Below are 57,671 nucleotides of genomic sequence, written 5' to 3' on the forward strand. Positions count from 1 at the left end.
GACGAGCGAAGCCTGAGCGCAGGAGAAATGACGCGCCAATGCCGATAAGTGACGTTATCGGCACCCCAAATCCCTCCCACACAAAACTGCGTACAATGTATATTATGTTAAATGATATGTTGAGGAAAGAAACAATTCTCTATGGATTTACGTTAAAGTACTTTCACTTCTGCTGGTTCTGCTTGATTGAGGATTTAGTGGTTTAAGGAAGAAATGCTATTGCTTAATCGCGTTGCTACGTGAATGTTTGCAGAGATTACTCCACATAGTGCTAAATAATTCACATAGCATCGCGTTTTATATCCTGATGTTGGTGTTTATTATTACTTGGATTGACTTTTGATTTTGCCAATCAATCTCTTCATTTGCCTACGGTCAAATCTTAAAGCCCGACCACGGCTGGTTGTGACAGTTGGCTTCCTTGAAGTCGATAGCCATGATTATAAATATTTGCTCGACCATCACGGCAGAAACCTACTAAAGTCACATTGCTTTGCTCCGCAATCTCAGTAGCCAACGCTGTCACGGCTGACATAGCAAACAGAAAAAGCAAAAGTCTGTTGTAGTTGTTTGACTCGGACTAAAATCGGGTCGAGATGGGCAATGTTGAATCGGATATCTGATCCGACGACTTGAACGGGTTTTACAGCATCTTTAAGCTGTGCAACACCACAGATACCACAGCCAGTACGTCCCGCCATGCTACGGCGATGCTCCTTTAACTCATTGAAACAGCGTTGATTAATCTCTATCTTAATGATCACGCCATTAGAAACATATTCAAGTTCCACATCTTTTATATCATTAATGGTTGAGACAATTCTTTCCGAAAGCGTAAAACCTATCGCAAACACTTCCAAGTCCTGTGGGCTTGCCATCATGACTGTGTGCGCCAATCCGTTATACACCAACGCCACTCTTACCTCATTGGCGAGTAATTCAGTTTGTTCAACATTCCCTGCCGTGCTAAATCGAGTCACATCGGCTGTAACAACTGAATTAGGGAAAGAATTATCAGCAACCATCAACGCATCTCCTGTTAACTACGTTTTCTAAGCTTCATGGGCCAGCAATAGCGGATTGACAGTTGTCGCACCATAGCCCTTTGTATTGAGCTCGGCATCCAATCCCATCGATGCGATATCATCCGCTGCCGCATCTAACAATGGCAAATGGTCGATAAACAACATCTTAGTATATCCTTTACACGCCTCGCAGCTCTCAATCCGTACGGCAGCCTTATGATCGTCAAACGACCAAATAGACATCTCACGGGATTGTTCGCAGCAGGTACAATGGGCTCGCACATAGTGCCACTCGCTTTCACAGAGACTGCAATGTAGATAGCGCAGCCCTTCCCGCGGCTCATCGACAATCATGCTGGCGACGGGATGACTGCCGCATACAGGGCATAAACTGGACTGCTTAACCCTATTGGTATCCATACGCGCAATCACCATGGGTGCCCAGTGTGACCAATACAAGGACAAACCCGCCCAAATAAATAGGCTGAACTGTGCAGGCACGGCACTAAACTCCCCTTGCCTCAGTTGAGTGCCCCACTCTAGCAATTGAGTTGGCGACTGCTGCTGTAACTCCTGGAGAACAGGTACTAAATGCGCGGGCACTTGAGATACCAATTCTGTTAGCAATGCTTGCAATGCTTTTAACCAATCCTGAGCCGTTTGAGTTTGGCTTAGGGACAACGGATATGGCACCTCAGCGTCAATCATTGGTGCTGTGCCCATATCCGTTGCCGCAAGTTTTTGCTGCGTCGACACTAGGATTTGGCAGAGCTTGAGATAATCCGCCAGCGGAGAATCCTGCGCTAATTGGGCTAAACGACGTGCTCTATGTTGGTAAATTTTCTCAGGATTTGCCGCTTTTAGCGGTTTTAATGCAAAGGGGGATTTATCAACAAAACTTAACGGGATATCGCTGGCCATCTTCATCGCTATTTTTCCTCGTGTTCTTCTAACATGGCTGGGTGGTGCTTACGGGCCCAAGCCTTCGAGACTTTGCCGTAAAGCATCCCTGTGATCGAGCCTTCAATCCAGCAGGCCATCCATACGTGTACCACTAGGGATAACAGCATTAATATGCCGCAGGCCGAGTGGACTAAGGTGGCCCAATTGACGGCTTCTGCCGAGAACATGGGGGCAAAGTAAGGTTGCCACATCATGATGCCGCTGATCAGAAACGCCAGTACAAAAACCACAAAGGCGCGGAATAACATTTTCTGACCTGGGTTGTAATGGCCCACGGGCGGAATGTTCTCTTCTTTTTGCAGTAACACCCACACCACGGCTTTCATCCAGGGCAAATCGTACTTATTCCACTTATTGTGCTGGTAATAGCGGATCAGCATCACCGCCAGCAGCAAACACATGGCGATCCCGAAGAATGGATGCATCACTTTTGCCAGTTGTGGGGTGCCAACAATGCCACTCAGCCACTGGAACGAAGGATAAAAAAACGAGAATCCCGTTAGAAAGGTCACTAAGCCCACAAAGACTATGGTCCAGTGACATAGACGATCAACGAGCTTATGGCGCACTATCATCTCTTTATGACTCATTGCTTTTCCTCCTCTTTGACACCGGCATCAATGTAACCGGGCTGATCTTCCTCGACGATGTTGCGCCCTACCGCAATGCGGTGCATCAGGGCGAAGGCCGCCGTTGCGAGCAAGCCTGCGGTGCCCAAAGGTTTGAGCCAATCTTGACGCCATTCGGTGGCGGCGGGGATTTGCGGATCCTTTGGCATACCATAGGTTTCGGGTTGCGTGATGTCGTGGAGGATCTTCATCATATGCGTTCCGCCAACACCTTCGGGGTTATAAAGTCCCGCCTTGCTGAAACCACGCTCCTTTAACTGCTCGACGCGTTTTTCGGCATAGAACAACATGTCTTCGCGGGTACCAAAACGCAGTGCTCCCACGGTGCAGGTTTTAACGCAGGAAGGCTCTAGGCCAACGGCGAGCCTATCGGAGCACAGGGTGCACTTATACGCTTTGTTATCTTTGGCGCTGATCTTAGGCACATTGAAAGGACAGGCACTGGCGCAATAGCCGCAGCCAATACATTTGTTCGAGTCAAAATCCACTGTGCCATTGGCATGTTGTACAATCGCGCCGCTGGTTGAACAGGCTTTTAAACAGGCTGGATCGGCGCAGTGCATACAGGCAGTGTGGGTAAATTGCCAACGCAACTTATTGTTATCCATCACTTCGTGATACTGCATTATGTTCCAGCTTTCCGGTGACAGTGTCATCGGGTTCTGGTAACTGCCTTGGAAAGTACCGACATCTTCACGAAGGTCATTCCATTCGGAGCAGGCAACCTGACAGGCCTTACAGCCGGTACATTTCGTCGCATCAAACAGCTTAGTCACCTGCTGGACCGCTCCAATGCGTGCTTGAGACGCTGGGGTGATGTCCGTGGTGCCTGAGATGCGGATAATATCTTGAGAAGCCATAATTAGAAGCTCTCCGCTTTGGCAATATTCACAAGGAATGCTTTATATTCAGGGGTTTGGGTATTGGCATCGCCCACAGATGAAGTCAGTTCGTTAACGATATAACTCTTCTGCGTCAAGGCCTCGTAGCTGCCATGGCGTGGAATACCAATGGTATGGACTTTTTTGCCCTGAACCATCATGGGTTGGAGCCGTTTAGTGACATAGGCCTTAGTCACAATATGCGAGCGCTTAGAGCTCACTTTGACCCAATCACCGTTATTGATACCCTTTTCCGCCGCCAAGGTTTCATCGATTTCGATAAAGTGTTGTGGCTGGGTAATCGCAGCAAGGTGGCAATGTGTGGTCCAGTTGTTGAAGTGCTCCGTCATTGAGTAAGTAGTGCCAACATAGGGGAATTCTTCATTGGTACCAAAGCTTTCACGTAAGCCTTTGAACATCCGCGCCACTGGGTTATTGGTGACCTTAGGGTGCAGCGGATTACTCGCCAGTGGTGATTCGAACGGCTCGTAATGCTCTGGGAATGGGCCATCTTTTAAGTCACGCAGCGCAAATAAGTGGCCAACGCCATCGGCTTGCATGATGAAAGGATGGGCTGATTCTTCGGCATTCAATTTGGCATTAAAGTCTGGCACATCAATGCCCTGCCACTTGTTGTCTTTATACTCGAGCAGTACACGGCTTGGATCGCGCGGCTTACCTTGCACGTCGCAGGAGGCGCGGTTGTACAAGATGCGCCGGTTTGCTGGCCAAGCGAATGACCAATTTGGGGTAATGCCTTTGCCTGATGGATCGCTATTATCGCGACGCGCCATCAAGTTGCCCGCTTCGGTCCACATGCCTGAGTAAACCCAAACACCACATGAGGTTGATCCATCGGCTTTTAACTCGGAGAAACCATTGAGTAACTTACCGGTCGTGAGATCATAACCATTCATCTCCCGCGCGATTTCCTCTGAACTAGGTTCATGTTCGACCGCATAGTCCCATTTAATGGCTTCAATTGGCGCAGGTAAACGACCACCCTCTTCACGGTATAAACGTTTTAATTCCAGCATGATGCCAGAAAGAATTTCAGGATCAGACAAGGCTTCGCCGGGTGGATTTGCGCCCTTAAAGTGCCATTGTAACCAGCGGCTTGAGTTGGCAATTGAACCACTTTCCTCAGCAAAACAGGTCGTGGGTAAGCGGAAGACTTCAGTTTGAATACTGGCGGTATCCACATCGTTAAACTGACCTGCATTGCGCCAGAAAGTGGAGGTTTCGTTTGCAAGTGCATCCAGCACGACTAAGAACTTCAGATTCGATAAGCCCTTAGACACTTTTTGCTTATCGGGCTGAGAGTTAAGCGCATTGATGCCTTGGATAAAGTAGCCATTGACCTCACCGTGAACCATCATGTCGATTTGCTTGTTGATATCGTACTGTTGGTCCCACTTTGGCAGCCAGTCATAGCCATAATCATTCTCTGCCGTCGCATGTTCACCGAAGAAGGCTTTTAACAACGACACGGTAAAAGCTGGGTAATTGTGCCAATAGTTGGTTTGGTTTGGTCTTAAGGCTTTTGGGGTGTAATGGGCTAAATAGTTTTGTAAATCAACATCTTTATCTTGAGGTAATTTAAGGTAACCCGGTAAGGCTTGGCACAATAACCCTAAGTCCGTTGCGCCTTGAACGTTTGAGTGACCACGCAGCGCATTCACGCCGCCGCCCATGATCCCCATATTGCCAAGCAGCAATTGGATCATCGCCATGGTGCGGATGTTTTGCGCGCCGACGCTGTGCTGTGTCCAACCTAGTGCATACAGGAAGGTTGCGGCTTTATGGTCAACATGGGTTGCCCCAATTTGCTGACACACTTCAAGATAGGTTTCTTTAGGCGTCCCAGTGATACTGGAAACTGTGTCGGGATCGTAGCGATCAACGTGTTTTTTCAGCAGGTTAATCACGCAACGAGGATGACTTAAGCTAGGGTCGACCTTAGCGTAGCCCTCTTCATCTAACTCATAGAACCAAGTAGATTGGTCGTATTTATGGTTAGCTTCATCGTAGCCACTGAATAAACCTTCATTAAATTCAAAGTCTTCCCGCACGATAAACGAGGCATTGGTATAGGCTTTGACATAGTTTAGGTTGATTTGCTGGGTTTCGAGCAGGTAGCGGATCATGCCGAGTAGGAAGGCAATATCGGTGCCCGAACGAATAGGCGCATATAAATCGGCGACGGCAGCACTGCGGTTAAAGCGCGGATCGACCACAATCAACTTGGCATTGTTGTGCTCCATCGCTTCTGTCACCCAACCAAAACCGACGGGATGCGCTTCGGCAGCGTTACCGCCCATCACAATGGCCAGATCGGTATTTTTCATATCTGCCCAGTGGTTAGTCATAGCGCCGCGGCCAAAGGTAGGCGCCATCGCAGCAGGTGTCGGAGCGTGACAAACGCGGGCGATGTTATCTATGCCTAACATGCCAATGGCACGGCCAAATTTATGGGTAATGTAGCAGCCTTCGTTTGCTTGGGCCGATGAAGTCATCATGCCTAGACTGACTAAGCGGTTAACGGTTTGACCCTGGGCATTTTTTTCAATCAGATTGGCATCACGCTCGTCTTTGATAAGTCTTGCGATACGCTTAAAGGCTTCATCCCAGCTAATGCGCTGCCATTTATCCGAACCAGGTAAACGCACTTCAGGATATTTTAAACGGTGCGGGCTATTCACATAGTCAACCAAGCCAGCGCCCTTAGGACACAGAGCTCCACGGTTAATTGGATTATCGGCATCGCCCTCGATATGAAAAATGCTCTGCTCCGCATTTTTCCCATTACTGCTCTGGCTGTACATCAACAAACCACAACCCACAGAGCAGTAGCAACAATTGTTACGCGTCTCTTTTGCGCGTAGCAATTTAAAACCTCTGACGGATGCAAATGCCTTTTCGGACATCAACCCCAGTGCAGAAATAGCAGAAGTCGCGGCTCCCACAGCACAGAGTTTAAAAAACTGTCGTCTATTCATTGTCATTTCACACACTCTCTTTTATGTGCTCACAAGTTGCAGCGAATACGCTGCATGCTTGAGTAGAGAACTTAACCCTACTCAAGGTGCGAGTATAAAAAAGTGACTAATAATGACAATTTCTGACAGGTGATCGAAATCACATTAAGCTTTCAATGGAATAATATTCTGATGTATGTAAGTTTTATTATGATTGTCGAATTAATATTTTTAAGTAATGTTATTTCTCAGAACTTAACGCTTTTATTGATATGGACATTTTGATTAGTCATTTTGTCCACTTTGTACCAATTTCTGATAGCCGTAAATCTTATTGTTGATGCGCGTCACAAAAATGGCGTTAGTTGCTCAAATTATGAGTGAAAATACCGATTAGCCGCTTTTTGAGCAAGATCACAATTTAAGGTAAATGATTGGGGCGATAAGCGGCGATTTTGCCTGAAAGCGCGGTAAATCGTTTTTGTCTAAGGGATTGGTGAGTGGATTTGATAACAAAATTTGCGCTAAAAACGCTGATGTTTACTTAGATCTAACCGCAAAAACGTGGGGCGGTTACGCCATAAATACCCTGTAATTGATAGATAAACACATCCCCCGCTTGCGGCTCTTGAGCTAATTGCGATGCGTCAAGTGAGTGTTTAGCACTGGTCACGATAAGTAAATCTAATTTTGCGCCGCCAAAGGCGATGCTGGTTGGGTTTGTAACGGGCAATTTGAGGATAAGATCGACTTCACCGTCTGGACGATAGCGTACCACTTGGCCACCGCCCCACTGGGCATTCCAAAGATAACCCGCCGCATCGACATCGGCGCCATCAGGGAAAATGTGATGGATCGTGCTCGCAAAGAGGCGCTTACGACTCAATAGCCCCTGCTCAATATCAAAATCATATTGATAGATTTGGTGTTTTGGCGAATCAGCATGGTAGAGCGTTCGCCCATCCACGCTCCAGCATAGGCCGTTGGAGATTTCGAGATTTGAGAGGCGCTGGTGGCAATGCCCATTCTCATCCAGACAATACAGGGCTGCCGTTTGTTGCAAAGTATCGCGCCGCTCAACCATAGTGCCCGCCCAAAAACGCCCTTGCCTATCGATGCGACCATCATTAAAGCGATTGCCGGCAAAATGAGATTCTGGCTGCGCCAACCATGTCAGGCTTTGATCTGCAATATCATAGGATGCAATACCGATATCGAATGCGACGATCAGTGTTGTAGGCTTTGCCGTGAGGCCAAAGGAGCCGACGCGGTGCGGCATGGAGAAAGTATCTAGTGTGCGGGTGGCGAGAGTAAAACGATAAATCACAGAGGAGAGAATGTCAGTCCACCAAATGGATTGGTGTAATTCATCCCATAATACGCCTTCTCCAAGGAGATTTCCTACTGGGATCGTCATCAACAGCTCGCCAACCGTGACCGTTTGCATTGTGTTACTCAGAAATAAACTCTGTAATCAAGAAAGGCTTAATCTTAAACAACTTATGGGATGAAGCAAGGGTAAAACGTGAATATAGCTTGTGGTTCTTTTAGCTGTCGGCTTATCGCGATAATAGTCGATAAATGACCTTCATAATGGCCAAGGTTTAAGTATCTTAAGATATTGATTTAAATAATTAAAAAATTACCATTGTGGGTGGTGCTTGTCAGTTAAGAGCTGACTGGCCTTTTCTTTTGACTGGGGATTTCCTTGGTTTCGCTATGACACATCGAGGATAAACCCTTAATTCTCGTTGTATCGGTAGTATATGTTGCTCTGTTTCTGCGATTAAACTATCAATCCTTTTAGGAATGGTTCCGGCCAGTGCAAACGCGGTAGTGAGTTGCATAAAAAAATCCGATGACGAGTGGTCATCGGATTTTGATCTTTTGAATGGGATCGTCAAGCGATCTGGCTTAACTGATCAGTTATTGATTAGATTCGCCAAATAAATCAGCCACATCTTGCTCAGTAATCGCTTCGTCATAGAACTTGATTTCATCGATTGCCCCTTTGAAAGGCGTATCCCAGAAGTTGACCCCGACCGCAAACTTAGTGGTCGGTACTGAGAAGATGTTCGGGAAGTTAGCGCCGGTAAACTTCAATTCACCATTGATATAAACCTTCACATCGCCACCATTCACTGTGTACGCAAGGTGCGTCCATTGGGATTTTGGCATCACAAAACCGGTTCTACCGTCGTACCATGCTGTGCCTGACCATAACACCATGCGCTCATAATCATTTTGACCGCCAGGTAAGACGCTGGTCCAGCTAGAATCGGTCGCATAACCAAACAAGGCTGTAGTGTACTTATTCAGCTGCTCAGGATTGAGCCACATCGACACTGAGTAGGTGTAGTCTTTGATAAGGTTATTCGGCAATACAATACCAGAGGCACCATCAAAGACCGCCGCCTTACCTACCGCGCCGTCCATATAGCTGATTTTACCGCCTTCGACACCAATCAGGTTACCCACTAAAGTGCCCGCACCGAAGTTAGCGGTACTGTCGTTAAGATTATCTTCGAAACTGTAAACCGCTACAGGTGTTGGTGGATTCTTAGCTTTTACGGTTGCGGTGAAGACTTTGGTTTGAGTCGCATTACCCAGTTTTAAGGTGGCCGTTAAGGTGACCACTTTGTCTTCTTCACCACGTGCAGGTTGCGTTACGCTACCATGGGTATCAATAGTCGTTGGATCTGAAGATACCCAAGAAATCGCCGCAGCATAAGGACCCGTTACTGGCAGTTCGATATTTTTACGCACCGCCGATAAGTCGCCTAGCTCCAGAATGGCCGTTGCTGAGGACAAGAGTTCACTGTCGGCTAACTTGTCGATATCGAGGGCTTTGACTTCTTCAGCCGTTAATGCCGCTTCATAAACTTTTAGTTCATCAATTAGGCCGTTGTATGGCAGATCCCAGTAGTTAACGCCAAGACCGAAAACGCCCTGAGCACCCGTAAAGTAGTTCGCAAGGTTACCGCGGCTAAAGCGCTCAACCCCGTTGATAAAGACTTTAACTAGCCCTTTATTGACGGAGAACGCCAGATGCGACCACGTGTTTTCAGCGATGCGCTCACCGGTTACACCATCAAACCAACTTTCAACTGCGGCACTGCCGCTGGTATCAATATTGTGACTCCAGAACATGGTATTACCGTCCCAGCCCTGTGGCAGCATGCTGACCCAAGTATTGGAGAACTTGCTACCATCTTCAGCGGTTTGCTCGTTAACTGCGCCGAAGAATGCCGTGGTAAACCCTGTAATAACCGCAGGACTTGCCCAGAAAGACACTGTGTACTCGTAGCTGGAGATAATGCCCGATGGTAGTAACACCCCGTGGGTACCATCGAGTGACAGGGCTTGTCCTTCAAAGCCTGTAGCGTAGCCAATGGCATCGCCCGCTTTGAAGATCCTATCGCCAGTGGGTTGGCCATCACCAAATAAGCCTAAGGAATCCTTGAGGTTATTCTCAAAGCTGTACTGGGCAATACGGTTATAGGTTTTATGGGCAAATACGGTGATTTTGAAGGTTTTAGTCACCTTCTTACCATTGACCATAATCGTCGCGGTTAGGGTGACGACCTTATCGCCCTCGCCCACGTTGGGGCGGATAATGGTGCCATCGGCACGGATCACTGACTCGTCGCTTGAATGCCACTCGATAGTTGCCCCACGAGTACCTTGTATCGGTAAGGCGAGCGTGCCTTCGGTGACTTCGGTCGGCAGGCTAATGCCGTTTGCCGATGCCGATAAAATTTCCTCAGTGGTTTTATTGGTGAGCTTCACGCCCCAAATACTTGCCCCATCATTAGAAATGGCGCTAAAGGTGGGCATAAGTTTGTTTTGTTCAGGATCCCATTGCCAGGCGAGTACGCCTTCAAATGTGCCTAAATTGTCTAGCGTTAAGGTGATTTGGTTGTCATCGCCCTGTTGGTAACTACCAGTCACATCGCCAGAGACAGTACCTTTATTGGTCCAAGTACGGGATAACTTAATGTGGAGGGAGGTATGCGCCGCCTTATTGATATCTTTTGCGTGATTAATGAATTGATAATCACCGGTGACATCGATTTCATCGACAATGTTAGTGCCGTTGATGGGTGCATAACGCTGTGGTGAGGCAACTAACCAACCATCGCTGTTGAGAAATAGTTCATGCACGCGCACGCTGTGACCTTCACCGGTATCGGGGAAGCGTGTATGGAATACCAAGAAGTATTTGCCCGTTTGTGCATCATAAAAAGCAGAGTTATGGCCAGGTGACAGATAACCGTGATCATGACCCACATCCCCAGGACGACTAACAAATTGGAAACCGCCCATCAGTTTGACGCCATAGTCGGCGATATTACCTGCGGCCGTTGCGCCAATCATGTCGAGACCAGCTGCATCGACATAGGGACCGTTAGGATTTTTAGAGCGAGAGATACGGATGTTGTAACCGTCTTTTTGGGCGAAACCACCAAAGGAGGTAAACATATAATAGTATTCGGATTCAGGGCTATAGATAACATAAGACCCTTCAATCGCGCTGTAATTGCCCCCCATGATCTTAGTACCATAACCTTGTCCAGCGAGCGGTTTACCCGTTGCTGGATCTAACTGCATCACCCAGATCCCGCCGGAATAGGAACCATAGGTCATCCACAGGCCGCCATCTTTATCGTAAAACACGGCTGGATCAATTGCATTAGGGTCGACATTGCCATCGTAAATTTGACCGTTTGCGCCTGGGTTTTCGGCCCCAATATGCCCAGTCTTCAAGATCAAGCCTTGGTTAACATAGGGACCGAGAATATTGTCAGAAGTCGCCATCCCCAAATAGGAGCGCGATACACAATCAATCTTATCGGGGCCGCCACAGAAGTCGTAATAGAAATGGTACTTACCGTCAGCAAGCTTTATCACATCCGGCGCCCACGAACCGACAAAGCCGCCCGTCCATGCCGTGCCTTCAGCGATTTCTGACACATAGGTATTAAACAAGCTGCTCGTGGCGGCACCATCTGAGGCAATTTGTGTCCAGTTCATTAAATCTGTAGAGCTGGCCACCGCTAGGTGGGAGCCAAAAACATAGTAAGTACCATCAGTATCTTTAATGATCGATGGATCATGGACCACTGCATTTTTATAGCTCACCTCACCTGCTATTGTCGGATCCGCCGAAGTCACTGGAGCGGGAGGTGTAAAGGTATTTGTGTCGTTAGCACTATAGCTGCTGTCGTCCCCACCACAGGCGGCAAGTGCCATGATCAAGCTTGCTGACACGAATGAGCGTTTAAGCACCATGAGCGTCGTTCCTTTTATTGTTGTGTTGGATAGTTAGAGGTTAATCGTGTATCAATGCATCACATATTGGTAATACAATACTACTGTAACACTAAAATTACATTAGCACTCTGACGAAAGAAGTAAATATCTTGTGAAAGAGATTTATGATTTTTTGCAAAAAATGAGGCATTAAAGCTAAATATACAATGCGATTTATATTGATTTTGCCGCATACTCACCAATTTACCTACCGTCAAACTGTAAACTATCTCTCTGTTTTGTTTTAAAAATTCAATTTTTTCCTTGTCCATAATTCATTCTAAGAAATGCACTCTCTCTTTATTATCAAAATGAAATAGCAATGTTGACAGGTTAATAGTCATACAATATGATTTTAACACTTTGATGAGATCTTAATTGAGCACTTGAAGCATCATCAGATGCCATGGTGCAAAGTACGCTACAAAATTCTAAATTTTCAGGGACACTGTGGGGATGTCCGTGACTCTGAAGTGGAATAAAAAAGACCGGGACGTCAGATGGTGTCTTAGGCTACCGGGTCAAATAATAAAACTACCGGAGATTAACTAGATGTTTAAACAGACTTATTTGGCAAGTGCGATTCTGCTTGCTCTTGCTAGTCAAGCGACGTATGCAGCAGAAGTTGAAGCGACTCAATCGCCTCAGGCGGAAGAAACGGCACAGCCCTCTTCTAGCGGTAAAGCGCAAAATAACGAAGAGATGGAGATCATTCAGGTTCAGGGGATCCGCGGTAGTTTAAATAAGGCGGTAGAACTCAAACGTCAAAATATTCAAGTTGTTGATGCCATCATTGCCGAAGATATTGGCAAATTCCCAGATAATAACGTCGTTGAAGCCTTACAACGGGTAACGGGTGTTCAAGTCACCGACCGCGCCTCTGGTGAAGCCAATACTGTAAGCATTCGGGGTTTAACGGATGTGACAACCACAGTGAATGGCCGCCAAATCTTCACCGCCGCAGGCCGTGAAGTGGCAATTGCAGACGTACCAGCGGCATTACTCGGCAGTGTTGAAGTCTTTAAAACACGTTCGTCTTCTCAAGTCGCCAGTGGTATCGCTGGCCAAATTGACATTCGTACCCATAGACCTTTTGATTTTCAAGAAGAAAAAATTTCGGTAGCAGCCAAAGGGATTTACTCTGATCAGCCTGACACTATCGATCCCAATTTCAGTGCTTTAATTAGCGACCGCTGGGATACCAGCATCGGTGAAGTCGGTGCATTAGTTAACGTTTCTTATATTCGTACCAATTACAACGATCAAGTTGTCGCTCCTGGTGCGTCCTTGCCCTATTACGCAGAAACGGGTACACAAATCCCTGATATTTATTGGACCCGCGGTTTAGCTCATGGTCTTGATACATCTGAAGGAGCCTTGATCAACGGTCAAGAATATCTGCTCATGCGTGATGCTGTGTTTCAAAATATGAATAACGGTGAACGTGAGCGTCCAGCACTAAATTTCTCATTGCAATGGGCACCAACTGACACTTCCGAGTACCTTTTTGAAGCATTCTATAACGGTTATCGCAATGATAACTTCAACTCTATGCTCTTTAGCAATGTTGATTCCTCGGCTAATTGGCAGCAAGTGATCAAAGATGGTATCGAAGTTTATGATGGTACCAATGTGGTTAAATCGCGAACTGCATATAACGTTGGCGGCTTTAGCAGTTCAGATCATAGCCACAACGAAACAGATAGTTACGTATTTGCCTTAGGAGGTAAGTGGGACTTTGACAATTTGATCTTAAAGTCTGAAGTGGTCTATCAAACCAGTACCTATGAATCACAATTTCTCGCGATGCGTGGTGTAAGCGCGAATAGTACTCAAACTTTCTACGGCGTTGATGTTGACTATAACGACAAAAGTGGTGGTGTCCCTAGCTGGGTTTATTTAGATAACCCTGACACTGCTATTAATGAATCTGATTTAACGCAATTATCCTTGTGGCAAACTGCAAACGTATACGATAGCGGTGCCAAAGACGAGGGGGATTCAGTTACTTGGACACTCGATGGTGACTATTACCTCGACTACGGTATCTTCACTAAGATGAAGTTTGGTGTACGTGCTGAGCAACGTGGTGCAAAACACGGATTGTACGATGCAGGCTCACTAAACACTAATGTTCTATTTAGTGATCTTGACCCGAACATGTTTACCGTAACTACTGACTTCTTTGATGGCCGTGGAAATGTACCAACTAGCTGGGCTATCGCTAACGGTAACTATCTGTATGCTAATCGTTCTGCTATTGAAACGATGTACGGTGCAGATGAACAAGCTCTTGCTATGTATACTAACTATGACATCACTGAAAAATCATACGCTGCGTATATCCAAAGTGATTTTGAAACTGAGTTATGGGGTAAGCAAGTCGATGGTCAAATCGGCCTACGTTACGAGAAAGCCGATGCGGATATGGATTTTTGGGAACGCAAAAAATATGCTACTGAGGATGTCGTTGATGACATTCGATATTATCTCGTGCATGACACCGATACCAATGGAAGTGCGGAGTTATTACCAAGCTTAATGGTACGCTTCTGGTTAACGGATGAACTGGTTGCACGTTTTGCCTACACTGAAACGATTCGTCGCCCCGCCTTTGGTGATTTAACCACTGCGATTTCCTATACAGAAGACTTAACAAAGCTTGGATTCGGTCAAGCTTCAAGTGGTAACTCTAAGTTAGAACCAACTACTTCACAAAACTATGATTTCTCATTGGAATATTACTTTGGTGAGGGATCTTCTATTTTCGGTACTTATTTCCGTCGTGATATTGAAGGTTTTGTATTTAACTCAGTATCGACTATCACTCGTGAAGTTGATGGTGAAACAAAAAAATATCTTTTAAGCCGACCAGAAAACTCTTCGAATGGAAAACTAAGTGGTTATGAACTTGGTGCGGTGTATTTCCCTGAAAATATGCCTAGTTACCTAGATGGTTTAGGTACTCAAGTGAGTGCAACCTTCTTAGATTCTAGCCAAGACATCCCAGAGTTTGATAGTGAAAGTGGTGAGCAAATTGCAACTACAACACGAGATTTATTTGGTGTATCAGATACCTCAATGAGTGCTGTATTGATTTATGATAAAGACGTTTATAGTGCTCGCCTCTCTTACACCTGGCGTGACAAATTCTTATCTGCTTATGACGCAGGTAGCTTCGCAATGCCTCGTGGCATTTATCGTAAGCCGGAGCAATCGCTTGACTTCCAATTTAGCTATAACGTAACAGATGAATTTGTACTAACCTTCGATGCGACAAATATTCTTGATGATATCTATCAAGAATACTATGAGGACTCAGTACTCTATAACCGCACGAATAGTATCTACACCCGAACGTTTGCCCTCGGTGCGCGTTACTCCTTCTAATTGACCACTGTTGTTTAAACCGAAAAAGCTAATCCTGTGATTAGCTTTTTCTTTTTATATCAGATAAATGGCAAGATTTTTACTCGATCTTTCTAATGCTTATCCATCAAATTACTTTTGTCTGAGCCCAAGCTTTGCTAGTTTATATTTCTTTTCTTCCTTGAATATTGGCTATGCACACCGCTTGGTTCGATTTTAATCTGATCCCTATCGATATATTCACGCTGTTAACCTTAGCCTCGGCCTTTACTGCATTTTTTACCGCCTGTTTTGGTATTGGCGGAGGTGTGATGTTATTGGGCGTGATGGCGCAAGTGCTTCCGCCTCAAGTGATTATTCCCCTACACGGCGTAGTGCAATTGGGCTCTAACTTAGGACGAGCCCTATTGGGATGGCAACATATTCAATGGCGAATTATCAGGGTATTCTTACCGGGGGCGCTCGTTGGTGCCGCGCTGGGCAGCTTAGTGTTAGTGGCGATCCCCCCTACGGTGATGTATCTCACCATTGCCCTATTTATTTTGTACTCCTGTTGGGGCCCCAAAATACCTCGTGTAGTACTGGGTACTATGGGCATGTTAATTGCGAGTGGGATAACAACCTTTATCTCATTATTCGTTGGGGCAACTGGCCCTTTGGTTGCGGCGTTTATCAAGCAGTTAGAGATTGATCGATTTCGTACCGTAGCCACCTTTGCAATGATTATGTCCTTACAACATGGGATGAAAATTATCGTTTTTGAGGGGGTCGATATCCCTATACTCCCATGGTGGCCACTGTTCGTTTGTATGATTATCAGTGGCGGTATTGGAACATGGCTAGGCTTTAAGATGCTTACTCGAGTAACGGACAAACATTTCAATTTAGCTTTTGATTTGATTCTCACGCTACTGGCTATACGACTGTTATGGCAGGCCATGACTGGATAAAAAGAGCCGGGATAAAAAAGAGCAGTAATTGCATACACAACTACTGCTCTGGTGCCGAGCAAACAAGGCTCAACCAAGATGCCGTTAAGCGACCTCAACTTAAACGACATTACAAGCACGCGTTTATACCCAAGCTACCTGAAGATACGAGTTTCAGAGCGCCTAGGGGGCTTCAATTCAAGGCGCATCAATGAAAAAATCGACCACCTTTTGAATTGATGTAACACAGAAGTAGAGTGCCCTAGGCGCTCCGTCTCGGCGGGCTTTAATGTACTTTATGCTGTGTTGGTTATTTTTAACTTAGTTCACTAGGTTCTCAAATAACCGCCTTGCCTAAAGTGCGTTAAACTCCCGCTGAATCCTACATCTTCAGGTTGTTTGGGTATTACCACCGCCGTGGTGATGCTCAGTTATTTCAAAGGGATGAATTATTTCACCTCTCTAAAGTAAAACTGTTGTGAAATGGTGTTTTTCCACACGTCTTCCACTATGTTATCGCCGTTGGCATAGGAGCCATTGGCCACTTTCATGGATGAACCGCCCTTACGGGACACCAGCCTTAATGAGCCATTGGGCATCAATTCGCTGCGGAACTCACTGTCGATTGCATTACAAGCCCCTAGCTCCAGATTACCTTCGTTGGTCACAAGGCATTGTTGCGACTTGTTGTTTGAAAGTTGGATGGATTGCAGGCGATAAAAGCCGTCCGTCGTCGGCACTGCTTGCCACTGCTGACAGGCATTGCCGGTGTATTCAAACTGAGCCACATTGGCATTGGGTTTGAACTGACATTGTTCGGCGCTGACCACTCTGCCGCTGTGGGCGTTGACTATGGCTAATGTTGACACAGGCTCAATCCGCCAATCTGTGCATTCACTGACACGGTTTTCCCCCGCAATCACGTCGGCACCGGCCTTTTTACTGCAATTTTTCGCCTGTAAATTACCGATGGAGCGATCGTTGGCAAAGCGGAACCAGCCTTCACGAGTCGAATCCACCGACCAACGCTGACAACGGGAGGCGACCCAAGGCGACGTATTCAGTGCCGTTGAAGACTCATCTTGGCACTGAGCCTGAGTTAAAAAGGTTCCCTGCCCCACATTGGCAAAGCGATATAGGCCATCGTTACTCGGGTCGATAACCCATTGACTGTTGTCATCGTCGCACTTACCGATACTGACCTGGCCCTTGGCATTGGTCACGAGGCATTGACCGATTTCACGGCTCACGATGCGGTATTTTACGCCTTCCACTTGGGTGGTTATTGGACCAAACTCGCCACTTGGGACGGGCAATTGCTTTTTATCCGCCATCGGTTCACCAAATTTAGGCAAGCCTTTGTTATCCCATATAAAGGGTTGAGCACGTGCCGCACGGGTGCCACTACAGCCGTCGGAAGCCGAGGAGTTGCCATGGTATATAAGCCAATCTTCTTTCCCATCGGGTGACTTGAAGAAACCATGATGCCCGGGGCCATAGACTCCATTGGCTTTGCTAAAGAAAGGTTTGTCGTACTTGGTCCATGCGGCGGGATCCATAGGGTTGTCACCGGTGAGTTCGACCACGGCTAAGGAATAATCCTCAGTGTTACAAAAACTTGCCGAGTGAACTAAAAAGGTTCTGCCCTCGTGCTGAATGATCTCTGGGCCTTCATTGACGTTTAAGCCTGATTTTTCCCAGTCGTGAATAGGTGCGGTAATCACCTTATGTTCGCCCTCGATGGTCCAAGGGTTACTCATCTTGGCAATCAAGTTCACTTGATCTTGGCCGTGCCATTCGGACCAGAGGAAATATAACTGGCCTTTATACTCCAAATAGCTGCCGTCGATATTCCAGTGATCGGGCATTGGCGTGCCCTTAAACTTGTATGGTCCCATGGGGTCACTGCCTTCACTCTCGAGAATATGGTTACGCTGGCCATCGAAGTTTTCTGCCACGCCCGAGGTGTAAATCACATACCAACGTAGTCCCTGCGCAGTTTGTAGAGGGTGGAATTCGAATGCCCAAAAGTTACAGCAGTTGGATTTATCTGTGCCGCTCCAAATATTGTGGGCCGGCGCATCGGCAAGCCCAGCTATGGTGGGCGATTTACGCATCACCAGCTCTGAGGTCCAAGTCGTAGTGGTCAGATAATAGTTACCATTGTGGTATTCGAGCCAAGGATCGGCACCGTTGCGAAATAACGGATTGGCGAAAGTGGCTGCGGTAATGCGGTTTTCATCCGCGCCCCTCGCACTCTCTGCTGCATGTAGGTCAACCGCTCCCAAGCTGGTGAAGCCAAGTCCCATCGCAAGGGAGATGGCGACCATTACTTTATTGATAGAATGAGTCATTATTATTTTCCTTCGGGTGCAACTAATACGCTCTGGTATTGATTGAGCACCTTAGGATCGACTACGGGCCAACCTTGGCGCCAGCTCAGTTCAGCCATCTTGAGTTTTTGTAAGCCATTATCGGCGGATTCATAGGCATGAAAGACTAAGTAATCTTTACCATCGAAGTTATAAACACTGTTATGGCCCAATCCAGGCCAGTCCTTAGTGCCTTTCAGTAATACTGAGCCAGCGCCCTGTGCCATGTCTTTGCCCTCTTTATCGAGGTAAGGCCCCGTCACCGTTTTGGCTCGGCCCACGGCTAAGTGATAGGTGCTGTCATCCCCACGGCAGCAAAGGCCATAGGAAACAAAAAGATAGTAATAATCATCTTTTTTATAAATAAAAGGCGCTTCGATTTGTGCAGGACCCGGCTCAGTTTCACCAAGCAATGCCGGGCGTTCTAACTTGGCTAGCGTGTGCCATTCTTCAGGCTTGGCGATGGAAATAAAGTCTGGGTTGAGTTTGACCAGTTTTAACCCTTGCCAGAAGGAACCAAAGCTCATCCAAGGCGTGCCCTTTTCATCGACAATAATATTGGGATCAATCGCGTTCCATGCATCACGATTTGGCACTGATTGAATAACGATCCCCTTATCTGCCCACTGATAGTCCTTTGAGTTTTTGTCGAGGGTTTTATTGACTGTCACACCAATGGCCGAGGTGTTTTTACCAAAGGCTGATACCGAGTAATACAGATAGAACAAACCGTTGTGCTCGATAATATCCGGTGCCCATAAATGGCCGTTAAACTCTGGCGCAACGTCCTTTGCCCAGCTAGGTTCGGTCTCAAATACTCGACCCGCCAGCGTCCAATGGATTTTATCTTTTGAGGAATAATAGGTAATGCCAGGGCCAGTGCTAAAGAGATAGTACTGCCCGTTCTCTTTCGCCATCACAGGATCATGAATACTCACCTGCTTGGCACTTACTTGGCCTAGGGTTGCCAACATGCCTAGCAGCGCACAATTGAACATCTTAAGGTGACGTTTTAGGGCTGTTTTCGGTGTGACTTTTTTCGATGTGACAGTTATCGCTAGCATCAATTCTCCTTATAACCCCATCCATTTTGCAAAATAGTTATTATGCTATTGTATGATGAATTAAGTTATCATACTATCAGGACAAGGAAGCAACAATCAAATGCAAAAAAATTAACAGGAGAAAAATGTGTTAACATTGCGGATGCAGTAAACCGCAAGGTATCACAATAACTCACTGTTTATAATAAATATAATAAGGATTTCTGATGAGTTCTCAAAAATTGTCAGTCATTGAAAAGATCGGTTACGGCTCCGGGGACATGGCCGTTAACGTGGTGATGTCGTCAATGATGTTAATTATTACCTTCTTTTATACCGATATTTTTGGGCTAAAGCCCGCCGATGTCGGGATCCTGTTCCTGCTGGTCCGTCTTATCGATGCCGTTACCGATCCCTTGATGGGCATTATTAACGATAAAGTGACCACCCGTTGGGGAAGATATCGCCCCTACTTCCTATTTATGGCGATTCCCTTTGGTATTTCCGTCTTCTTAACCTTCTCGACCCCAGACTGGGATTACAATGCCAAGCTTATCTGGGCCTACTCGACCTATATTCTGGTCACTATCATCTTTACCACTGTGACTATTCCGTATATTTCGATTATCAGCGTGATCACCGACAATCCAAAAGAGCGCTTATCCGCCAACGGTTATCGTTTGTTCTTCGCCAAAATTGCCGCCTTTTTAGTAACCATTATCGTGCCTATGTTAGCTTCAGCCTGGGGCGGTGAAGACATCGCCGCGGGTTATCAAAAGGCCATGGGTTTGATGGCATTAATGGCAACACTGTTGTTTTTATTCTGCTTTTTTACTACCACAGAGCGTGTGGCCTACAAGGTTGAAACTAAGCCTGTTGCCATGCAGTTGCGATTATTACTCAAAAACGACCAATGGTTAGTGTTAACCGCGATTTGTGTGATTGGCACCATTGGCTATGTGATCCGCGGATCGGTAGCAGCCTACTACGCCACCTACTACTTGGGCGGCGATGCCAAAATGCTCTCGGCATTCCTGTCGACCGGTGTGGGCGCAGCGATTCTGGCCATGGTCGCTTCAACTTGGATCACTAAGCGTTACTGCAAACTTAAACTCTTCCGTTACAGCCAAATCGCGGTTGGGATCTTAAGCGTCATAATGTTCTTTGCCGTGCAACCGGGGGACATAGTGCTGGCCTTCGTACTTTACTTTGCGATTTCATTTGTGGTGGATTTACATGCGCCTATCTTCTGGTCGGTGATTTCCGAGTCGGTGGATTATGGCACAGTCAAAACGGGCCACAGGGTCTCTGGCCTTGCCTTTGGCGGGATATCATTCGCCCAAAAAGCGGGTATGGGCGCAGCGGGATTTGTAGTCGGTATGTTGTTGGCCTATTTCAATTATCAACCCGGTGCAACCCAAAGCGAATTTGCACTGATGGGGATTTCATTAATGCTGACGGTGATCCCTGGCGCATTCCACGCCCTGATGGGATTACTGATGTTCAAATATAAGATTTCGGACCGCGTGTATGAAGAAATCAAACAGGCTTTACCTGAGCAGGCGAATTTCAGCCAAGCGGATGCCAGCCGTGAGGTCAATCCAAAGGCCGTGACGAGCCAAGTCTCGGCGTAATTCATTTAATGACCATTTAATTCAACTATGGCCATTTCGCTTAAATATGCCAAAGCCCCTACCAAGGGGCTTTTTTATCACACCGTATGACATTTGCGTTATATCGATTACTACGAACGTGCACTCTACAACCATATTCTCTCGTCCCAGCAAACGAGCCCCATCACGCTGATCCCCTTCTTTCGCCTGCATGACAGCCGCTATACCTTGTATTTTGGCCAGAGCGCTCCCGATGAATGGCAACAAAAACAGCAAGAGTTAGCTCAAAAAGCCCAGATGGAAGCCAAGCTGATGGCGCAAACCTTAGATAGTGTGCAGCCCGGTGAGCAGCAACCTGAGTCGGATCATTTCTTTAAGGCATCAAAGAGTGAAGCGGGCCTTAATGGTAATCGCCATTGGCGCCATGCCGAGGATTGGTTTAGCTATCAACTCGATGCCAAAGGTGAACCGCAACCCATATTGCGCTTAACTTACTTTGGTTTGGATGCAGGGCGACGTTTTGACATTTTGATCAACGATAAACGCCTTGCCGAAGTCACTCTGCCTGCCGATAAGGGGCCAACATTTTATAGTGTCGACTACCCTATTCCCGCCGATATGCTTTTGGATAGCACTGTACCCTTCAGGGTGAAATTTGTGGCAAAACCGGGCTCGATTGCTGGCGGTTTATATGAGGTGCGCCTACTAAAAAGTGAGCCAAGCTCGACTCAGTAAGCGAGCATCCCGAGCGCATGTAGGCACTCGGACTTAAAGCACTCATTCAGATAAGGGAAAGTGAAACGCTTTCCCTTGTTTTTATCCCCTTACCCAGAGTTTCTACACTTGGCACTACCTAATCTTTGCTGGTGGCCCTATGCGACTCGCCGTAAATAACAGCCACTATCCGTCAATATTTCAGTCAATATTTCAGTCAATATTTCAGTCAATATTGAGTGGGATGTCGTCGGTTATAGACGAAATAAGCAAGTTGTGTTGAAAATTTTTGTAGGCAATATTCACTGCAATTGCTGATAAAAATGAGCAACCATCTCTTTATCGTTGCAACTTTGAACAAAATAATCGATATCAGCATCGCTTTGATCGCCAAACCAGACGGAGAACAATATTGCCTGCGGGTTTAGCGGACGCATAGCTTTAACCTCATTGAGCGCCCTGACTAATATGGCGTACAAGGCTTTGAGGTAAGCATCAAATGCCTCTTCGGACTCAAGCGCTTCAGTGTCCTCTTGCAGCAATTGCAGTTTGTCGTTAACTGCCTCAAAAATATCTTCATTTTCATCGTGATGTGGAGAGTCGCAGGCCGACCAACGCAGCGTTTGCTTAAGCTCTGCGAGGGATTTATGTCGAAAACGATGATCGTTTTGATATTGCTCTGCGACGGCAGTCAAACCTTCCTCAGTGAAAAGCGTAACGCCTAGATATTCCACTAAGGGCGTGCTGTATAGGCAAAAACCGTAGAGGGTCTGCATCGGATAGTGTGACAGCCACCAATCGTAATATTCTGCTAGTGCCAGAGCGAGTTCCTGAGCTAAGTTTTCCAATCCAGCTTCAATATCCGCACTAAGCTTGTCCTTATTTATCGCCATATCCCTACTCCTCGATCTTGGCAAAATCATCATCACTGAAATTCACTCCCACATTCAGGCAGGACTCCTACCCACAATGTGAATGCTCGGGCGGCAATATAACATCTTTAGCTTCAAAGATTGAATCGGTTAAGTGATTGAAATAGCGATTGGAATAGCTTGTTTTGCGTGCGAGCCTAAACAATCGCGCTTCAGTCAGGCATAAAAAAGCGGGGCTGCTGAAGCATGCCCCGCGGGTATCACATCATTTGTGGTGGTAAATGAATTAGTAGAGGTTGAACAAGGGGCGCCCGCTCTCATCAAATGCCACCGCTAACGTCCGCGCATGGCGATTGGGATCATAGAGTGGATCTTTAATGATTTGGGCTAATGGACGGGTATCTGTCTTTGGCACCACGCTAGGATCGCCCACCGCATGTTCATAATCACGGGCATGGTAAACACAGATGGGCGTTATGCCATCTTCTGCCACGGTGAAACTGTTATGACCAGGGCCGAAGATTTGCTTGTCGACATCAGTGCACAGCACTGGCTGGCGGGTTTTCTTCCATGAGTTACGATCGAGCAAATCAGCATGCTCATCGGCCTCCATATAACCCATGCAATAACAAGCACCTGTGGCGCTGGCCGAGAAAGTAATGAAGATTTTCCCCTGATGTTTAAGCACTGCAGGCCCTTCATTAACCCAAAAATCGACTCGTTCCCAATCGTAATCTGGGGTGGTGAGCATAAATTGCGCCGTCTTTAACTTGATGGGCGATGCCATTTCCGCTAAATACAGGTTGGATGCCGCAAATTGACCGCCGGTTTTCTCCGCCCAGCAGAAGTAACGCTTACCGTTGTTTTCAAAAATGGTCGCATCTAAGGAAAAGTCGATAAATGACTTATTATCACCATCGGCCGCCTGCATCATGCCAAGTTCAATCCATTCATTATTCAAGGGATCTTGCCCTTGGCATTCAAGCACATAGGGGCGTAAGGCCCAAATATTTTCCTCTTCGCTGGCGGCAAAGTAGATGTACCATTTGCCGTCGAGATAATGGATCTCGGGCGCCCATACGTGGCGGCTCATCGGGCCGCTTTGGTGTTTAAACCAGATATCGAAGGTTTGGGCGTCTTGCAAGCCGTCTAAGGTCTTGGATTTACGCAGTTCAATCCGATCGTAGGTCGGAACAGAACCCGTAAAGTAGTAATAACCGTCGCTATGTCGGTACACAAAGGGATCGGCGCGCTGCTCGACTAGGGGGCTGTTTGTTGCTCTTATCATGGAAAACCTATCTATTTCGATTACTTAAGTGTGCTGTTCGTATCTGTTAAATACATTTCGCTTATTTAGCGGGATTGCGTGTCTTGCTGATGCAGGGTTTGGTTATCGCTGTGCTGATTATCAAATACTGGAAAACCGTCCGCCGACCAGCGAATGGCGCGGTAGTAAGTGTGCCGATTGCCGTCGGTCAATGGTGTCCCCTGCAGCTCAAGGTAATTACGTGCATGGTAAAACATCAGCTCGGTTTTACCATCCTCTGCCAGCACAAAACTATTATGGCCAGGACCAAAACGCATTAGGTTTGCCTCTGTGGTAAAGATAGGGTTTACCGATTTATGCCAACTCTTGGGATCGAGTAAATCGGCATTTTCATCGGCCCATAATAGCCCCATGGCATAACGGTCGTCTGTGGCACTGGCGGAATAAGTCACGAAGACCTTACCGTTTTTAACCAACACCGCAGCGCCTTCGTTGACTTTAAAGCCTAAACGCTCCCAATCCAATAAGGGCTCGCTGATAATGGTTTCGTTATCAGAGAGTTGAGTCGGTGATAGCATTTTGGCAATCACTAAACCAGTGTTGTAACGCTTGGCTTTGTCCTGCTGCGCCCAAATAAAATATCGCTCGCCCTTCAGGCTAAAGCTGGTCGCATCGAGGGAGAAGGCATCCTGCGCCGATTGCAATTTGCCAAGCTCCTGCCACTGCCCCGTCATCGGCGAGTCACCCTCGAGTCCTAAGACAAACATGCGGTTATGAAAACGCACATCCTTATTGCTGGCCGCAAAATAGATATACCATCGACCATCGATTTTGTGCAGCTCAGGCGCCCAAATATCGATACTCATAGGGCCAGTTTCATGCTTGCGCCACAGGGTTTTAGGTGTTGCTTGGCGTAAACCGTCGATGGTTTTTGCGTGGCGAAGTTCGATGCGGTCAAACTCAGGCACAGAGGCAATAAAGTAGTAACTGCCGTCATCATCGCGGATCACCCAAGGATCAGCCCTTCTCTCGATAAAGGGCGCATTCGCATCGAGGGCTTGCGCTGTGGCGCTGTGGGATTGTGCGCGGCTAATCTCAAGCACAGGCACGGCTTGCGCTAATGGCAGTGCCAATGCGGCGAGTAAGCCACAGGTCAAAGGCAAGCGCCGAAAGACCGACAGGTTAGGTTGACGATTATCCATGTTGTTTTTTGCGTCCATTCAAGAGTTTCTGTAATAGGATGAAAAAGAACAATAAGAGTCCGATAACAATCTTGGTCCACCAACTGCTTAAGCTGCCATCGAAGGTGATATAAGTTTGGATCACCCCCATCAAAATCACTCCAAGTACAGTGCCGACCACAAATCCACTGCCGCCCGTCAGTAACGTACCACCAATGACCACGGCCGCAATAGCATCCAGTTCGACGCCAATGGCGCCAAGCGCATAGCCAGAAAAGGTGTAAAAGGTAAAGACAATGCCCGCCAGCGTTGCCAGAAAGCTACTGATGGCGTAAATACTGATAGTGGTTTTCGCGATGGAAATCCCCATTAGTTCAGCAGAATGTTGATTGCCACCAATGGCATACACATTGGTGCCGAAACGGCTGTAATGCATCACAATGGCGATAATCACAAAAAACAGAATAAAGATCAGTGAGCTTAAATCGAGCGCAGCATTGCCTGGTAGTGCAATGCTCATCTCGGCCACCGCATCGTAAAATGGATGGTCAATGGCAATCGACTCTTCGCTGAGCGTCGTCGCTAAGCCCCGCGCAAGGAACATGCCCGCAAGCGTCACGATAAAAGGCTGCAACTTATACACATGGATAATAGTGCCCATGAGTGCGCCAAACAGCGTGCCAAGGGGCAAGATAACCGCAAAGGCCAACAATGGATGCCACTGGTACTCAGTGATCAATAAACTGCTGACAACCCCACTTAAGGCGATGACGGCGCCAACCGAAAGATCAATGCCCCCGGAGATAATCACTAAGGTCATGCCTAATGCGGTGATAAGTAAAAACGCATTGTCACGCAACAGGTTGGTGACTACTCGGCCGCTGGCAAAACCGTCAAACTGAAAGGTGCCGACCAGAAACATCGTCAGCAGCAATGAGGCGGTGATCCACAGCGGGATAAAACGTCTTGCTATCATGGTTTTTCTCCTGTTGCTGTACTGGCTTTTGCGCTTGTGCCCTTTTCTACTGGTTTGGCATCCGTTTGGCGCTTGGTTGTGAACAGCGCCGACAATTGGCGCCTAAATTTAGCCGATTGCAACAGCAGTACGGTCAGGATAACGATGGCCTTGATCAGCAAGTTAAATTTAGCGGGTAATCCACTGACGATAATCGTGGTCGCTAAGGTCTGGATGATCAGCGCGCCGACGACCGACAGAATCAAGGAGAAACGCCCGCCCGTGAGTGCGGCGCCGCCAATAACCACTGCTAATATGGCATCGAGCTCAAGCCACAGTCCGGCATTATTCGCATCTGAACCTTGGATATCGGCGGTGCTGATCATGCCGGCCAACGCCGCGCACAGACCCGCAATGGCATAGGCGAACAGTTTGATGGATTTATCGTTGATCCCAAGGTAACGACTCGCCTTGGCATTACAGCCTACCGCTTCGATAAACAGCCCTAAGGCGGTTTTACGTAGCAGTAATTGGCTAAAGATCAGCATCCCAATCACAATCCACACTGGCATCGGCAGGCCTAAAAACTGGCCTACGCCAATAGCGGCAAAGCCTGGGTGCTGGAAGGTGATAATTTGCCCTTGGTTGATAAGCTGAGCAACACCGCGCCCTGCCACCATAAGCAACAAGGTTGCGACAATCGGTTGAATGCCTAAGAAACTCACCAGACCACCATTAATACAACCAGCTAAGAGCCCAACGCTTAAGCCCGCAGCAATGACGATGACTAAGCTTAAATCCGGCACTAACAGTAGATTGGCGCAAACCGCGCCCGCAATCGCCATCACGGCACCAACCGACAGGTCGATTCCGCCAGTGGCAATCACGAGGCTCATGCCAATGGAGAGCAGCGCCACGGGTGCACTGCGATTTAAGATATCAATCAAGGAGCCATAGAGTCTGTCGTCTTGATAGCTGATATTGAAGAAACTGCTGTCAATGAACAGATTGGCAAGTAACAGAATACTTAAGGCCAATAGTGGCCAGAGGTATCGACCAATGGAGGTCGACTTGCCCGCTTGGTAACGGGCGCTTTTTTCTTGAACCATGGTCTTGTGGCTTTCCTGCATCCGTGGTTGTCGCTCAGATGAGTTCGACTCAGGCGAAAATGATTCGGTCGATAGGGTTTGGACAGAGTTTTTCATTTATCCCTCCGCAATCGCTTGCATTACATGTTGCGAGGTCAGTTCCGCGCCTGAAAGTTCACGTACTGCATATCTGTCGCGTAGCACCACGACTTTATTTGAAAAGGCCACAAGCTCATCAAGCTCGGACGATGCGACCAATAGTGACATGCCGTCATCACACAGGCTTCTGATAAGCTTGACGATTTCAGCGTGGGCACCAATATCGATGCCACGGGTCGGCTCATCCAGTACCAATAAAATCGGCTCTATGGCTAACCAACGCGCGAGGATAACCTTTTGCTGATTACCGCCACTTAATTGCTCTATGGGTTTATCTGCGTCTGGTGTCGCAATCTGTAATTTATCGATAAAGAACTGGGCAATTTCCTGCTGCCGAGCTTTAGATAAATAACGCCACCAACCGATACGCGCTTGCAGCGCGAGTATGATGTTTTCACGGATAGACAAAGGGCCGATAATGCCGTCAATCTTACGATCTTCAGGGCACAGGGCGATCCCGGCGCTGATCGCATCCACGGGTTGCGACAGCTTGAGTTTCTGCCCCGCCAAATGAATACTGCCGCTATCGACTAAATCCAGCCCAAATACCGCGTTGCAGACTTCGCTGCGCCCCGATCCTAAAAGACCCGCAAGCCCGACCGCCTGCCCCTTAGGTACGGTAAGATTCATCGATTGAATCGAGCCTTTCACCGACACACCTTCAAGGGATAACAACACCGCATCGGCGCTGGCAACCGTGCGTTCCTTTTCCTGCTTATCGACCAATTGCTCCTGCAGTGAGCGCCCGAGCATAGCTTCAATCAGCTTAGGCTGTGGTAATTCGGCCGTCAGATATTCGCCGATAAATCGCCCATTACGCAGCACGGTAATGCGATCGCTTATCTGATAAACCTGATCGAGGAAGTGTGTGATAAAAACAATAGCCACACCCTTGGCTTTGAGCTGGTTTAAGATCCCAAATAGCACTTGGACTTCTTTGGCATCTAAGCTAGCCGTAGGCTCATCGAGCACTAATACCTTGGCCGACATGGCAACACCGCGGGCGATGGCAATGAGTTGTTGCACCGCGATGGAATAGTCCGACAGCGGCGCGCTAACATCGATATCCAGCTTGAACTGGGTTAACACGGCCCGTGCGTTGGCATACATTTTTTTAAAATGGATCAGCCCAAGACGGCGCGGTTCGTAACCAAGGAACAAATTTTGTGCCACGGTCAGGTTAGGCACTAGGTTCACCTCCTGATAAACCGTGCTGATCCCCGCCTTTTGCGCATCCATCGGTGTGTTGAAATGCTGCGGCTCGCCAAGAAAGAGGATGTCGCCCATATCTTTTGACTGGGCGCCTGTCATCACTTTCACCAGCGTCGATTTACCCGCACCGTTTTCGCCGAGCAGGGCGTGAACTTCCCCCGCAAATAACCGCAAACTCACATCCTCAAGGGCTTTTACGCCCGGATAGTGCTTACTGATCTGCTTGAGTTCTAAAATAAGGCTCATAGCTATTCCCCAAGAAAGCGTCAATCTGACTATTGCTGGCGACGCTTTTCGTACTCGGCGGCAGCGGTTTCTTGGGTAAATACGTCACCCGTGGTGCTGATAAGCTTAGGCTGCTCCTTGTTACCCTTCAGGTACGCATCGATAGCATCAAATGCAGGGCCGCCTAAGTATGGGCTAAGCTCAACCGTGGCATTGACATCACCATCGGCCATCGCCTTAAAGTAATCGGGGACACCGTCCACGGAGACGATCAGAATATCTTTGCCCGGTTTTAAACCCGCTTCTTTAATGGCTTGCACGGCGCCGAGGGCCATTTCATCGTTATGCGCCCACACGGCGCACAGTGGTTGACCGTTTTGGGCCTTGAGGAAACCTTCCATCACTTCCTTACCCTTAGCACGGGTAAATTCGCCGGTTTGGCTGCGAACAATCTTGGCATTGGGATAATTGGCAATCACTTGGTTAAAACCAGTGGCGCGATCAATCGCTGCGGTTGCCCCGACTGTGCCCTGTAATTCTGCGATATCACAGTTGCCTTGGGTTTTATCCATGAGCCATTGGCCAATCTTGCGGCCTTCTTCGGTAAAGTCGGAGGCAATACGGGTGAGGAATAGGGAATCATCATCGACCTTAATATTACGGTCTACTATCACCACAGGGATGTTGGCGCGTTTCGCTTCTCTCAGCACTGGCTTCCAGCCTGTTTCCACCACGGGCGCGATGATAATGGCATCCACGCCTTGGGCGATAAAGCTACGCACGGCTTTGATTTGGTTCTCTTGTTTTTGCTGAGCGTCGGCAAATTTTAAATCGATGCCACGCTGTTTGGCTTCGGCCTTGACCGCTTCGCTAAAGCTGGTACGCCAACCACTCTCGGAGCCAACCTGTGAAAAGCCCACCGTGGTGGCGTAGGCACAAGTAGCACTGACAGCCCATAATCCCAATGCGGTAATGATTTTATTATGTTTCATTATTATTCCCTTTATAATTTTAGGTAACAGAGATCCCCTAGCCTGCTGTTAACAGCAGGCTAACTCGTACAAATAAATGTTATTTCGCCTTGATTGAATTAAATATTCTTAAACTTATGTACCGTAATTTGTTGATATTGAGTATTTGCCTCAAGCATGACACTCGGGAAATGGTCAATGTTCACCGCATTCGGATAACCGTGGGTTTCTAAACACAGGCCATGGAATTGATTAATGCTATAACCTTCATCATCAATATGGCTGCCATCGAGAAAGTTACCGCTGTAAAATTGCACGCCGACTTCTGTGGTACTAATTTCGAGTTCTCGGCCAGAAAGCGGATCTTTTAACACCGCAATAGTCTGCAAACTGTTTTTATTGTCTGGATTTCTATCCATCACAAAATAATGATCATAACCATTAGTTAATTGCTTAATATCCGTGGCAATTAGCTTCGGTTGTTTGAAATCGTAAGCGCCATCGTCGACTAAGATTAATTCACCCGTCGGGATCTGTTCATTATCGAGCGCCAGGAAATGGCTGGCTTGAATGGAGAGTTCGTGCCCTAAAATGCCTTGCTGTTTGTTTGAGGCAAGATTCCAGTAGGCATGATTGGTTAAACAGACGGGTGTGGTTTGATCGCAAGTGGCGTGATAACTTAGGATTAATTCATTGTTTTCATTGAGGCGGTATTCTAGCTTAATGGCAAGATTACCCGGAAATCCTTGATCGCCATCGGGACTGGTAATGCTGAAAACCGCCGCTACACTGTCACTATCCTGCAAAGTCTCAACCTGCCAAGTGCAATGGCTTAATCCTTTAGGACCGCCGTGAAATTGGTTATTGCCTTCGTTGGCGACTAATTGAATCGTTTTACCTGCTAAAGGAAATTGTGCTTTACCAATACGATTCGCAACACGGCCGGCGGTAATACCAAAATAATAGGGATTAGTCGCCCAATCTTTAATATCTTGATAGCCAAGACTTAATGAAATAGGTTGCTCATCTTTGCCATAAAGTTTTACCGACCAAATGCTAGCGCCGTAATTTGACAGAACCACTTCAAGCCCGTGGCTATTGGTAAGCGTGACTAATTGTAATTCATCCGCAAATGCGGCATGTTCTACATTTTTTTTAGAGACGGAGAGTTGCATGGTGAGTGCTTTACCTTTTATTTAAAAATAAACTCAGCACTCACCTCATTATTCAATGAACTGAAATTTTATTGTGATATTTAAATCCAACCACCATCGACAATAAAATTTTGTGCGGTGCAGAGTTTGCTATCATCTGCTGCTAAAAATAACGCCATAGCAGCAATATCTTCGGGCATTACATATTCTTTAATACATTGGTTATTTTCGATATGTTTTGCCGTATCTTTATCTACCCAGTGTGTGAGTTGACGTTTTGTCATCACCCAACCCGGCGTTAAGGTATTAATCCGGATTTTATCTTTGCCTAAATCGGCGGCTAAACCTCGAGTTAAGCCCATGACACCAGCTTTTGAGGCCGTATATCCCGCCATTCCCGCTTGACGATTGTGCCAACTCATCGAGCCAAAATTGATAACAGAACCCCCTCCAAGCCGCTGCATTTGCGGCCTTACCGCTTGTATGGCAAAAAAGTAGTGCCGCAAATTGGTATTTAAGCATTGGTCCCAATATTCTGGCGTGACTTCATCTATGCTATGCCTTTCATCGCACGCGGCATTGTTAATCAATACCGAGATAGGGCCTAAATCGTCTTCCACCTGAGTAATCACGCTTTTCAGTGCCGTCACATCGACTAAATCACAGTGATAAAACTTCACGCTAGCGTCAGGTAGAGTGTGGTTAAGGCCTGCGACAAGTTGAGTCGACTCCTCAACTAAAATGTCGACAAATGCCACCTTAGCGCCCTGCTCTAAAAAAGACCGTACTAAGCAAGCCCCAATACCCGTACCACCGCCACTAATAAAAATGGTCTTACCTTGTAAACTCGGGTATTGATTAGTCAACTTCATAACTCAACCTTTTATTAAAATAATTATTTGGTTTCATTATAAAAGAAAACGAGTTCATATTTAATGGGAATGTGCGGGTATCTCTGCACCTCGACATCCTACGAGAAAATCAAAATCACATCCCTCATCCGCTTGGAGCACATGCTCCTTAAAAAGCGAGAGATAGCCACCATTCACAGGAATGGATTTCACCGCCGCGAGTTTTGCTAGGCGCGCCTGTAACTCTTGATCGCTGATCTCCAGCTGTAATATCCCTGCATAGGTATCGAGCGCTATCATGTCACCATTTTGTACTGCGGCGAGCGGCCCGAGTGCCTGCGCTTCTGGCGCAACATGGAGAACAACGGTACCAAAGGCGGTGCCACTCATGCGTGCATCGGAAATCCTTACAATATCTTTAATTCCTTTTTTCAGCAGCTTAGGTGGCAATCCCATATTGCCAACCTCAGCCATGCCCGGATATCCTTTAGGGCCACAGTTTTTAAGCACCATAATGCTGTTTTCATCAATATCCAGTTCAGGATCGCCAATGCGAGCGTTGTAATCGTCAAAACTTTCAAACACGACCGCTTTACCACGGTGTTGCATCAAGTGCGCGCTGGCGGCGGAGGGCTTGATCACTGCGCCGCGAGGCGCGAGATTGCCGCGCAGTACGCGAATGCCACCATTTTCGACCAAGGGATTTTCAAGTGACATGATCACCTCTTGGTTATAACAAGGCGCCTCTTTAACATTGTCCCAGAGGCTAGCGGCATTGACGGTGAGCGTGTTTTTGCTCAGTAAATCATGCTCAAACAGCTGCCTTAATACTACTGGCAGGCCACCTGCGTAGTAAAAGTCTTCCATTAAGTACTGACCCGAAGGCTTAAGATTCACTATGGTCGGTACAGTGTAACCATGGCGCCAGTCATCCAGTGACAGATCAACTCCTATCCTGCCGGCAATGGCCTTTAAATGGATAACGGCGTTAGTTGAACCACCAATGGCAGCATTGACTTTGATGGCATTGATAAAAGCATCACGGCTTAAAATTTTACTTAAGGTCAAATCCTCTTTGACCATGTCCACAATTCGCATTCCCGACATATGGGCCAACACTTGGCGGCGAGAATCCACCGCAGGAATGGCGGCATTGTGTGGCAAACTCACGCCGAGGGTTTCCACCATACAGGCCATAGTCGATGCCGTACCCATAGTGTTACAGGTGCCCGTTGAGCGTGACATATCCGCTTCGGCATTCATAAATGCGGCGAGGCTGATGTTGCCTGCTTTATATTCTTGATGCAGTTCCCACACGAGTGTGCCCGAACCGACATCCTTGCCCTTATGCTTACCATTGAGCATGGGACCACCCGTGACGACTATCGTCGGTAAATCACAACTGGCCGCGCCCATCAATAAAGCCGGAGTCGTTTTATCGCAGCCTACTAACAGCACAACACCGTCGATGGGATTGCCACGAATGGCTTCTTCCGTGTCCATAGCCGCAAGGTTACGCGTTAACATGGCGCTAGGGCGCAAATTGGACTCGCCATTTGAAAACACGGGGAACTCCACCGGAATGCCACCCGCTTCCCGAATGCCATTCTTTACTCTTTGGGCCAGTTCCCGCAGGTGACCATTGCAGGGCGTCAATTCTGACCAGGTATTACAAATACCAATCACAGGCTTATTTTGAAAGTGATGCTCTGGTATGCCTTGGTTTTTCATCCAACTGCGGTACATAAAGCCATTTTTATCATCACTACCAAACCAGCTTGCCGAACGAAGTGTTTTCGGTTTTTTATTATTCATATGACACCTTCGTTTTCCAAAGCACGTGCCCTGCCCGACATATTCAATTAGCAGCATTACGGTCGACTATCAGAGAGTTGGTGCACCTTTATGCCCTGAGTTAACAATTTGTACTTTAATATTGCTAGCACGTAAAAGTATTGGTATTACTATAATACTAAAATATCAAAAAACAATAGAGGAAGTATGAAAAAGGCATTTTCTAGTATTTGTGTGAGTGCTTGTTTGGCATTGATCACCACGGCCAGTACAGAGGCAATTGCTGCTAACCCTTTGTTTACGGATGTATTTACCGCCGATCCTGCGGCCATAGTGCATCAAGATACCGTGTATCTTTACACAGGCCATGATGTTGCAAAGGATAATCACACCTTCTTCGAAATGCATGACTGGCTGGTTTTTAGCTCTAAGGATATGCACAACTGGACGGCCCACGGCAGCAAGTTATCGGTGAAGGATTTCAGCTGGGCAAAAGGAGATGCATGGGCCAGCCATGTGATTGAGAAGGATGGTAAGTTTTACTGGTATGTCACGGCAAGGCACAACAAAATCAATGGTTTTGCCATAGGTGTCGCGGTTGCAGATAGTCCACTCGGCCCCTTCAAGGATGCCCGCGGCAGCGCCCTTATCACCAATGATATGACCACAGATACTGAGATTGATTGGGATGATATCGATCCTGCTGTTTTTATCGATGATGACAAGCAAGCCTATCTGTTTTGGGGCAACACTAAGCCAAGATTTGCCAAGTTAAAAGCCAACATGATTGAACTCGATGGCCCAATTCACTCGATTGATATTCCAAACTTTACCGAAGCACTCTGGGTACATAAAAAAGATAAAACCTATTATCTTTCATACGCTTCAGGCTTCCCTGAAAAAATTGCCTATGCGACCAGTGATAGCATTCAGGGGCCGTGGAAGTACCAAGGTATCTTAAATGAAGTGGCGGGTAACTCGCCGACAAACCATCAAGCAATCATTGAATTTAAAGGTAAATCCTACTTTATCTATCATACCGGCTCCTCGCAGGATGGCGGCGGTGAGTTTAGACGTTCAGTCGCAATTGACCCGCTGCATTACAATGCCGATGGCACCCTACAGCGTATTCATATGACAAGCGAAGGCATCAACGAGCCGCAGTAATCCTATTTTTTACTCGCTCTAAAGTAAAAAAGGTGAACCTAAGTTCACCTTTTTTATTTGCAGTAAAGCGGCGTTAAAAATTTAAGCAAGCCGTTATTTACGCACGATATTTTTATGCACTGTATCTTGAGACGTCGAGAGTAATTTATTCATCTCGGCTTTCGCGACTTCACTGTCCCCTGCGGCAATCGCAGTATAAATGGCCTTATGGCCTGGGAGTGATTGGATAAAGTCATCCTGAATTGTGCTACTGAGTCTAAAGATTTCGAGCAGCGCAGATTGAATCGACACGCCGAGTGAGACCATAAACTCGTTATTGGTCGCATCCAAAATCGCCATATGGAAATCGATATCCGAGGTATACACTTCATCCGTACCTAATTCGGCCGCTTCCATCTTGGCATAAGCAGCCGCAATCACCTCAAGCTGCTCTGGGGTGCGTTTCTTGGCAGCCAGTTCCGCCGCAGCGGGTTCAAATACGGCACGAATTTCATAGAGCGAAGTATAAAACTCGGGTGAAGGTTTCGATTGGGAAAACCAGTTTAAGATCACCGGATCAAACATATTCCAGTGGCGACGCTCACGAATGCGGGTGCCAAGCTTAGGGCGAGACTCGATAAGCCCTTTTGCTGTGAGCACCTTAAAGGCTTCCCTTAAGGAGGTGCGTGACACTTCCAGCTCTTCACAGATAGCATTTTCATTAGGGATATATTCACCTGGCGCATAAAAGCCGCCCACAATGCGAGAACCTAATTCGCTTGCCACCCAGTTATGGATATTCTGCGGACGGTTATTTGCCTGATTTGCCATAGTGCCCTCTTTAACTCTCTATCTCTGTGCTCAATCCAATCAGCTGGATAAGGTGCTTAACGCTGATAAACAAATGTTATGATACTACCTTTCCTGATAAAGGTAATAAAAATTTTGTTAACGCTAAGAATTTATGGGAATTTCCTCAAACTTACTGTCCCTACCTTACCCCAAACTTTTACATTGTAAAGCCTAATTTTGCGTTTTAGCCAGTGATTGGACAAGCTCGCAACGGCTACTGAGCGCCTAGGAAATAGTCATTTTCAATCTGTAATTCGGCATGCACATCGACCACAAACATCCCCGCAGCTTCGGCGGCTTGGATGCCCGCCTTCGCATCTTCAAATACGATACAGCGCTCTGGCGCTATGCCCATCAGCTCAGCGCAGCGTAAAAAAGTATCCGGAGCCGGTTTGGGCGAATCGACTTGGTCAGCCCCCACTACATGGTCCACCAACTCCAGCAAGCCACACAGGGTTAAGATTTGAATGGCTTCCTCTGTGTAGGCGCCTGTGCCGACCGCCATTGGGCGTTTGCCCTGATTATGCTTGGCAAATTCGGCTAATGCTGTCGGTTTCACATATAAATGCATAGTGTCGCGCACTAGGGCTTCTTTATACTCGTTCATGGCCTCGCAACTGGCCGTTGGCGTGACGCCAAAATGGGCGATCAGAATCTCTAAGGTGCCAATGGTGGGCACGCCCGCTAACGAGCGCATCAGTGCAGGCTCTACCGGGATCCCAAAGTGATTCAAGGTTTGTCGCCATGCCTGCTCATGCAACTGACCGCTGTCGACTAAGGTGCCATCCATATCGAAGATAATGCCGTCAAATTCTGTATACATCTGTGTTAACCCTATGAAATGAATGGTGCCAGAAAAATGAAAGCCGCCCGAAGGCGGCTTTATTGCTGTGCGAGAATTATAAACCTCTTGCTAAACCGTAATAAACGGAATTTTGGCGAAGCTCATTCTTAAACTCGCGAATCTTAGTGTCGGCATCGATGATAACCAGCTCAGCACCGGCCATTTCAGCAAAGTCGACAATCTGATCCGTCGTGATAGCTTGGCTATAAGCCGAGTGGTGAGCACCACCGGCGTGGATCCAAGCAGCGGCGGCAACCGCTAAATTCGGACGAGGCTCCCACAGTGCAGACGCGACAGGCAGATTTGGCAGATCCTGTGGTGGTGTCACTGTATCTAATTCATTGAGAATGATACGGAAACGGTTGCCTAAATCGATAGTCGATACGTTGATTGCTGGGCCAGCTTTACCTGTGAATAACAGACGTGGCACGTCACAACGCACACCAATGGTGTGGCGGTGAACTTCTAAACGCGGTTTTGCAGCAGCAATCGATGGGCACACTTCTAACATGTGGGCGCCAAGAACTTGGTCAGTCGCGCCAAAGTTATAGGTGTAGTCTTCCATAAATGAAGTACCACCGGTACGGCCTTGGCCCATCACCTTCATGATGCGCACCATGGCAGCCGTTTTCCAGTCGCCTTCGCCGCCGTAACCGAAACCGTTCGCCATCAGACGTTGGGTAGCCAGTCCCGGTAATCCTGTCATACCGGTCAGGTTTTCGAAGCAGTTGGTAAAGGCACCAAATCCGCCTTGGGTTAAGAATTGGGTTAAGCCGAGTTCAATCTTGGCTTCTTTTCTTAAACGGTCTAATTGGTATTCATCGCCAAATAGCTCGTTACCCACTTGGTATTCGCTGGCGTAACGGTCGAGTTGTGCGGTTACATCACCTTCGGCAATGGCTGCAATCGCTTCATTGAGTTCACCTAAGCTGTAGGCGTGCACTTCGTAACCGAATTGAATTTGTGCGGCAACTTTGTCGCCTTCGGTTACGGCCACTTGACGCATGTTGTCGCCAAAGCGGGCAATACGCAGGTTTTGGCTCTCATGCCAACCCGCCGCTGCGCGGCACCAATCATCGATTTGTGCCTGTACATCGCTCGATTGCCAGTGACCCACAACCACTTTGCGCTCTTTACGCATACGAGTGCCGATAAAACCAAATTCGCGGCAACCGTGAGCACTTTGGTGGGTGTTCATGTAGTTCATGTTGATTTCGCTCCAAGGGAGCTCAGCATTGAACTGCGTGTGTAAGTGCATGAATGGCTTGCTTAATTCATTAAGGCCTGCAATCCACATCTTGGCAGGAGAGAAAGTGTGCATCCACAGAATAACGCCAACACAGTTTTCATCGCTGTTGGCCGCTTGGCATACGGCGTGAATTTCCCGTGGGGATTTGACGGTTGGCTTATACACCACTTCGATGGAAATGGCGGATGATTCATTAAAGCCATGAACAATTTGCTCACTGTTTTTAGCGACTTGCTCTAATACTTTCGGGCCGTATAAATCCTGCGAACCCGTGATAAACCACACTTGTTTTTGTTTGAAGGCTTTCATATTACTCTCTCTAGTTTGAAATGAGACCCGACTGGCAATTACTTGCTTTGGCCGTAATAAGCGTCTTTTCCATGCTTACGCAAATAGTGCTTATCAATAAGCTCTTGTTTTAACTGACTGATACCTGGTGATAATGTTTTGGTGAGATATGCCATCCGCGCGATTTCTTCGAGCAACACGGCGTGGTACACAGATTTAGCCGCATTCGCGCCCCAAGTGAACGGCGCGTGGCCTGCCACTATCACCATGGGCGACTCGTTGGGATCTCGGTCGGCAAAACAATCGAGGATCTGCACGCCGGTTTCTTCTTCGTAGTCGCGGCTTATCTGATCATTGCGCATCACTGCTGTGCATGGAATTTCACCGTACACATAATCGGCCTGTGTCGTGCCTAAGCAGGGAATCGCGATCTGCGCCTGCGCCCACGCGGTGGCATAGGTTGAATGGGTATGGGTAATGCCACCAATACTCTGCCACTGACGATACAAATAGGTGTGCGTCTTGGTATCGGATGAAGGACGCATGCGCCCTTCGACGATTTGATTCTCAAGGTCAACAATCACAATGTCTTCAACCTTCAAATCTTCATAGGGCACGCCGCTGGGCTTGATACCAATCACGCCCAGTTGACGGTCAATTTGTGAAACGTTGCCAAAGGTGTAAGTCACCAGTTTGCGTTTCTCAAGCTCCATGTTGGCTTCGTAGACTTCGCGTTTTAGCTCTAAAAAAGACATCTTATTTTGCTCCATCAACATAGTGGCCAAGGGCTAAGTACGCTTGATAAAGCGCTTGATATTTCTGTGCGTTTTCAGGATTCGGTTGATAGGTTTTCGCAACGCTTGAGGCCATTGCGGCTTGGGCACTCAACACATCGGGATAAACCCCGGCTGCGGTTGCGGCATAAATGGCGGCGCCGAGGGCACAGCTTTGTTCGCTCTCGAGTACGTCGATATTGCAATTCCACACATCGGCGCAGGTTTGCATAATGAAGTCGGATTTTTTCGAGATCCCACCAATGGTGACCACATGGTCAATGCAAACGCCTTCTTGTTTGAAGCGCTCGATAATGGCCAGTGCGCCATAGGCGCTGGCTTCCACTAAGGCTTTGAAGACTTGCGGTGCTTGGCTGCCCATGGTTAAGCCTGTGATAGCCATGGCAACAGATTGGTCGGCATCGGGCGTGCGACGTCCATTAATCCAATCCAGCGCGACAATACCGGTCTCCCCAACGGGGATTTTCGCGGCCGCATTGCCCAGCACGGTTAAGGTTTCGGCCTCGAGTTGCTGAATAAGTTTGGCTCTGGTGTCGTCATCAAACAGCGCTGAAGTGTCAAGCTGTTGCATTGGCCATGCGGTGAGATCCCTAAACCAAGCGTAAAGATCGCCAAAGGCGGACTGACCCGCTTCAAGACCAATCATGCCGGGCAATACGGAACCATCGACCTGACCGCAAATCCCTTTGATACAACGCTCTCCAATATCTTCATAACTGGCGACGGTAATGTCGCAGGTTGAGGTCCCCATCACCTTAGTTAATACGCCGGGCTTAACATTGGCCCCAACGGCGCCCGCGTGGCAGTCGAATGAGCCAAAAGACACGATAACCTCGGTCGATAGCCCTAAATGCTGTGCCCACTCAGGGGTTAACTGACCACAAACCTTGTCGGATGTGCAGGTTTCAAGCGGTAACTTGTCTCTCAATCCATCGAGTAAAGGGTCGATACCAACGAAAAAGTCATTCGGTGGATAGCCATTCCATGACTCGTGCCACATCACTTTATGGCCGGCGGCGCAGCGCCCAGCCTTAAAGACTTTTGGATGTGTGGTGCCAGTCATTAATGCGGTGATCCAATCACAGTGCTCGACCCAGCTGTAGGCGGCTTGCCTTACCGCGCTGTCATGGCGCAGTACGAATAGTGCTTTGGCCCAAAACCATTCAGAGGAATAAATCCCTCCTTCATATTTCAAGTAATTTTCGCTTGCATTGTTTGCTGCGGCGGTAATTTGCTGAGCTTCGAGAATCGCGCTGTGATCTTTCCAAAGCAAAAACATGGCATTGGGGTTATTCGCAAACTCTGGTTTTAAGGCTAAGGCAACGCCAGATTCGTCGACGGCAATGGGAGTTGAACCTGTGGTATCAACACTCAACCCGCAGACTCTTTGCGCGGCGCCACTGGGGGCTTTTGCCCATAATCCTTGCACTACCTCGATAAGGCTTTCGATGTAATCGAGGGGATGTTGTCTAAATTGATTCTTCGCGGGCTCACAAAACAGCCCCTTCTTCCAACGTGGGTAGTACACCACATTGGTTGCTACTTCTGCGCCCGTTTGGGTATCCACCAATAACGCGCGTACTGAATCAGAGCCGTAATCAAGCCCTAACGCGTAAGCCCCTAAAACATTCGACATTTGCATCCCCATTCATTTTGTCTGCGCCCTATTCGGTTTACGCAGGTAGAGTGAATATCATTTCATACTACAATAATACTACGAGATAATAGTAATACAATATGATTTTAGTTGTTGGGTGATAAAATTTTTAACATTAAGGCTGAGCATGTAACGATTAGGCGAGGAAGAGTGTGGAAAACTAAGCTGCGCTTAGCTTGACTCAAACGGTAAGAAGTCGAATAATGGCGCCAGGTTGCAGAGACACCTATCCGCAGAAGATGACATCACTCTGACTCATATCTCGATGTACGCATCAAATGTATGACACAACAATTGATTAGGTTTGGCTTAGCGGAGATGCCAATAAAACTTAGGAGAATTGTTTGTGATACAACAAATTACCCCAGCAGCACGCGCCTTAACTGAAGTCAAAATCCTCGCTAAAAAGCGCCTTAAAGCCTGCCACGCTGGTGATGCAATGGCGCTGGATAAATTCGCCCCCTTGATGAATAAGCAAGGTTTTACGCAACAGGATATTCAGCTTAAGCATTGCCAAAGCCTATTGGCTCGTGAGCTCGGTTTTACTGATTTTAATCACTGTCAAAGAGTGTTATCGGGACAAGCACACATCGGTGAAGACTTAGGTACCCTATTCCATAGCAGGCGCTGCGATACCTTGCTCAATCACTGGTTCAGCGGTTTTGATGAGGCGCAGGCTTTTTTAAAGCAATCACCGCAGATGGTGTTGTTGCCCTATAAAAAGCAGTTCTTGGTGGTCAACGGCGCCGACTATGTTGATGCTCTTGGACTCATATTGAGCGAACCCGCCTGCATCTACAGTACATGGGTGGGGAATGAAACGGTTCCTGCCTATGAAGCTTTTGCGCTAAGTCTTATCAGGCATAAGCTCACTTAGCCTAGCCTTACTTATCCTAAGCTGCTTTGCTATTTGAAAATCCTAGGGCGTGTTGACGTTTCAGGGTTATTTTTGCAGCAATGTGGCTGGCTTTTATGCAAGGCAAAGTCCGTGCAGTGTAGTTATTCTACATAAACGGACGATAACGCGGCAGAAAAGCCAGCCAAATGCTGCCCGAAGGGTTCGTCTGGCAAGCCCTTGCTCTTACTTTCTGTCATAAGAGCCGCTCGTCATTTGAGTAGAATACACATCATTCCTCGTTTCGCGAGCACGTGCTTGCCAGAACGAACAAAATTTAATCTCGAAACGTCAACACGCCCTAGCTAATGGGAAATTAAATCTATTGCGAAAGAAAAAGGCCGCTAAGTCATTAGCGGCCTTTTTGACTGAATTTGGTGGTGGAACTGCGGTTAGCGTTAGGAACCCTCGGGTTCAACTCCCGAAATTCCAAAAACAGAAAAACCATCACTACAGATAGTTCATCTGTGGAATATTGCCAAGGAGCTGCGCTTAGAATTAGGAACCCTAGGGTTCAACTTTCGAAATTCCAAAAACAAAAAAGCCATCATTGCTGATGGCTTTTCCGTAGAATATGGCGGAGGAGCAGGGATTTGAACCCTGGGTGGGCTATAAACCCACGCCGGTTTTCAAGACCGGTGCATTAAACCACTCTGCCACCCCTCCGAACGATGCGCATGATATAAGTTAGTTTACTGACTGTAAAGCACTAACTGATAATTTTGCGCTAACTGCTCGTATTACATTCAATCTGCTTGATTTTGCTTCTTATCCACATTGATCCCAAGGCGAGCTGGATCCGGCGCAGTAAAGTGTTTGGCAAAATCGGCCCATGTTTGTTCGGTTTTTAACAAGTAACCCAAGATCACCACTAATGAACAGCTCAAAATGGCCCAACCTATGGCAACTTCTCCCGAACTTGCCCAGAGAGCGACTAAGCTTGAGGCGCCAAAGGCGATAGTGATTTGCAAAAAGTTCTGTAATCCTGCCGCTTTAGCCGCATTTTGGGTAAATTGTTGCAAGGCGCTGTTCACGACGATGGGATAAATCGCCCCGTTCGCCGCTGCAAGTATCGAGAACGAAATCAGCAGTGGGAAAATAGTTTCCATCTTCATTAATAAGGTGAAAAATACAATTGAGATAACACAGAGTCCAAACATTGCCAATAATACGTTGAGTGTACGGTCGGCACCAATACGTTTTATCAATAACTTACTCGCGTATCCGCCCACAATAAACATGATGGTTTGCGGAATAAAGCTAAGGCCAATTTCGGTTGCTTGATAGCCATGCTGCTCCATCACAATCGGCCATACCGTCAAGTAGGCAAAGAACGCACCTGAACACGCACCAAAAATCACTACGTTACCTAAATAACGGGTATTTTTCAAAATCTGCTTGTAGGAAACTGCGCTTGGCTTAGCATCCTGATGCGCTGCATGGCTCGGCACGAAGTATAAGGTCATCAGCACCAATAAAAAGGCAATCACACACAATGAGATAAAGATTGCACGCCATCCAAAATCGTTCAGAATATAAGCGCCAAGGATTGGGGCTAATGCGGGTGACAATGCCACTAACGGCATAATATTGCTGAAGATCCCCTGAGCTTTTTCGGCATCATACTGTTCGACCACAATCGCTTGCCAAATAACGCCAGCACTACAGGCGCCAATGGCTTGGAAGAATCGAGCGATATTCAACATCAGTATCGAGTCGCTATTGGCAATTGCAACACTGGACGCGGCAAAAATGCCAAGGCCGAAGATCAGGGCATAACGTTTGCCGAGTTTACTGACCAAAGGGCCATAAATCAGCTGCCCTAAGGCTAAACCAGCCAAGAAACAGGTGAGCGACATCGCCACTTGTGAAGGTGAAGAATTGAACGAACTTTCAATTGCTTTGAAAGCAGGTAAATACATGTCTGTGGCAATAAAGCCTAACATGCTTAACAAGGCCAAATAGAATAAGAATATAAAAAACTTCATATTTACAAAGATATTACTAGATGTTTTCATAAAATAATCATGTCAAAAGACTTAAGGCGTGCAGTCTAAATACTTGTTAATTTGATTGGAAACGTTTATTTTTGACAGATGCTATCAATTATTTTCATCACAATGGATGTCAGCTATGCTCTCGGAACAAGCGTTAGAACTCATTGATATCGTGGCCCGGGTGGGGAGTTTTACGGCGGCAGCCAATCGACTGCACAAGGTCCCTTCAGCGGTCAGTTATGCCGTTAAGCAAATCGAAGAAGAACTTGGCGTAGTGTTATTTGAGCGCCACCACCGCAGCGTGACCTTAACCCCTGCGGGAGAGCATTTTGTTAAGCAAGCCAGAAACTTGCTGACTCAAATGGATGAGATGAAACGTGGCACTCAACGTGTGGCAAATGGTTGGCAACCCACACTGTCTATCGCCTTAGATAACATAGTCCGCGCGGACAGAATTAGCGTATTAATCGCCGACTTTTACCGTCATTTCCATGATATTGAGCTTATCATCCGCATCGAGGTCTTTAACGGGGTGTGGGAGGCGCTTGCGACCGGTCGAAGTGATATCGCCATTGGTGCAACCACCGCCATTCCCGTAGGTGGCGTATACCAATATAAAGACATGGGCGATATTCAATGGGCGTTTTTGGTGAGTAAAAACCATCCCTTAGCCAATATTGATCGACCTTTAACCGACGATGAATTGCGCCCCTTTCCCTCCATCTGTTTGGAAGATACTTCGCGGGAAATTCCGAAACGCATGACCTGGTTATTGGAGAATCAGCGCAGACTCGTGGTGCCAGATTGGATCCGCGCGATTAACTGTTTTAGAGAGGGCCTCGGCATTGGCTATATGCCAGTTCATTTGGCCAGCGTCTTTATCAAAGCTGGCGCCTTGGTCGAAAAACAGCTTGAGAATCCTAAGCTGACCAGCCCCTGCTGTCTGGCTTGGAATGCCGACAAAATGTCGCCCGCCCTCGCCTGGGTGCTGGATTATTTAGGCGATACCGATAAATTACACCGTGAATGGCTGGCGTAATATTGCCGTATGATCACAGGATTAAGCTTGTTTTAAAGTCTTTGTGTTGCACTGTTGTAACGAAATACGGCTGAATCATCAGATAACACAGAAAAATCAGCCTTTACAACTTGTTATTTGTGGCGTGAATCCTTTAAGCCAAGCGCTGTTTTAGTTACTATGCAAACAGGATTACTGGATTTGCGAGATTAATGGGAACTCTCGTGCCCGTTAAAAATCAAAATGATCAGTTTGGATTCAAAAGCTAATGGAGAAAGATATGACTCAGCAAACCCTGTACTCAACGAGTGCATCCACCTTAGAAGTGAATAAACTTCTTAAAAACACTTATCTGTTACTGGCCATGACCCTCGCCTTTTCTGCATTGTGTGCAGGCTTAGCGATGGCGCTCAACATCAGCCCACTGATGTCACTCGGTTTATCTATCGGCGGTTTAGTACTGCTATTTGTAACCTTACGCAAAGCCGATTCAGCGGCAGGCATCTTCTGGGTTTTTGCCTTTACCGGTATGGAAGGCGCATCATTAGGTTACATGCTTAACCACTATGCTGGTATGACGAATGGCTCTGAGCTTATCATGCAAGCTCTTGGTTTAACGTCGGTTATCTTTATTGCGCTCTCTGCCTATGCGGTAACGACTAAGAAAGATTTCTCTTTCCTACGTGGGTTCTTGTTCGCAGGATTAATTGTGGTGATCGCCGCTGCGCTGATTAACATTTTCGTGGGTAACAGCGTTGCCTTTATGGCGATTAACGCAGGTCTTGCGCTGTTAATGACCGGCTTTATCCTGTTCGATACTAGCCGTATCGTGAATGGTGGCGAGACTAACTATATCCGCGCCACGATCTCCTTGTATCTGGACTTTTTAAACCTGTTTATTGCCATTTTGCATTTGCTTGGCATTGGTAACGATGATTAATCCCCTTTTCGGGAAACTTACGCTAAAATGGCCCTAATTTTAGGGCCATTTTTTTTATGATGAGCAAATTTATTATCCAAGTAAACGGGCCAGCCTATGGCACGTCGGCAAGTGTGAATGCCCTACGTTTCACCCAAGCCTCCCTGCAAAGCGGACATGAGATTGTCTGCGTGTTTTTCTATCAGGATGGCGTGTATAACTCCACGGACTTTAACTTACCCGCATCCGATGAATATGATGTGGTTAAAGGCTGGAAACAATTGGCGGCCGAGCATCAAGTCTCGTTAGTGAACTGTGTCTCAGCGGCATTACGGCGCGGCATCGTCTCGCAGCAAGAGGCGAAGGAAAACGGGCTAAGCCACTGGAATGTTGAACGTTCTTTTATTATGGGTGGACTGGGTGAACTGGTCACGGGAATTGAATCAGCCGATCGTTTGATCTGCTTTTAAGCTTCGGAAATGTTATGAAAAAAATCTGTATATTGTTCCGAAGTGCGCCCCATGGCACCACTAAAGGCCGCGAGGCCTTAGACTTTGCCCTGTTAAGTGCCAGTTTTGAGCAAGAAGTGAGTTTAGTGTTTGTCGATGAAGGCGTGCTTCATCTGCTTAAAGACCAACAACCCGAACTTATCGGTGGTAAAGATTACCTCGCAGCGTTAAAAGCGCTCCCGTTGTACGACATCGAATCGGTGTTCGTCTGCAAACAATCTTTAGGTGACTACGGCTTAAGCCATGGTTTGCTGTCGATTCCGGTGACTATCTTAAACGATGAAGCGATTTCAGCTCACTTAAAAGCTGTCGATGAGGTCTTAGTATTCTAATGATTTTACATCATATTCAAACCTCACCCAGCCGAGACAATGCCCTCAAACTTTGCCTGCGTTATGCTTGCAAAGAGGATGCGATTTTACTCTCGAGTGATGGCGTAAATGCATTATTACTGCGCCAATGGGCCATGGCGCTATCACCCTTTAAGGTGATGGTGCTGAAAGACGATGTCATCGCCCGCGGCTTAACGGAACGTCTTAATAACATTAGTCAAATTGATTACAACGAGTTTGTCACTCAAGCTCTACAGCACGATAAGGTGATCACGTGGTAAATCCGCTTATATTTAACGGCGTCGAAATTGAACGCGACCATCAAGGCTATTTGAAGAATATCGCCGACTGGCAGCCCGATATGGCGCCGCTGCTCGCTCATGAAGAACAAATTGAACTGACCAGTGCTCACTGGGAAGTGGTCAATTTTGTTAGGGATTTTTACTTGGAATATAAAACCAGCCCTGCGATTAGGGTGTTAGTTAAAGCCATTGGCCAAACCTTAGGCCCAGATAAAGGCAATTCCAAATACCTCTATACGCTGTTTCCCGTTGGCCCGGCTAAACAGGCGACAAAAATCGCAGGATTGCCTAAACCAGCTAAATGCATCTGATGACGAAAGGCATGTAGCATATATGCCTTCAATCATTAACCCCTTAAGTACCCGCTTTTTCTAGCTTTAGCTTGATATCGGCGTATCTACATTTTTCCAAACGTCCGAAGCCTTGGAGTTTGCGAGCTTGCAAACGAGTCAAGATAGGTTGAGTCAGGCCTGCTAAAAACTGGCATTGGGTATCTAAGGACAAAGGTGCTAAGCCTTTGGCTTCTGCTGCGAGTTTTAACTCGTTTAAATCGGCACAAATTTGCGTATCATCAGGCCATATTGGCTCTTCAGAATAGGTCAATTTAGCCACTCGGCCACGACAAACACTGCAATGACCACAGGATTTGGGTGCTGCATTATCGTCAAAATAGCGAGCTAAATTGTAATTTAAGCAAGTCGTTAGCTCAAAAAATCGTACTAACTGTGCAATGCGAGCAATTTCTTTTACTTCTTTATCAGCAAAGTATTGATAGAGGTGCTCTGCTCGGTTTTCCAGTACTAAGCCTTGTTCATCGACTTGATAGACATCGGTGACTTGCTTTGCTTCTAATTCAATGAGTTGCTGACTCGCAAGATATTCTAACGCAGCCATTACTCTAGTCCGTTCAGCCCCCGTAGCCTGATACAGTGAAGAAAAATCCAAACTGCCCCAAATGCGCTTCATTTGAGTGTGGGCGAAAATATCGGTTAAAAATGCCTGCCGTTCGGGTGAAAACTGATGCAAAAATTGCTCTTGCGGCACAATAAAACGGTAACGAATATCGGCGTAATAGGCATAAAGTGGTTTGATGATGCCTTGCATTTCAAGCTGCACGAGTAACGTTTTCAGAGGGAGTTGTCTAATATTACTCACATTTGACAGTTGATGAAGTTGCAGTTCCCAACGTCCATTGTGGGTTTCTTCGCGAATGTTATTAATTACAGCCTTAATACTTGCCAGTTCAGGCGTATCGCCATAAACAAAGTTTTCGACAGTGTTGATCCCATCCAAATTGGCTAAAGTGACGCAATGGGAAAGTTGTCCATCACGCCCTGCGCGGCCAATTTCTTGGCAGTAATTTTCAATAGATTTTGGTAAGTCATAGTGGATCACAAAACGAATATTGCTTTTATCAATCCCCATTCCAAAGGCGATGGTCGCAACAACGATGTTGATATGGCCCTGCATAAAGTCCTGCTGAATTTGCTGGCGTTTCTCATCCTCAAACCCAGCATGATAGGCGCTTGCTTCAAATCCCATACGGCAAAGTTCAGCGGCCACCTCCTCTGCCGTATGCTGCAAAGTCACATAGACAATTCCTGCACCGATAACATGTTGTAACTGCTGTTGTAGTGCGGCCAACTTGTGTTGACTTGCTACAGGTAGAACTGTCAAGTCGAGGTTAGCACGATAAAAGCCTGTTTGAACAATGTGTTGTGGCTTAATATCAAAACGCGCCGCCATATCAAGCTTTACTTTACGTGTTGCAGTAGCAGTGAGTAACAGCACCAATGGAATCGCTAGTTCGCGCCGATAATCGGGGAGTTTTAAATAATCGGGGCGAAAATTATGTCCCCATTCTGAGATACAGTGTGCTTCATCAACAACTAGCATAGAGATCGGAATTGATTGAATAAATTGCCTAAATCGCTCATTTTTAAATCGCTCCACCGAAACCATTAGCAATTTTAACTCGCCTGAGCGAGCCTCACGCATCACCTGTTGAGTCATTTCTGGTGTTAAGGTCGAATCAATACTCGCCGCTTTAATGCCCTTCTGTTGTAAAAAACTTAATTGATCTTTAATCAAAGCCAACAATGGCGAAACCACTAAGGTTAAATGGGGAAGTTGTAGCGCGGTAAATTGATAGCAGAGCGATTTTCCTGAGCCAGTAGGAAAAATCGCCAGGCTCGACTGGCCAGCTAATAGCTGAGAGATAACCTCACCTTGACCCTGTCTAAATCCTGCAAAGCCAAATTGTTGCTGTAATAGTGGTATCAAAGTTGGTACATCATCTGGCTGAGGTGCTGAATAAGACATTGAAAAATCCTTGTACCCTATCATATAGACAGGGTCTGCGACTGAAGAAATGCTGAGAACGATTAGACCTTGTCGCTATGACTTTCTGGCTAAATATAAATTGATAAATGCGGTGAGCTTATCGTTAAAGACCTCTTCAAATGTATCGAGATCTTGACCTAATGTATTGAAGTATTGGGAAACTTGAGAACGTGACAAATTTTTATGATCAACCGTGTATTCCATTTCTGGCATGGTTTTATCGTAACGAGGCACTAAGGTCCACGTCACTAAATCAACAGCAAAATGCTTCATGGCCTGCTGTGCTAAGGTACAAAAAGCTTCAATATGTTCGCGGCCATCGGGCCCGAGACAACCAGGTTCAACTCGGCAAAGTACTGATAGCTTTTTTGGCATATTATTTCCCTATGTCACACACTTCTGCTAGAAGCATTGTCCAACGTTGTACGATTAACGCCAGCGTCATCGCTAACTTCAGTTTAGTTTACGTCACTAAACCCAAAAGTCACGTATTGAAGATGGTAAACATAGCCGTTGGTTGATATGAACATTATTTAAAAGGTTTCTTCTTCATTTGCGGCAGAAACAGTAGCGGCATGTTCTGATAATAACGTATCAAGTGCTTGATCAAAACTATCTAAACGCTCAAGTTCCATATAACGCTTTAAGCGTAAGATAATATCCTTGCTAACTTCGATGTGGGACTTTTTCTGACGCTTTTTTATCTGGGAAAGTTCTTTGCGAACCATGCGCCATCCTAAATCACTAAAATATTGATTCAGCATTCGATTCACTTGCTGTAATTGAACATCTACAGTTTGATTTTTCTTACGTAATTGAACCAGTATATTTATGTTAGCGATTAGCTCAGTATAACTTGCAGGTGAATGCATCAATAAGTTAAACCATCCAGCCTTTTCCCCTACCACATCTGGATGAACCATACGATAAATTAACGGTAAGGCAAATACTAATTCTGCTTTATCCAATAACCGTAATTTTCGCCCCGAGGTTGGTGCTTCTTGATGATATTCCCAAAAATAGGCTGTCGTCATTTATGCAAAACGTGTTGTTAACGGATAAGCCCATGATAACGACAAACACCATAAAATAAAAGAATGGTTACACCATTTTATCGACCGTTTTTGCTATAACCTTCTCCTCGCTTAAAAGCTGTACGGTTAAGGCTGAGGTTCATCTTGGTAATCATGGCTAATATTATGTTTTTACAAGACTAAATTTTAACCAGCTCAGCACCAACAATCATTCTGTCTTAAATTTAGTCAACATTAATCATCAATAAAATGGTGTAACCATATTTAAATATTTTAATTAATCCTTACTACTTTATGGCAAGCATTAAATATCAAATAGAGTATTTTATCGCCAACACTAAGTTCAACACCATTTATGGAATAATATTTAAGCAAAGATGTGAATCACAGAAAATGATGGTTGAATTTTCATATAAAAATAAATTTCACTCTATTTTGCCCTAGCCCTCTCTAAACTGTTTTATTTATAACCTATTTGTGCATTTTAACCTCATATAACTCGACTACCAGTGATAATGACGATTATCACTGGTAGTAATAGCAAAGATTTACGTATAATTGCGCCAGTTTTATCGGCAGTGAAAATCGCTCTAATGTCAAAAACGAATCGATTTTATCCAATAGATGTTAATCAGCAACCCGTAGGGGTAAACACTCATTTAACAAAGAAACTTACACAAGCTGATAATGCATTTTTTGAAGAAAGTGCACTTCCCCAATCTGTGCATAATGACTTTTATAATGCAGCAGCCGAAACTGAATTTGAAATATCCAGCAATACTCGCCGTGTATACCAAACGAGCTTCAGTCTATTTGCACAATATTGCTTAGAACACAGATTACAATCATTACCGACTGATCCCAGAAGCGTTATTTCTTTTATTGGTCATCAAAAAGAATTGCTAATGGCCGACACTGGGATGCAGCTTTCTAAGCAAACCTTAACCACTCGGTTAGCCGCGATTCGTTACTATCACATACAAGCGGGTTTTCCGTCACCCACTGAGCACCCGCTGGTGCTCCGAGTCATGCGCGGTTTGAGTCGTAATCACAATCGCCGAGTTCAAGATTATGATCAACAACCGATAATGTACGATGAAGTAGAGTTACTGCTCCAAGCGGTTGAGCAACAACCTCATCCTCTGCTGCGTTCAAGGGATAAGGCTATTATTCAACTCGGTTTACAAGGGGGATTTCGCCGTTCTGAGTTGGCGAATTTGAAGGTGCAATATTTAAGTTTTATGCGGGATAAATTAAAAGTACGCCTACCATTTTCTAAAAGTAATCAGCAAGGATTAAGAGAATGGAAAAATTTACCTGATTCTGAACCTTTCGCCGCTTATCATGCAGTAAAAGCATGGTTACATGAAAGTCAGATTAGTGATGGGCATTTATTTCGCTCTATCTCTCGTGATGGAAAAACCTTAAGACCTTATCAAGTGAAAGATAATAACAAGTCCAATACCACATTTAACCGAAATAGTGGATTCTTAAATGGAGACGATATTTATCGAATTATCAAACAATATTGCGTAAAAGCAGGATTACCCGCTCAATACTACGGCGCACATAGTTTACGCAGCGGATGCGTAACACAACTACATGAAAACAATAAGGATACACTATATATCATGGCAAGAACTGGTCATACGGATCCGCGTTCATTGCGCCATTATCTAAAACCGAAAGAAGATTAACCATTTTATTAGTCCATAATTCACAATACTGTATTTGAGATATTTTTAAGTTAAGTCTTGCAAATGTTTATGGTTAGTCATTGCAGTATTCCTGTAATATAAATGCCGTTTTTGTGTCATATAAGTACTTTAGGCTAAGTCACGAAATTAATTATCCGTACTAGCTGGAGTAAAATATGAGCAAGGCTACCTTTGATCCTACACGCTATAATAAAAGTAATAACGAACCTTTTAACCAAGTGTTGGATAAACATTTATCTCGTCGTAATTTTGTCAAAAGTGGATTAGGTCTAGGGGCCATGACCGCTTTTACTGGCATGGGTTTAGTGGGATGTGGTTCTGACAATTCCTCCTCCCCCACCCCAGTTGATCCCGTGCCACCATTACCACCTAGCAAAAGTAGCGCTAAGCTTAACTTTACCTCAGTCAAAGGCGCACGTTTAGATGCTGTAGTCGTACCTGAGGGGTATACCGCCCAAGTCCTTGCACCTTGGGGGACACCATTAAATTCTAAAGCTGCACCTTGGAAAGCGGATGGCAGTAATACCGCAGATGACCAAGCCAACGCTGTCGGTATGCACCATGACGGAATGCATTTTTTCCCATTGAATGACGCTGGTGATGATGGTTTATTGTGTATTAACCATGAATATATTGATGAAATAGCCCTACATCCCAATGGTCCAACGGTCGATGCAACAACGGGATTACGAACCATTGTCGATGAAGTTCGTAAGGAAATTAATGCCCATGGAGTGTCAGTGGTTAGAATCAAATTGACGAATAATCAATGGGAAGTAATTTATAACGATCGCCATAATCGCCGTTTTACCGGCGCGACAGTGATGGATATCGCCGGCCCTCTAGCTTATTCTTCACTGCTTGAAACCCGATACTCCCCCGATGGTAGCCAAGCTCGTGGTACTTTAAATAACTGTGGTAATGGTTATACCCCTTGGGGCACTTACCTCACATGTGAGGAAAATTGGCCTGAATATTTTGTTAACCGAGGCTCCCTCACTCCAGATCAAATTCGCATTGGGATCAGTAAAACCTCCAGTCGTTATGGCTGGGATGATCTTGCCGGCCAAGATGAAGAACGCCTTGATGAATTTAGCCGCTTTGATGTGACCCCAAAGGGAACGAGCGCGCAGGACGATTATCGCAATGAAGCCAATGGCCATGGCTATATCGTCGAAATAGATCCATACAATCCCACATCCCGCGCAATTAAGCGCACTGCCTTAGGGCGTTTTCGTCACGAAGGTTGTACTTTTGGTAAGTTGAGCGAAGGTAAACCCGTGGTATTTTATTCTGGTCATGATGCGCGTTTTGAGTACCTCTATAAATTCGTGTCGGCAGCACCTTGGGACCCACAAGATGCCAACAGCAGCAATCGCCTTGAAGTTGGCGATAAATATATGAACGAAGGTACATTATATGCGGCTAAGTTTAATGAAAATGGCGTTGGTGTTTGGCTACCGTTGACCTTAGCTAGCCAAACGACTGATGGCAAAACCTTAGGTGACACCTTTGCAAGTCTGGCTGAGATTATTCTCAATACCGCTGGAGCAGCAGATTTACTGGGGGCAACGCCGATGGATCGTCCAGAGTGGTGCGCAGTCGATCCTTTCACAGGTTCAGCCTATTTAACACTGACAAATAACTCGAAACGTACTGAAGCCAACCCCGCAAATCCAAGATTGAAAAATAACTTTGGACATATTATTCGTTGGGATGAAGCTGAGAAAGAGACTGAATTTACCTGGGATATTTTTGTCTTTGGCTCACCAAGTGATGGTAATGCCGAGACTAATTTATCTGGCTTAACAGATCTAAACCAGTTTGCCAGCCCAGATGGTCTTGCCTTTGATAAACGCGGGATCTTATGGGTACAAACCGATAATGGTGCTGAAGAAGTCGCCGAAGAAACGAACGATCAAATGCTGGCGATTGTCCCTTCGACGCTGCTTGATAGTGCCAATAAGCAAGCGAGTTTAACGAGCAATAACCAAATGGAGTTAAAACGCTTTTTTGTAGGTCCCAACGATTGTGAAGTCACAGGTTTTGCTATAAGCCCTGATTATACCTCGGTATTTGCCAACATCCAGCATCCGGGAAACTGGCCTTATTCAAACAACGCTACTGAAGTCACGCCAACAGGTGTCGTGCTTCGCCCTCGCGCGGCCACTGTGGTGATCCGTAAACTCGATGGCAAAGAAGTCGCCGTTTAATTTATCGACTAAAGCATCAGATAAAGCACATCAATCCCCTCACTCGAGGGGATTTTCTGTAAATCACAACTCCAACGTCGCAGCGCGATAAGCCGCTTCAAAGGCATCGGTAAACTCGCTGATCGGTAGAATATCTTCACGGCAGCGACGGTTGCGCCCAAGTAATGATGACTCGACAAACAGATCGAACCATGCGGTTAATGCTTTACCATTTGCCTCTTCACCCATCGCAGCCAATGCCAGTGAAGCAACTTCTGCCGTCCCCAATTGAAAATCGTGACTGCCCTTACGTAGTGCGTAAGTCGCTAACGTATTAGGATCAAAAGACAAGATAGGTAAATCTTGCAGATAAGCGCTTTTACGAAACATTTTAATAGCTTCTCGCCAACTGCCATCGAGCATAATCAATAAAGGGCGTTTACCGTTCGCCAGCGTAGCCATGGGGACTTGGCTTAATACGGTTTGGCCTGGGTTAGCATATTGGGCGGGAAACACTAAAAACGGCTGATAATGCTCATTGCTTAACAGTGCTAGCATCTCAGCTGCTGGCTCGGTGCGCGACCACAGAAACGCATAGGTATCAGGGATCAGATCCGCAATTAAGCGGCCACTATTGGTTGGCTTGATGACCTCGTCGTTATACATGATCAGCAGAAAGCTAGCCTGAGTGGTTAACTGCCTGCGCAGCGAACAAGTACAAAATTGCGCACCTAATAAACACAAAGGACAACGGATGAGTTTTTTGCCGCGAGCGCCAAAAGGCTTAGTCGAAATGGATTTGCGATATTCATATAAGCGATGTACAGCGTGTGGGGCAAGAGCCATAGCAACCAATTCTCAATCAAACTCGTTTTAAAAGGCTGTACACAAGGTACGCCATTATGTCGCGGAGGCGCAGTGTATCCTTTGGCCGATAAAGGTGCAATTGTGGGAGAGTAATAAAGTCTCATACTCAGGCAACTCGTTTTAGGAAATTAAAGCGCGTTAGATTTAATGCACTAAAGGTGAGTCATAGCATTATCAAACTTATGGCAACCTGATTAGATTCGTTGGCTGATATCCACTAACATAGGCTTGCCATGGTGTTCACTCACCGACACGCAGCAAGTCCATCCGTGGATGCTCGACCGCCCAGTCCATGGGGCGGACCGGCCGTCTCGCTAATCACCATGGCTAGCCTTTTTAGCATTAGCGTAATTGTAAGTTTTAAAGAAATACGAAACACGCTTTGGGACAAAAGCGAGTTAGTACGTAGGCTGTGTCAGGTGAATTTCGGAAAAATATTTCTATAGGTTAACGCTTTACTCTGCCGATGCTTTAGCGAACCTTTTAGCTATCTTTGGACTATTTGAGCTCATCCAAAGCTACAGAAGAGCATAGGTCGCATCAGCTGATAATGTATTAATATAGGTTTGGTCAATTAGAGTTATGATTATTCTCCATAATAATTTTTAGTATCTTCCGTAATATTTAGCTTTTCCATTATCGAAACTGGTTTTTTAGCTCCACATGAACCATCAAACGTATATGGGGGACTGCCTTGAGGAAAACCGACCAAGTGGCTTAACCATCCTCCTCTAGCATTAAGATATGTGTATTTTATTAGTGTTTTTCCCGTTCTAGAATCAACCCAGTCCCTCACGTCCTCTCGAATAGGTATAATCTTGTTAATTATTTTATCGTCTTGCCTTACTAACTGTATGGTTGCATTTCTGGCATTCTCATAATCAATAAAAACAGCAGTATTTTCAGCACATAGTTTCCTAAACTGAATCCCTCCAGCAATATCATCTGCAACAGGCATAAAAAATATAAAAATAAAGCATGTAACTTGCACAATTTTTTTCTTATTACCTTTCAGTAAGTTCAATTTTAATACAAGCCATTCGGTCATTTTTTTTGTAACGTAAAACCAAAAAAACAGTATTAAAATCAGTATTATTCCACTCATATAGCCGCCACATTAATTAGCCTAAAATCTCAATCTAGAGCATATTTAAAAATACACCTGAACAACACTCAAATCTTGTTTGATTTATTTCAAACCTTAAATGGACTGCCTTTGATATTTTCATGCCTAAAGATTTTACCAAGAGTGGCTAGTGATTTATCAGAAAGCCCCTGCGTAAAGAGAAGGGTTAAGTTATGTTTTGCCCTTGAACAGCTGACATAAAACAAGTTTCTATTTCGTTCAAAAGTATCATCTTTTCCTTTTGGAACACCGTCTTCCATCCATTCAAGCATTTGATCCCAGTTGTAGTGACTCCAGCCACGGCCACAAACTACTAGCACATTATCAAACTGGGCGCCTTTTACCCCATGCTTGGTTGAAAAAGGGGTTTTATCATTTATGTACTCGGCCAAATTTATGACTTCAGAGTAACGCACAGCGCGAAGACGCCTAATTTTCTCGACGAAACTCAATTCATCTGGTTCCAATGACTCTTGGTCTCGGGCGGATAGTGTTTGATAGCGGACTTCAGAATCCGCGACTTTTGCCGGCACTCTTGGCATATTCGTAGTTATTAACAGGTCTAAAATATCACCGATTGGAGAAGTGTCTCTAAGCCGCATTAACCTTGCTAAATTCTCATTCCAAGTGGTTTTGTCAGCTTGCGACGTTAAGTAGGAGCGGCTTTTCTTTTTAATCTGAAGCAATTCACCATACATACGTTGTTGGAAAGCTAGCGCAGTCGACTCAACAGTTTCGACAAAGAACTCAATGTATTTGTCATTTTTTTTCAGATAGTCTTCTGAATATTTGAAGCAATCTGCGAGATTTTTGAATTTCTGTTCGGTAGCTATCAGGTTATTCGTCAAGAACAGTATTTTGGTTTTAGATAACGACATATCCCAACCATGCTCAACCATTAATGATTTGGTTTGCTGGATAAATCGTCTAGTTTCTTCCTCAGGAAGATCGTCTTTCCAATGTGCACCAGCTAGCCGTGTGCCTTGCCATTCATTTGAATGGTAGACCTTTATACTTCCTGTGGAGTTGGGGTCTGATTCAGCCTGAGGTAACTCGGGACGCATGCGATTGAGGCATTCAACAATATCTTTATCAGAACGAAAATTGGCTCTTTTGCCAATCTCGATGATTTTTCCGGCAGGACTCCTAATCAACCCACAGGCTGACGAGCCGTATATTTTTTGCCAGTGATCACCAAAAAGACCAATAACAATTCCTGAGTCATTATCAATAAGGTTTTGCACGATACTTTCGGCAAGCGCGCTATCAGTGTCTTGATATTCATCAATAAAGATAATTGGGAATTTGCTTTTCAGTAATTTCTGGAATTTGGGAAACGCCAACATACGAGCCATTAACACGACAACGTCGTCATGATGGAGAGAAATTTCATGTTCTTTAATCGACGCAAAACCTAAATCGTACTTAACCGTTTGATTACCAATCCCTGCCGATTCTGCAATTCTCTCTTGCCACTTTGCTCCAAGGGTAGGAATAAGTTGTCTCAACTGCTCCTGGTAGTTTTGCAAAACACTCCAACTGAAGGCATGAATCGTATCCGCAAAAATGACCGGATTATTATCGGTTCTTGCCTTAATCTCGTCTTTGGCCACGTTTGTATAAGTGATACAGGCAACCTGTTTTCCAGAGACTACAAACTCATTAGCACGTAAAGAAATCAGATACTTGAGCGACTCAATCAACGAATAGGTTTTTCCCGCTCCAGCACCGGCTTCCAATCTGAAACATTGCCCTTGATCAATACAACCTCTTAAGCGTTCAAGTGTCTCTGCTGATGCCTGTGCTGCTGGGCTTAATATTGTCATGGCTGCACTCCTGCAACAGCTGCAGCTGGGTCATCGTCTAACCACGCACACCCTTCTTGAATATACTTTGGAACCAGCCAATCCGTATTACTTATGCAATATTCAATAGCGAAGTCCGCTTTGCTCTTTTTGCCGATCTCTTTTGCCGTCTCAAAAACAGCAGCCTCAAGTGCGGAACCAGTTAAGTTATCTAGCTGGAATAACT

The 57,671-nt window shown here is 46.2% G+C and carries 46 protein-coding genes, 1 tRNA gene and 1 pseudogene (1 of these 48 running past the window's edge); 15 read left to right on the plus strand and 33 right to left on the minus strand.

The genetic code is table 11. The annotated features are described in order from the left end of the window. Positions 1 to 206, plus strand: a 206-nt coding sequence (locus tag HG547_RS20765) for a hypothetical protein (RefSeq protein ID WP_211164701.1), incomplete at its 5' end; no start/stop codon positions are given. Between the two features lie 176 nt (positions 207 to 382). On the opposite strand, the pseudogene HG547_RS16965 reads toward HG547_RS20765, so the two are convergent. The 7 genes and pseudogenes from HG547_RS16965 to HG547_RS16995 all read right to left on the minus strand — a co-directional run. After that, a pseudogene (locus HG547_RS16965) lies at positions 383 to 944 on the minus strand (formate dehydrogenase accessory sulfurtransferase FdhD); the annotation flags it as partial. A 108-nt stretch (positions 945 to 1,052) separates the two neighbouring features. Continuing rightward, entirely contained in the window at positions 1,053 to 1,952 is a 900-nt protein-coding gene (gene fdhE / locus HG547_RS16970) for a formate dehydrogenase accessory protein FdhE (RefSeq protein WP_169548492.1), read from the minus strand. A 2-nt stretch (positions 1,953 to 1,954) separates the two neighbouring features. Next, positions 1,955 to 2,578 carry a formate dehydrogenase subunit gamma gene (locus HG547_RS16975; protein ID WP_023265795.1) on the minus strand — a complete coding sequence of 208 codons (624 nt, stop codon included), beginning with the start codon at positions 2,576 to 2,578 and terminating at the stop codon, positions 1,955 to 1,957. Continuing rightward, positions 2,575 to 3,477, minus strand: a complete 903-nt coding sequence (gene fdxH, locus HG547_RS16980; protein WP_169548493.1) for a formate dehydrogenase subunit beta — start codon at positions 3,475 to 3,477, stop codon at positions 2,575 to 2,577. Before fdxH ends, HG547_RS16975 begins: the two co-directional genes overlap by 4 nt. Positions 3,478 to 3,479: 2 nt before the next feature. Further along, entirely contained in the window at positions 3,480 to 6,497 is a 3,018-nt protein-coding gene (gene fdnG, locus HG547_RS16985; RefSeq protein ID WP_211164706.1) for a formate dehydrogenase-N subunit alpha, read from the minus strand. Positions 6,498 to 7,026: 529 nt separating this feature from the next. Beyond that, the gene (locus HG547_RS16990; protein ID WP_169548495.1) at positions 7,027 to 7,923 is read right to left on the minus strand and encodes an SMP-30/gluconolactonase/LRE family protein; all 897 of its coding nucleotides are present in this window, start codon (positions 7,921 to 7,923) and stop codon (positions 7,027 to 7,029) included. Positions 7,924 to 8,402: 479 nt separating this feature from the next. Further along, the gene (locus tag HG547_RS16995) at positions 8,403 to 11,768 is read right to left on the minus strand and encodes a LamG-like jellyroll fold domain-containing protein (protein WP_169548496.1); all 3,366 of its coding nucleotides are present in this window, start codon (positions 11,766 to 11,768) and stop codon (positions 8,403 to 8,405) included. 573 nt (positions 11,769 to 12,341) lie between these two features. On the opposite strand from HG547_RS16995, the gene HG547_RS17000 reads away from it, so the two are divergent. After that, on the plus strand, positions 12,342 to 15,179 hold the full coding sequence (locus HG547_RS17000; protein WP_144374652.1) for a TonB-dependent receptor: 2,838 nt from the start codon (positions 12,342 to 12,344) through the stop codon (positions 15,177 to 15,179). 173 nt (positions 15,180 to 15,352) lie between these two features. Continuing rightward, entirely contained in the window at positions 15,353 to 16,108 is a 756-nt protein-coding gene (locus HG547_RS17005) for a sulfite exporter TauE/SafE family protein (protein WP_169548497.1), read from the plus strand. Between the two features lie 428 nt (positions 16,109 to 16,536). Here the strand turns inward: HG547_RS17005 and HG547_RS17010 are convergent, their stop codons facing one another. After that, the gene (locus HG547_RS17010) at positions 16,537 to 18,441 is read right to left on the minus strand and encodes a family 43 glycosylhydrolase (RefSeq protein WP_169548498.1); all 1,905 of its coding nucleotides are present in this window, start codon (positions 18,439 to 18,441) and stop codon (positions 16,537 to 16,539) included. 2 nt (positions 18,442 to 18,443) lie between these two features. Next, positions 18,444 to 19,523 (minus strand): arabinan endo-1,5-alpha-L-arabinosidase, encoded by a 1,080-nt coding sequence (locus tag HG547_RS17015; RefSeq protein WP_169548499.1) that lies wholly within the window; start codon positions 19,521 to 19,523, stop codon positions 18,444 to 18,446. Between the two features lie 206 nt (positions 19,524 to 19,729). Between HG547_RS17015 and HG547_RS17020 the strand changes: the two genes are divergently transcribed. Both HG547_RS17020 and HG547_RS17025 read left to right on the plus strand, forming a co-directional pair. Further along, a complete protein-coding gene (locus HG547_RS17020; RefSeq protein WP_169548500.1) occupies positions 19,730 to 21,136 on the plus strand; it encodes an MFS transporter in 1,407 nt (468 codons plus the stop codon). A 93-nt stretch (positions 21,137 to 21,229) separates the two neighbouring features. Further along, entirely contained in the window at positions 21,230 to 21,850 is a 621-nt protein-coding gene (locus HG547_RS17025) for a glycoside hydrolase family 127 protein (RefSeq protein ID WP_248278760.1), read from the plus strand. Positions 21,851 to 22,131: 281 nt separating this feature from the next. Here HG547_RS17025 and HG547_RS17030 read toward each other — a convergent pair whose 3' ends face one another. The 10 genes from HG547_RS17030 to HG547_RS17075 form a co-directional block, all read right to left on the minus strand. Beyond that, a complete protein-coding gene (locus tag HG547_RS17030) occupies positions 22,132 to 22,722 on the minus strand; it encodes a DUF4303 domain-containing protein (RefSeq protein ID WP_169548501.1) in 591 nt (196 codons plus the stop codon). A gap of 265 nt (positions 22,723 to 22,987) precedes the next feature. After that, on the minus strand, positions 22,988 to 23,989 hold the full coding sequence (locus tag HG547_RS17035) for a family 43 glycosylhydrolase (RefSeq protein WP_169548502.1): 1,002 nt from the start codon (positions 23,987 to 23,989) through the stop codon (positions 22,988 to 22,990). A gap of 65 nt (positions 23,990 to 24,054) precedes the next feature. Then, the gene (locus HG547_RS17040) at positions 24,055 to 25,188 is read right to left on the minus strand and encodes a family 43 glycosylhydrolase (protein ID WP_169548503.1); all 1,134 of its coding nucleotides are present in this window, start codon (positions 25,186 to 25,188) and stop codon (positions 24,055 to 24,057) included. After that, positions 25,163 to 26,125 carry a galactofuranose ABC transporter, permease protein YjfF gene (gene yjfF, locus HG547_RS17045; protein WP_169548504.1) on the minus strand — a complete coding sequence of 321 codons (963 nt, stop codon included), beginning with the start codon at positions 26,123 to 26,125 and terminating at the stop codon, positions 25,163 to 25,165. The genes HG547_RS17040 and yjfF overlap by 26 nt, the downstream gene beginning before the upstream one ends. Beyond that, positions 26,122 to 27,309, minus strand: a complete 1,188-nt coding sequence (locus HG547_RS17050) for an ABC transporter permease (protein ID WP_169548505.1) — start codon at positions 27,307 to 27,309, stop codon at positions 26,122 to 26,124. Before HG547_RS17050 ends, yjfF begins: the two co-directional genes overlap by 4 nt. Further along, the gene (locus HG547_RS17055) at positions 27,310 to 28,809 is read right to left on the minus strand and encodes a sugar ABC transporter ATP-binding protein (RefSeq protein WP_169548506.1); all 1,500 of its coding nucleotides are present in this window, start codon (positions 28,807 to 28,809) and stop codon (positions 27,310 to 27,312) included. Positions 28,810 to 28,838: 29 nt separating this feature from the next. After that, positions 28,839 to 29,780: an ABC transporter substrate-binding protein gene (locus HG547_RS17060; RefSeq protein ID WP_144346532.1), complete on the minus strand. Its 942-nt coding sequence runs from the start codon at positions 29,778 to 29,780 to the stop codon at positions 28,839 to 28,841. 98 nt (positions 29,781 to 29,878) lie between these two features. Further along, the gene (locus HG547_RS17065) at positions 29,879 to 30,934 is read right to left on the minus strand and encodes an aldose epimerase family protein (RefSeq protein ID WP_169548507.1); all 1,056 of its coding nucleotides are present in this window, start codon (positions 30,932 to 30,934) and stop codon (positions 29,879 to 29,881) included. A gap of 80 nt (positions 30,935 to 31,014) precedes the next feature. Continuing rightward, positions 31,015 to 31,785 carry an SDR family oxidoreductase gene (locus HG547_RS17070; protein WP_169548508.1) on the minus strand — a complete coding sequence of 257 codons (771 nt, stop codon included), beginning with the start codon at positions 31,783 to 31,785 and terminating at the stop codon, positions 31,015 to 31,017. A 60-nt stretch (positions 31,786 to 31,845) separates the two neighbouring features. After that, a complete protein-coding gene (locus HG547_RS17075; protein WP_169548509.1) occupies positions 31,846 to 33,579 on the minus strand; it encodes an IlvD/Edd family dehydratase in 1,734 nt (577 codons plus the stop codon). A 186-nt stretch (positions 33,580 to 33,765) separates the two neighbouring features. Here HG547_RS17075 and HG547_RS17080 point away from each other — a divergent pair, with 186 nt between their 5' ends. Beyond that, entirely contained in the window at positions 33,766 to 34,725 is a 960-nt protein-coding gene (locus HG547_RS17080; protein WP_169548510.1) for a glycoside hydrolase family 43 protein, read from the plus strand. A 93-nt stretch (positions 34,726 to 34,818) separates the two neighbouring features. On the opposite strand, the gene HG547_RS17085 is transcribed toward HG547_RS17080, so the two are convergent. The 5 genes from HG547_RS17085 to HG547_RS17105 form a co-directional block, all read right to left on the minus strand. Then, positions 34,819 to 35,535 (minus strand): FadR/GntR family transcriptional regulator, encoded by a 717-nt coding sequence (locus tag HG547_RS17085; protein ID WP_169548511.1) that lies wholly within the window; start codon positions 35,533 to 35,535, stop codon positions 34,819 to 34,821. A gap of 235 nt (positions 35,536 to 35,770) precedes the next feature. Next, the gene (locus HG547_RS17090; protein ID WP_169548512.1) at positions 35,771 to 36,379 is read right to left on the minus strand and encodes a beta-phosphoglucomutase family hydrolase; all 609 of its coding nucleotides are present in this window, start codon (positions 36,377 to 36,379) and stop codon (positions 35,771 to 35,773) included. Between the two features lie 76 nt (positions 36,380 to 36,455). Continuing rightward, a complete protein-coding gene (gene araA / locus HG547_RS17095; protein WP_169548513.1) occupies positions 36,456 to 37,958 on the minus strand; it encodes an L-arabinose isomerase in 1,503 nt (500 codons plus the stop codon). Between the two features lie 38 nt (positions 37,959 to 37,996). After that, positions 37,997 to 38,692: an L-ribulose-5-phosphate 4-epimerase gene (locus HG547_RS17100; protein WP_011626173.1), complete on the minus strand. Its 696-nt coding sequence runs from the start codon at positions 38,690 to 38,692 to the stop codon at positions 37,997 to 37,999. Position 38,693: 1 nt separating this feature from the next. After that, positions 38,694 to 40,367, minus strand: a complete 1,674-nt coding sequence (locus HG547_RS17105) for a ribulokinase (protein WP_169548514.1) — start codon at positions 40,365 to 40,367, stop codon at positions 38,694 to 38,696. Positions 40,368 to 40,734: 367 nt separating this feature from the next. Here HG547_RS17105 and HG547_RS17110 point away from each other — a divergent pair, with 367 nt between their 5' ends. Further along, positions 40,735 to 41,265, plus strand: a complete 531-nt coding sequence (locus HG547_RS17110; RefSeq protein ID WP_047536292.1) for a hypothetical protein — start codon at positions 40,735 to 40,737, stop codon at positions 41,263 to 41,265. A gap of 593 nt (positions 41,266 to 41,858) precedes the next feature. Here HG547_RS17110 and HG547_RS17115 read toward each other — a convergent pair. Beyond that, positions 41,859 to 41,949: transfer RNA gene (locus HG547_RS17115), tRNA-Ser, on the minus strand. An 80-nt stretch (positions 41,950 to 42,029) separates the two neighbouring features. After that, positions 42,030 to 43,301, minus strand: coding sequence for a purine nucleoside transporter PunC (gene punC, locus HG547_RS17120; RefSeq protein ID WP_099458090.1), 1,272 nt, complete (start codon positions 43,299 to 43,301; stop codon positions 42,030 to 42,032). Between the two features lie 115 nt (positions 43,302 to 43,416). Here punC and punR point away from each other — a divergent pair, with 115 nt between their 5' ends. The 6 genes from punR to HG547_RS17150 all read left to right on the plus strand — a co-directional run bounded on the left by punR (position 43,417) and on the right by HG547_RS17150 (position 46,671). Then, positions 43,417 to 44,319 carry a DNA-binding transcriptional activator PunR gene (punR, locus tag HG547_RS17125; RefSeq protein WP_037418958.1) on the plus strand — a complete coding sequence of 301 codons (903 nt, stop codon included), beginning with the start codon at positions 43,417 to 43,419 and terminating at the stop codon, positions 44,317 to 44,319. A gap of 259 nt (positions 44,320 to 44,578) precedes the next feature. Further along, on the plus strand, positions 44,579 to 45,238 hold the full coding sequence (locus HG547_RS17130; RefSeq protein WP_037418955.1) for a Bax inhibitor-1/YccA family protein: 660 nt from the start codon (positions 44,579 to 44,581) through the stop codon (positions 45,236 to 45,238). A 59-nt stretch (positions 45,239 to 45,297) separates the two neighbouring features. Beyond that, entirely contained in the window at positions 45,298 to 45,687 is a 390-nt protein-coding gene (gene tusD / locus HG547_RS17135) for a sulfurtransferase complex subunit TusD (RefSeq protein WP_169548550.1), read from the plus strand. A gap of 14 nt (positions 45,688 to 45,701) precedes the next feature. Beyond that, positions 45,702 to 46,058 carry a sulfurtransferase complex subunit TusC gene (tusC, locus tag HG547_RS17140; protein ID WP_144374633.1) on the plus strand — a complete coding sequence of 119 codons (357 nt, stop codon included), beginning with the start codon at positions 45,702 to 45,704 and terminating at the stop codon, positions 46,056 to 46,058. Then, the gene (gene tusB / locus HG547_RS17145) at positions 46,058 to 46,339 is read left to right on the plus strand and encodes a sulfurtransferase complex subunit TusB (protein WP_037418953.1); all 282 of its coding nucleotides are present in this window, start codon (positions 46,058 to 46,060) and stop codon (positions 46,337 to 46,339) included. Before tusC ends, tusB begins: the two co-directional genes overlap by 1 nt. Beyond that, positions 46,333 to 46,671 (plus strand): TusE/DsrC/DsvC family sulfur relay protein, encoded by a 339-nt coding sequence (locus HG547_RS17150; protein ID WP_069454968.1) that lies wholly within the window; start codon positions 46,333 to 46,335, stop codon positions 46,669 to 46,671. The genes tusB and HG547_RS17150 overlap by 7 nt, the downstream gene beginning before the upstream one ends. 43 nt (positions 46,672 to 46,714) lie before the next feature. On the opposite strand, the gene HG547_RS17155 is transcribed toward HG547_RS17150, so the two are convergent. From HG547_RS17155 to HG547_RS17165, 3 genes are all read right to left on the minus strand, one after another. Continuing rightward, a complete protein-coding gene (locus HG547_RS17155; RefSeq protein ID WP_169548515.1) occupies positions 46,715 to 48,682 on the minus strand; it encodes a RecQ family ATP-dependent DNA helicase in 1,968 nt (655 codons plus the stop codon). 75 nt (positions 48,683 to 48,757) lie between these two features. Then, the gene (locus tag HG547_RS17160; RefSeq protein ID WP_037418945.1) at positions 48,758 to 49,078 is read right to left on the minus strand and encodes a hypothetical protein; all 321 of its coding nucleotides are present in this window, start codon (positions 49,076 to 49,078) and stop codon (positions 48,758 to 48,760) included. 158 nt (positions 49,079 to 49,236) lie between these two features. Then, positions 49,237 to 49,737 (minus strand): hypothetical protein, encoded by a 501-nt coding sequence (locus HG547_RS17165; protein WP_037418942.1) that lies wholly within the window; start codon positions 49,735 to 49,737, stop codon positions 49,237 to 49,239. 593 nt (positions 49,738 to 50,330) lie between these two features. Between HG547_RS17165 and HG547_RS17170 the strand changes: the two genes are divergently transcribed. Then, entirely contained in the window at positions 50,331 to 51,434 is a 1,104-nt protein-coding gene (locus HG547_RS17170) for a tyrosine-type recombinase/integrase (protein ID WP_055647363.1), read from the plus strand. Between the two features lie 176 nt (positions 51,435 to 51,610). Next, entirely contained in the window at positions 51,611 to 53,668 is a 2,058-nt protein-coding gene (locus HG547_RS17175) for a PhoX family phosphatase (RefSeq protein WP_169548516.1), read from the plus strand. A gap of 63 nt (positions 53,669 to 53,731) precedes the next feature. Here HG547_RS17175 and HG547_RS17180 read toward each other — a convergent pair whose 3' ends face one another. The 4 genes from HG547_RS17180 to HG547_RS17195 form a co-directional block, all read right to left on the minus strand. Continuing rightward, on the minus strand, positions 53,732 to 54,493 hold the full coding sequence (locus HG547_RS17180) for a DTW domain-containing protein (protein WP_140907314.1): 762 nt from the start codon (positions 54,491 to 54,493) through the stop codon (positions 53,732 to 53,734). Between the two features lie 607 nt (positions 54,494 to 55,100). Then, positions 55,101 to 55,619: a hypothetical protein gene (locus HG547_RS17185; RefSeq protein ID WP_144345041.1), complete on the minus strand. Its 519-nt coding sequence runs from the start codon at positions 55,617 to 55,619 to the stop codon at positions 55,101 to 55,103. An 89-nt stretch (positions 55,620 to 55,708) separates the two neighbouring features. After that, a complete protein-coding gene (locus HG547_RS17190) occupies positions 55,709 to 57,466 on the minus strand; it encodes a UvrD-helicase domain-containing protein (RefSeq protein ID WP_169548517.1) in 1,758 nt (585 codons plus the stop codon). Further along, a protein-coding gene (locus HG547_RS17195; protein ID WP_144345039.1) for an ATP-dependent endonuclease crosses the window boundary here: on the minus strand, positions 57,463 to 57,671 show its 3' portion. The gene runs 1,783 nt beyond the window's last position; only the last 209 of its 1,992 coding nucleotides appear in the window; its start codon lies off the right edge, out of view; the stop codon is at positions 57,463 to 57,465. Before HG547_RS17195 ends, HG547_RS17190 begins: the two co-directional genes overlap by 4 nt.

Source organism: Shewanella sp. DNRA4, assembly GCF_012843185.1.
GTDB lineage: Bacteria > Pseudomonadota > Gammaproteobacteria > Enterobacterales > Shewanellaceae > Shewanella > Shewanella xiamenensis.

What these genes read in the sequence shown, in the direction of transcription:
- fdhE (WP_169548492.1), bottom strand. Translation starts at nt 1,952, where the DNA reads ATGAAGATGGCCAGCGATATCCCGTTAAGTTTTGTTGATAAATCCCCC.
- HG547_RS16975 (WP_023265795.1), bottom strand. Translation starts at nt 2,578, where the DNA reads ATGAGTCATAAAGAGATGATAGTGCGCCATAAGCTCGTTGATCGTCTA.
- fdxH (WP_169548493.1), bottom strand. Translation starts at nt 3,477, where the DNA reads ATGGCTTCTCAAGATATTATCCGCATCTCAGGCACCACGGACATCACC.
- fdnG (WP_211164706.1), bottom strand. Translation starts at nt 6,497, where the DNA reads ATGAATAGACGACAGTTTTTTAAACTCTGTGCTGTGGGAGCCGCGACT.
- HG547_RS16990 (WP_169548495.1), bottom strand. Translation starts at nt 7,923, where the DNA reads ATGCAAACGGTCACGGTTGGCGAGCTGTTGATGACGATCCCAGTAGGA.
- HG547_RS16995 (WP_169548496.1), bottom strand. Translation starts at nt 11,768, where the DNA reads ATGGTGCTTAAACGCTCATTCGTGTCAGCAAGCTTGATCATGGCACTT.
- HG547_RS17000 (WP_144374652.1), top strand. Translation starts at nt 12,342, where the DNA reads ATGTTTAAACAGACTTATTTGGCAAGTGCGATTCTGCTTGCTCTTGCT.
- HG547_RS17005 (WP_169548497.1), top strand. Translation starts at nt 15,353, where the DNA reads ATGCACACCGCTTGGTTCGATTTTAATCTGATCCCTATCGATATATTC.
- HG547_RS17010 (WP_169548498.1), bottom strand. Translation starts at nt 18,441, where the DNA reads ATGACTCATTCTATCAATAAAGTAATGGTCGCCATCTCCCTTGCGATG.
- HG547_RS17015 (WP_169548499.1), bottom strand. Translation starts at nt 19,523, where the DNA reads ATGCTAGCGATAACTGTCACATCGAAAAAAGTCACACCGAAAACAGCC.
- HG547_RS17020 (WP_169548500.1), top strand. Translation starts at nt 19,730, where the DNA reads ATGAGTTCTCAAAAATTGTCAGTCATTGAAAAGATCGGTTACGGCTCC.
- HG547_RS17030 (WP_169548501.1), bottom strand. Translation starts at nt 22,722, where the DNA reads ATGGCGATAAATAAGGACAAGCTTAGTGCGGATATTGAAGCTGGATTG.
- HG547_RS17035 (WP_169548502.1), bottom strand. Translation starts at nt 23,989, where the DNA reads ATGATAAGAGCAACAAACAGCCCCCTAGTCGAGCAGCGCGCCGATCCC.
- HG547_RS17040 (WP_169548503.1), bottom strand. Translation starts at nt 25,188, where the DNA reads ATGGACGCAAAAAACAACATGGATAATCGTCAACCTAACCTGTCGGTC.
- yjfF (WP_169548504.1), bottom strand. Translation starts at nt 26,125, where the DNA reads ATGATAGCAAGACGTTTTATCCCGCTGTGGATCACCGCCTCATTGCTG.
- HG547_RS17050 (WP_169548505.1), bottom strand. Translation starts at nt 27,309, where the DNA reads ATGAAAAACTCTGTCCAAACCCTATCGACCGAATCATTTTCGCCTGAG.
- HG547_RS17055 (WP_169548506.1), bottom strand. Translation starts at nt 28,809, where the DNA reads ATGAGCCTTATTTTAGAACTCAAGCAGATCAGTAAGCACTATCCGGGC.
- HG547_RS17060 (WP_144346532.1), bottom strand. Translation starts at nt 29,780, where the DNA reads ATGAAACATAATAAAATCATTACCGCATTGGGATTATGGGCTGTCAGT.
- HG547_RS17065 (WP_169548507.1), bottom strand. Translation starts at nt 30,934, where the DNA reads ATGCAACTCTCCGTCTCTAAAAAAAATGTAGAACATGCCGCATTTGCG.
- HG547_RS17070 (WP_169548508.1), bottom strand. Translation starts at nt 31,785, where the DNA reads ATGAAGTTGACTAATCAATACCCGAGTTTACAAGGTAAGACCATTTTT.
- HG547_RS17075 (WP_169548509.1), bottom strand. Translation starts at nt 33,579, where the DNA reads ATGAATAATAAAAAACCGAAAACACTTCGTTCGGCAAGCTGGTTTGGT.
- HG547_RS17080 (WP_169548510.1), top strand. Translation starts at nt 33,766, where the DNA reads ATGAAAAAGGCATTTTCTAGTATTTGTGTGAGTGCTTGTTTGGCATTG.
- HG547_RS17085 (WP_169548511.1), bottom strand. Translation starts at nt 35,535, where the DNA reads ATGGCAAATCAGGCAAATAACCGTCCGCAGAATATCCATAACTGGGTG.
- HG547_RS17090 (WP_169548512.1), bottom strand. Translation starts at nt 36,379, where the DNA reads ATGTATACAGAATTTGACGGCATTATCTTCGATATGGATGGCACCTTA.
- araA (WP_169548513.1), bottom strand. Translation starts at nt 37,958, where the DNA reads ATGAAAGCCTTCAAACAAAAACAAGTGTGGTTTATCACGGGTTCGCAG.
- HG547_RS17100 (WP_011626173.1), bottom strand. Translation starts at nt 38,692, where the DNA reads ATGTCTTTTTTAGAGCTAAAACGCGAAGTCTACGAAGCCAACATGGAG.
- HG547_RS17105 (WP_169548514.1), bottom strand. Translation starts at nt 40,367, where the DNA reads ATGTCGAATGTTTTAGGGGCTTACGCGTTAGGGCTTGATTACGGCTCT.
- punC (WP_099458090.1), bottom strand. Translation starts at nt 43,301, where the DNA reads ATGAAAACATCTAGTAATATCTTTGTAAATATGAAGTTTTTTATATTC.
- punR (WP_037418958.1), top strand. Translation starts at nt 43,417, where the DNA reads ATGCTCTCGGAACAAGCGTTAGAACTCATTGATATCGTGGCCCGGGTG.
- HG547_RS17130 (WP_037418955.1), top strand. Translation starts at nt 44,579, where the DNA reads ATGACTCAGCAAACCCTGTACTCAACGAGTGCATCCACCTTAGAAGTG.
- tusD (WP_169548550.1), top strand. Translation starts at nt 45,298, where the DNA reads ATGAGCAAATTTATTATCCAAGTAAACGGGCCAGCCTATGGCACGTCG.
- tusC (WP_144374633.1), top strand. Translation starts at nt 45,702, where the DNA reads ATGAAAAAAATCTGTATATTGTTCCGAAGTGCGCCCCATGGCACCACT.
- tusB (WP_037418953.1), top strand. Translation starts at nt 46,058, where the DNA reads ATGATTTTACATCATATTCAAACCTCACCCAGCCGAGACAATGCCCTC.
- HG547_RS17155 (WP_169548515.1), bottom strand. Translation starts at nt 48,682, where the DNA reads ATGTCTTATTCAGCACCTCAGCCAGATGATGTACCAACTTTGATACCA.
- HG547_RS17160 (WP_037418945.1), bottom strand. Translation starts at nt 49,078, where the DNA reads ATGCCAAAAAAGCTATCAGTACTTTGCCGAGTTGAACCTGGTTGTCTC.
- HG547_RS17165 (WP_037418942.1), bottom strand. Translation starts at nt 49,737, where the DNA reads ATGACGACAGCCTATTTTTGGGAATATCATCAAGAAGCACCAACCTCG.
- HG547_RS17170 (WP_055647363.1), top strand. Translation starts at nt 50,331, where the DNA reads ATGTCAAAAACGAATCGATTTTATCCAATAGATGTTAATCAGCAACCC.
- HG547_RS17175 (WP_169548516.1), top strand. Translation starts at nt 51,611, where the DNA reads ATGAGCAAGGCTACCTTTGATCCTACACGCTATAATAAAAGTAATAAC.
- HG547_RS17180 (WP_140907314.1), bottom strand. Translation starts at nt 54,493, where the DNA reads ATGGCTCTTGCCCCACACGCTGTACATCGCTTATATGAATATCGCAAA.
- HG547_RS17185 (WP_144345041.1), bottom strand. Translation starts at nt 55,619, where the DNA reads ATGAGTGGAATAATACTGATTTTAATACTGTTTTTTTGGTTTTACGTT.
- HG547_RS17190 (WP_169548517.1), bottom strand. Translation starts at nt 57,466, where the DNA reads ATGACAATATTAAGCCCAGCAGCACAGGCATCAGCAGAGACACTTGAA.